Genomic DNA, 55833 nt, shown 5'->3' on the forward strand with positions numbered 1-55833 from the left:
CTTTTTCGACGCCGATCACCCCGCTACCGGGGTCCCTTTTCCACGCCGATCCACAATCAGACAATGGGCTGAGCGCCTAGGCTGCGAGAGCGAGACACTGCGCTGGCACTTGGCGCAGGGTAAGACGATGGCCGAGACAATCGCCTCCATGCGCTACTTCAAGAACCGCACTATCCACTGATAACGAGAGGAGAAAACTCCCATGCAATACGAATTGAACCTTGAACTGCACCACAGTGCCATCGAGCGCTTGACCGCGCGGGTCAAACAGCTTGAGCAAACGCTTGCTGATCTAGTCGAGAGAACGAGCCGCGCAGAGTTGCAAAAGGACTCAAGCGCGCTCGTCGGAGCGATCAACGAGGCCATCGCGAAGGTCGACGCATTCACGAAGCCACCGCAATGGTGATGGCGGTCGAGATACCAATCGAAGAACAGGAGCAGATGCTACGCGACAGCATCGTGACCCTGCTCTCCCGCGATCCACTCTGCCCTGTTGCCCAGCTGCTGGGGCAAGCCATGATGGACCTCTACAAAGCCTCATAACGGCTTGACCCGTTGTCATGCCGCCATTGCTGCAAAGCCAGCGATCAAGTCCGGCGTCGGATCATCTCAAAGGCAGCCGCTTTCTCGCGCTCGATAAAGGTTCTGCAATCCGGCCCTGCTTTAACGCCGATACTCTTTGCGAAGGCCCAGATGTTTTCCGCCGCCGTGTCTGTTAGCGTCCGCGTCCCCTCAGGAACAACGAGGACGCTAAGCATTGGAAGCTCGTGATCGACGCAGTAAGCGCCAACCTTCGCCAAACCGTTAGTCACCTGCTTCTGCGAGTAGTGCCCTTTGAAGGGCTCGCCTGGCCGGAAGGTTCGCCATAGCTCTACGTATGAAACCTGGTGGTCTTCTGACCCACTTGCCAGACGTATAATCGCGTCTACCATTGCCGTGGGTTCAAAGTCGGATCGCGCTCGACGGCTCTGCTCGTGCGTAGCTTCCGCAAGCGACCATTTGCCGCCTTCGGTTTTGTTCAACCGGCGATAGTTCGCAACCAAGCTACTCAGCTGCTCGTCGCTTAGATCCGCTAGACCGTTCAAATCCGTATTCATTGAAGTTTTCTACTCTACGGCCACGCCGCTGCCAAGGATCGCCGCATCGCTCGTACAGCTCGAATCCTCTTGCCGAATCGTTCCTGTTCGAGCGCATGAATAATGACGCACTGAAACCACCGGCTGCAAAGCTAGTGGATGAAGGGCAAGACAACATCAAACATCCAGCTTTACAAAAGTGAATACTACGCTTGGCGAGACGCCCGAAACCGAACGACTAATCCCGAACATAAACGATGGAAGGACTACGGTGGTCGTGGAATCACCATGTGTCAAAGCTGGCAGCAATCTTTCGATGCTTTCTTGGCTGACATGAAGTCAAAGGGTGATCCAAGCCTTTCTCTTGATCGCGTCGACAATGAACGCGGTTATGAGCCTTCAAACTGTCGATGGGCTACTGCCGCGCAACAGGCTGAAAACAGGCGCACCCGGAAGGACGCACACCTTCTCACTATCAACGGCGAGACTAAGCCATTGGCAACGTGGGCGAAGGAAAGCGGCCTAAACGGTGGAACTATCAAGTACCGACAGACCAAATTGGGCCTGACTGGTTCAGCGCTCCTCGCACCGGCTGACCCTCGCTATCAAAACAGGTGATTATCAGCCTCTTGCCGAATCATGTTCCCGTTTTGTACCTTGGGCAGATGGAACGGCTCGACCCCTCAACGCTCGCCAGCACCATCCTCACTGCGCCCGGTTGGGTGCGAGTCGGCATAACCGCGCCGGTGCAGCGCATAAGGGAGCAAGCGGCACACGAACTGGCGCGCGCTATCTGCGAGACTGTCCACCCGGCCATAGCCGACGACCGTAGCCAGCTTCCCCTACCGCTGTGACGTGTCGGCCAATACCCGGCTGGACAGCCTACACGATCTAATCAGGCACAACGCTAATCTGCGCGTCACCTGTCGATGCGGTAAGGTCCACATCTTCGATGCACGCCGGCTCTGTCGCTATGCGATGTGCCGGGGCTGGAACACGCACCTTGAGGCGCTTGGCAGCTATCTACGTTGTGATCGGTGCCACCGGCGCGGACCCCATCTGAAAGCCGTCAACGATCCGCCGACACCGGCCGACACCTTTCCGCGCACGGAAGAACAGTGGAAGCAGCTGGTCAAGCGCATGAGGGGCTGAGATTCGCGAAAAATTGCGACAAACTAGAATTTGACTCCTATATCGCGCGGTAGGCAGCGGATCGCCATTAATCATGCTACGGTTCGCAAATGAAAATTGCTGCTTCTTACCCCGTTACTGAGACGCATCGATCATTTGAGCTATTCGAGCAGAGCGATTTTGACCGACTGATCGAATTAGCGAGAGTTTGGCTAGCCGATCTCGCTTTGCGGAAACCTGCAACGTGCGGCGCGTATGCCGACCAAGTTCTGATGACGTGCCTCGCTCAGGGAGGTGCGCGTCACTACCTAGACCGGGACCGTGGCGTTAAAGATCTAGACGTGTGGACCTTTTTCCGAGCACGGGCAGACGGGGCTTTCCCAAGCAGGACCGTCTGGAAGCGTGACTTTGGGCAGTCCCGATTCGGAAAGCATCCCGAAGATGTTGGCTACCAGGGGCGCAGAGTCGATCTAATCGGTCGTTCGATCCAGTGCGCCGACCATGAGCAGCCGGCCGTCGCCGTCTGTCGATGGCTGGAGGGATCGTCGGCTAGTGCGCTCGAGTTGAGAAAGGCACCCGTACTGGCTCTGGTCCACGGCAAGAAACCAATCGTTATTTGGAAGCCGAATACCCTGCTGGAAGCGGGAGAAACATGAGTGTTTGACTCCTACAACGCACGGGTCAGCCAGGTGTAGCCGATCGCCGCCGCCGCCGCTGCGGCACCGGCGAGCAGCGGGACTCGCCCGGTCAGCGCGAGCGCGGGCGATAGCGCGAGCGCGCGCAACGCCAACGCCATGACGATCCCCACTACCGCGGTGATGTGCAGCCCGCTGACCGAGAGCAGGTGCGCGAGGCCCGCGCGCCGCATCGCCTCGGCATCTTCGTCCGCGATTGCGCCGGTGTCGCCGGTCGCGAGCGCCGCCGCGATGCCGCCCGCGCTCCCTGGCAAGCGCGCCTCGATGTATCGGGTCAGTCTGGCGCGGATGCCCTCGCCGCCGACCGGCGCCCGCGTCAGCACCGTCACTTCCAGCGCACGACCGGTTGCGCCCAATCCCTCGAACCACGCGACGCGCGCGAAATCATAGGCACCCGGCACCGCCGGCGGTGCAGGCGGCATCAATCGTGCACGCACTCGCACGCGGCTCCCCTCCGTCCAAGCGGTCGGCACGTCATCCTCATCGACGTTAACCCGCACGTGGGTCGGCATGTCGTCGCGCGCGACCCCGTCCCATGTCTCGACCGCGATCCACATGCGTACCAGATCGCGCGCGGGCAGCGGCTGCATCCGCGTCACGCGTCCCTCGACGCTGGTGATCGCCGCGCGCGCGAGCACCGGCGCGCGTACCGCCTCGGCGCGCCACCAGATCAGCCCCAGCCCCAGCGCAAAACCGAATGCCGCCACGCCGACCACCACCGCACCGCGTCCGCCGCGTGCGGACGCGAGCGCGGCAACGCCGACGCCTAGGCTGGCGAGGAGCGCGGCGCTCCAGCTCCGTGCGTCGGGCAACACGAACCACGCGGCCACCCCTGTCCCAAGCGCCACGGGCAACCACAACACCAGCTGGTGGCGTTCCGCCTCCAGCCAACCTTCCCACGCACCACGCCACGCCGCCGCGATTTGAAGCGGGCGCTGCGCTTTGCTAGGGGCGGTCGCGGCTGAACTGGCCATCACATTCCTCGCAGCCTGGGAGCAAGCGCGCTTGAGCGCAACCACCAACTCAGACGCCCCCGCGGCGCCCGCCGACACGACCGCGAACACGCCCAAGGTCGTGACCCGCTTCGCGCCATCGCCGACCGGTTTCCTGCATCTTGGCGGCGCGCGCACGGCGCTGTTCAACCTCCTCTACGCGCGTCACCACGGCGGCACATTCCGGCTGCGGATCGAGGATACCGATCGTGCGCGCTCGACCGAGCCCGCGATCGCGGCGATCCTGAACGGCATGCGCTGGCTCGGGCTCGATTGGGACGGCGAGGAAGTCTATCAATTCGCCCGTGCCCATCGGCACGCCGCGGTCGCGCATCAGATGGTCGAACACGGCCACGCTTACCGCTGCTACATGACGCAAGACGAGATCGACGCGATGCGCGCCGAGGCGCAGGCCGCGAAGAAGCCGCTACGCATCCGATCCCCTTGGCGCGACCGCAGCGATGGTCCCGCGGACCAGCCGTTCGTCGTGCGGCTCAAGGCACCGACGGAAGGTGCGACGACGATCCACGACCAGGTGCAGGGCGCGGTGACCGTTCAGAACGCCGAGCTCGACGACATGGTCCTGCTCCGCTCCGACGGCACGCCGACCTACATGCTCGCGGTCGTCGTCGACGATCACGACATGGGTGTGACCCACGTTATTCGCGGTGACGACCACCTCAACAACGCGTTCCGCCAGTTGCCGATCTACCGAGCGATGGATGCCATTGAGGGCGGCTGGCCCGATCCGATCTATGCGCACATCCCGCTGATCCACGGATCGGACGGTGCCAAATTGTCGAAGCGGCACGGCGCGGTCGGGATCGAGGCGTACCGCGACGAACTCGGCATCCTGCCCGAGGCGCTCGACAATTACCTGCTCCGTCTCGGTTGGGGGCACGGCGACGACGAGATCATCGCGCGCGAGGATGCAATCCGCTGGTTCGACCTGTCGGGCGTCGGCAAGAGCCCGTCGCGTTTCGACCTGAAGAAGCTTGAGAACCTGAACGGCCACTACATCCGCGCCGCCGACGATGCGCGGCTCGCCAGACTCGTGGCGGACCAGCTCGGCCTAGGTCACGATGGCACAGCTTCAGCCAAACTCGAAACAGCAATGCCCGCGTTGAAGCCGCGCGCCGCCAACATCAACGAGCTGGCCGATGGCGCCGCCTTCCTGTTCGCCGAGCATCCGCTCAGCATCGACGAAGCCGCCGCGCCGCTGCTCGGCGGTGACGCACCGGCGCTGCTCGCGCGGCTCCACAGCGCGCTTGACGCAGTGCACAACTGGGATACGGAGACCACAGAGGCCGCGGTGCGGCAGGTCGCCGAGAATGCGGGCGTCAAGCTCGGACAGGTGGCCCAGCCGCTCCGCGTCGCATTAACCGGACGCAAGACGTCGCCGGGTATCTTCGACGTACTCGTTCTTCTAGGACGAGAGGAAAGCCTGGCCCGGATCGCGGACCAAACCACCGGCCAACCATCCGGCCCGCGGGCCTGACAGGAGACGATCATGACCGACACAGCCAAGTTCGAACTGGCGGGCAAGGACTTCGACTATCCCGTGCTGTCGGGTTCGGTCGGCCCCGACGTGGTCGACATCCGCAAGCTCTATGGCCAGACCGGCGCCTTCACCTACGACCCCGGCTTCACCTCGACCGCCTCATGCCGGTCCGAGATCACCTATATCGACGGTGACGAGGGCGTGCTGCTCCACCGCGGTTATCCGATCGGCGAACTGGCCGAGAAGTCGAGCTTCATGGAGGTCGCGTACCTGCTGCTGAACGGCGAGCTGCCGTCGCAGGACGAGCTCGACGGGTTCAGCCGCACGATCAGCCGCCACACGATGGTGCACGAGCAGCTCGCGACCTTCTTCCGTGGCTTCCGCCGCGACGCGCACCCGATGGCGATCATGTGCGGCGTGGTCGGCGCGCTGTCGGCCTTCTACCACGACTCGACCGACATCCACGATCCGCAGCAGCGCATGATCGCGTCGCATCGCCTGATCGCCAAGATCCCGACGATCGCGGCGATGGCGTACAAATATTCGGTTGGTCAGCCGTTCCTTTACCCCGACAATTCGCTGTCCTACACCGGCAACTTCCTGCGCATGACGTTTGGCGTGCCAGCGGAGCCCTATGAGGTGAACCCGGCGATCGAGCGCGCGATGGATCGCATCTTCATTCTCCATGCCGACCACGAGCAGAACGCGTCGACTTCAACCGTCCGTCTCGCGGGTTCGTCGGGTGCGAACCCGTTCGCGTGCATGGCGGCGGGCATTGCCTGCCTGTGGGGTCCGGCGCACGGCGGCGCGAACGAGGCAGCGCTCAACATGCTGCACGAGATCGGCACGCCCGACCGCATCCCCGAGTTCATCGCGCGCGCCAAGGACAAGAACGACCCGTTCCGCCTGATGGGGTTCGGTCACCGCGTGTACAAGAACTACGATCCGCGCGCGACCGTCATGCAGAAGACGGTGCGCGAGGTTTTCGAAACCTTGAACGTGTCGGATCCGGTGTTCGAGACCGCGCTGCGGCTGGAGGAGATCGCGCTCTCCGACGATTATTTCGTCGAGAAGAAGCTTTTCCCGAACGTTGACTTCTATTCGGGCGTCATCCTGTCGGCGATCGGTTTCCCGACCAGCATGTTCACCGTGCTGTTCGCGCTCGCGCGCACCGTCGGCTGGGTCGCGCAGTGGAACGAGATGATCACCGACCCAGATCAGAAGATCGGCCGTCCGCGCCAGCTCTACACGGGACCCACGCAGCGCAGCTACGTGCCCGTCGGCGAGCGTTGATCTGAGATGCCACGGCTCCGGCCGATCCTTATCGTCCTCGGCGTGGCGTGCACGCTCATGGGCGTGCTGTGGATCGGCCAGGGTCGCGGGCTGATCCACTGGCCCGCGTCGAGCTTCATGCTCGATCAGCGCGTCTGGACCGATTACGGTGCCGCGCTGGCGGTGGCGGGACTGTTGATGATCCTGCTGGCGCGTCGCTTGGAGCGATAGGTGCTGTCGAAGGGCCGGCGCATGGTCGCCCGCCAGCGTATGTACCCGGTCATCAACTTACCGCGCGACACCAGCTAAAAGGTGCAGGAGTAGAACGTCTGCTTTTGGCATGCAGACATCGGCCAAATCGCGCGTTTTGGTAGGAAGCAGCCCCTCTCATCAAGCAGGTGGCGCGAGGCTATTGCGCCCGCGTAGCAATCCAATTGAACAGGAAGTTGCGGTTCTCCGCCCAGGTCTGGCCTTCAGCATGATCGCCTCGGAGGCATACAGATGTATGATATGGACCGTTCCCATCGGAGGTTCGGAAACTAGCACAGGTCCGCCCGCGATCTACTTTCCAGCGACCTTTCTCAATTGTGCTTTGATAGAACAGCCCGCTTACCGTCCCGTCGGGGTTGAGCGTCAGCTGCATAGGTCTGCTATATGGCTGGTCTGGTTTAACCGACGAATCGACGGTCCAATTCCCAGACAGAGCCGGTGGGTTCGAAACCGTCGGAGCGGCTTGCGCCGCCAAAGCTAGATAGATCGCGAGCATAATCTGTTTACCTCGCCGGGGTCATGCCGCGAGCAGCATGTTGTCTATTAAGAGACGCGCTGACAAGGCGCTTGAAGGTCTGCATTGGGTGAAGCCGACCTTGGAGATGCACCCTCATCGTGATCCCGGCCGTGCTCGGAAAGTCACACAAAGGTCACACCCCCATGCGCGCGCGCGCGTGCGTCTGTTTGGCGCGATGTCAAAGAGCGATCTGGTCGTCGCAGGATGCTGGGCTGTAGGACAGCACCACCGCTGCCGAGCTAAACACGTTGCGGACGAGCAGAACAGCCGTGTTCGCGCGCTCACGAGGCCACGCACTCCGCCGGTGCAGGGTCACTCGCCAGCCGGCAGCCACAACAGGAAACGCGCGCCCATGCCGATCGCGCTGTCGACGGTCAGGTCGCCGCCCATCGCGCGCGCTAACCGCCGCGCGATGTAGAGGCCGAGGCCGCTGCCGCCTGCCTCGCTCGCGTCGACGCGTTCGAACTTCTCGAAGATACGTGCCTGATCGGCCTCCGCTATTCCCTTGCCCTGGTCGGCGACGATCACCACCGCGCGGTCGCCCTCGCGTTGTGTGCGCAACCAGATCGTCGCGCCCTCCGGCGAATAGCGCACCGCATTGCCGATGAGGTTCACGAGGATTTGGAGCGTGCGCCGGAACTCGCCGCGTGCGGGCAGCGATTGCTCCAGACCATCACGGTCGATCGTCACGCCCGCGTTCGCCGCGCGAACCTGCAACAGCCCGGCCGCGCGGCGCACCACGTCGGCCAGATCGATCGGCTCGTCCTCGACCGTGAAATCCTCGCGCTCGATCGCTTCCAGATCGACCAGATCGTCGACCAATCCGAGCAAGTGCCGCCCCGCGCTAGCGATATCGGCGGCGTAATCGGCGTAATGCGGGTCGATCGAGCCATCGACCGCGGCGTTGATGCTGTCGGCGTTGGCAACGATCCGCCCGAGCGGCCCGCGCAGGACCTGATCGAGCCGCGCGTTGAACGTCTCGACGACCGGCTCGGGCGGCGTCTCGTCGAGCAGATAGGTGCCGCCGACGAAGCCGTCAAAGCCGCCCAGCGGATCGCGCCGGACCGAGCCGGCCAGGAAGACGCGCACACCGCTCTCGCGGATCGTCGCCACTTGACGATCGAAATCAATCCGCTCGGCAACCGCATCAAGGATCATGACATTGCCATCCTCGTCGGGCTCCATCGCGAACAGCCGGGTGAGCGGGCGCGACAGCGCGGCAACTGCGTCGAAGCCGTGGCGCACGCCGGCCTGTTCGTCGATCCGCGTCACGCGAAGGTCGGCATCGACCTCCCATTGCCAATCGGCGCCGGGCGGCGGCGGCAGGGCCGCGACCGTGTTGGCGCTGGTCGGCGCGCGCCACGCCGGACGCTCGCGCAGCACGGAGACGGCAAGCGAGGTGCCGCCATCGCCCGGCGTCGCCTTGATCCAGCAATCGAGGTCGATCTCACCGTCGGCGATCGTCACGCCGCGCGCAATCAGAATGCGCAGCCGCCGCGCGAGCCGCGCCAGCGTATTGAACTGCGGCACGGCCAGCACGTGCCCGCGGCTGCCGCCCGCGCGCTCGTTGATTGCAACGAAGCCTTCGTCGGCGTCTATCAACCGGTCCTCGCGGTCGAGCCGCGCATGCAGGATCAACGGCTCGCTCACGCCGCCCCGCCCGCCGATGGGCTACCGAGCGATGCGCCGCCCAGCGACAATGCGCGGACCGCCTGGCGGAAGTCGCGGGTGAGCATCAGCGGTGCGATCACCGCACCTGCCTGCTCCGGCGCAACGCCCGACGCGGCATCGATCGCGTCGGGCAGTGCCTCGACATCACGCGTGCGGTCGGCCTCGCCCAGCGCCCAGCCGATCCGGGCAAGCACGTCGCGCTCCATCCCGAGCGCGCGCAACGCGATCCACAGCCGCTCACCGTCGGGTTCGAGCGCGAGCGCGCGCGCTTCGTCCATCTCGATGCCGAGAGCATGCGCGAGGAAAGCCGCGAACAGCGTCAACCGTCCTTCGGTCAGCGCCTCGATCAGCAATCCGGGCAACCGTTCGACATCGGCGTCGATCGCCGCGGCGAGTCGGTGCGCGGCGACGATCGTGCCTGCGGCACCGTCGAAATGCGCGATCCGCTGCATCGCGGCGTCGACCAGCGCGCGATCGGCGATGACCGACACCCCGCCCAGCCGCTCGCGCAAGGCGGCGGCGATCCACCAGACGAGCTGGTGGTGCAGTTCGGCGGGCAATTCGGCCCGGCGCTCCTCGGCGGGCGCGCGGCGGCGGCTGTCGGCAAGGAGGTAGTCGATCGCGGCGTCGCGCACCATCGGATCGTCGTGGTCGCGCAACCGTGCGAGAAGGCCGGTCGTGACGCCGGGTGCGCGATTGGCAATCAATGCCTCGTCGATCAGGTCAACACGCGCCTGCGCGACGATCTCGTCCATCAGCGCGCGGTCGCGCAGCAGCCCCGAATCGATCAGCCGCGCGAGCACGCCGGCGTTGTGCGCTGCCAGCGCCTTTGCCGCTGCCGCTTCGCCGCGGCCCGCAAGCAGGCGCGCGGCGGCGGCGGAGACATCGCGCTCAATCGCGGAAACGCTCGCTTCCACCATCGCGCCGATCAGCGCGCGGGCGCGATCGTCGAGCCTGTCCTGTTCGACGCGGAAGAAATCCTCGATCGCGGCGCCCAGCCGGCGACCGGCGCGGCGCTCGGCTGCCGCGGCGCGCAGCGCTAGCTCCGCGGCGGACACGTCGGGCAGCGAGGATGGGGAGAGCGACATGGTGTCGGCATCTATCGCGGTTTCGTTAAAGCCGCGCTAAGCGTCGGCGCGGAGCGCCTCGATGGCTGCGGCAAGCGTCGCGGTCGCGTAGAGCGCCGCTGCTGCCAGTCCCCATTGCGGCAAGCCGAGCAACGCCCCCGCGGTCACCACGCTCAGATAGGCAGGCGCCCCGCCCCACCAGCGCCGCCGCGTCGCGGCGCGCGCCGCCCGCTCGACAAGGCCGCCCGCGACGATCAACTGCACCGCGACGAGCAGCGCAACCGTGCCCGTCCCGCACCCGAGCAACAGCACCGCGAGTGCGGGCGCGACGAGCGATGCAACGCGCAGTCCGCGCTGCACCTCCGCCTCGTCGCGGAACAGGGCGAGCGACCCGGCCAGCTCGCCGACGATCGTCGCGATTAGCAAAGCGACCAGCCCCGATGCCCGCCATCCAGCGTACAACCCCACCAGTCCGGCGAGCGCGAGCACGCCCCCCGCGCTGGCCACCGCCATAGTCGCCACGCCGCGCCGCGCGACCTCGGGCACCGCCAGTCGCGCGATCGGGCGCAGGATCACGCGATCGAACCAGCTCGGCCGCGACGCCATCGAGGCTGCGAGCACCGCGCGCCCGCGCTGATCGAGCGCGCCGGCACGGTGCTCGATCCCGTGCCCTTGGCCGATTGCGTCCGCGGGCAGTTCGACCCGCTCGGCGCGCGCCTGCGCCAGAACGTGGAGCAGCGTCGATTGCAGGTCGTAGTCGGCGGGCATACCGGCGGCTTCCGAGAGGCGGCGCGCATCCATCCGCGCGAGTCCAGCCCAGGCCACGCCGCCACCGATCCGCTCGAATTCCATGCCGGCCGCCGCCTCGGGCACGACCAGCAGCGTGTCGTCCTCTTCGCTGGCGAGCGCGCTCACGACCGCTTCGCTCGTCACCAGACCGTCGGCGATCACCAGCACGCGCGCGAGCGGGTGGAGCTTGCCGAGCGCGTCGGTCGCGCTGCGCACCGCATCGACCGCAACGCCGCGTTTGCCGACCCGCGCCAGCGCACCGATCAGCTCGGGCGTCAGGCGGGAGACGATGACGACGATCTGCGACGCGCCCGCCGCGATCAGCAATCGTGCTTGATATTCGATCAGGCTCGCGGCGGCGAACGGCAGCGTTGCCGTCAGCGTGCCCGGACGATCGAGCGCCTCGCGTGTCGCAAATAAGAGGCCTGCCAGCATTTGCGGCTGTTACGGCGGCAAGCAGATGCGGGCAACCCGCCAGCCGCTTGGCGGCGCGCGCTTACAATCGTGCGATATTGCGGCGGATCAGGCGCAACGCGCGCGCGTCGCCCGCGAATACCGCCGCTGCCTGATCCGCCAGAGCGGCGAGGCGCACCGCACCGAAACTCGCTGCCAGTCCACGCAATCGCAACAACGCGTCGCGCCAGCTACCATCGTCGCCGGCCTGTTCAAGCACGCGGAGCGCGGCGTGCGCGCTGGCGATGAAGGCGGCACGCAAGTCCGCGATCAGCGCCGGATCGTCACCGATTGCGGCGGCCAATGCGTGATCGATCGCGCCCGGGTCATATGCCATGCGGCGCATGATAGCCGCGGTTGGTTAACATGGTACCTACCGAGCGGACGCGCTGCGCGACACGCTCCGTCGCGAACCGCTTTCGCGCCGCCACAAACGTGGTAAGCCGGTCGTCATGAACGGGGGGCCGTCAATCGTCGGGATACGCGTGTCCGAAGACATGCAGCAGCGTGTCGGGCTCGGGATCGAGCACGAGGCGCCATCGGAGTCGCACGCGGACGCGAGCTGGAGCCCGCCGCCCGCGCTGATTGCCGAACCGGGGATCGAGCCCGAGCCCAGCTGGCGCGTGCTGATGCCGTGGCTGCTCATCACCTTCGCGATCGCCTGGATCGTCGCGATGGTCGCGCTCGCCTGGGGGCACGTGACCGCACCTCTCGAGGTCGTGCAGATCGCCGCTGCCGCGCTGCTCGGCCCGCTGTTCGCCGGCGTCGCCTGGTTACTGGCGATGCGCACCAGCCGCGCCGAGGCGCATCGTTTCGGTGCAAGCGCGCATGCGATGCGCGAGGAAGCCGCGGCGCTCGAATCGACTGTTGGCGCACTCGGGCTCGTGATCGACCAGCAACGCGCGCAGCTGGCCGAACAGGTGCGGATGCTGGCGGCGACGGGCGACGCCGCTACCGCACGGCTGGCCGCGATCGGCCGCGGCTTGTCGGAGGAGATCGACCAAGCCGACGTCCACGCGCGCGCACTCGCCGACGCGGCCAGCCACGCGCAGTCGAGCCTGTCGACGCTGCTGAACGGCCTGCCGACCGCGCAGGCGGAGACGCGGGCGCTGACCCAATCGATCGAGCAGGCCGGGCTTGCCGCGGGCGAGCGGGCCGCTGCGCTCGACGCGCAGATCGCGGCGCTGATCGCGCGTGGACGCGAGGCCGAGACGGTCGCGGGCGGCGCGGCAGAGAAGCTCGCCGCACACATTCGCCGGATGGAGGCGACCAGCGAGACGGCGGGGGCGCGGCTCGAATCGGTCACCTCCGATGCTGCGGGCGCGGTCGACGCGCTACTCGATCGCACTGCGACCGCGATCGACCAATCGCGCAAGGGGATTGCGGCGCAGGGCGAAGCGATGCTGGCGCTGATCGGCACCAGTCAGGTCGCGCTTGATCAGGCCGCGCGCGAAAGTGCCGAAGCGCTTACGCAGCGGATCGAGCTGGTCGAGATGGTTATCGAACGGATCGCGCGTCGGCTCGACGCGCAGCGCGGCGTCGGCGAAGAATTATTCACCGCGCTGGAGGACAGTCTCGCGCGCAACGAGCGCCGGATCGAGGCGCTGCACTTGAGCGGCACCGAGCGTTCGCAGCAGCTCGCCGCCTCGATCAGTGCGCTGACCAGTTCGGCCGAGGCAATGGGCGACGCGCTTCAATTGGGCGACGCGCTTGCCACGCGCACGATCGCGACAACCGAGACGCTGCTGACCGCGCTCGACGCTGCGGCGCGCGAGATCGACGAAACGCTGCCCGAGGCGATCGACCGGCTCGATCAGCGTATCTCGGCCAGCCAGTCGGTGGTCGTCGCCGCGCGCCCCGAATTGCTGGCGCTCGTCACCGCCGCGGAGAGCACGCACGATGCGATCGAGGCGATCGCACAGGTCATTGCCGAACAACGCCGCAGCGTCGACGCGCTGACCGGCACGTTGCTCGACGCGCTCACCACCGGCCGGGCCAAGGCCGACGCAATCGGCCACACCGTCGGCGAGGCGACTGAGCGCGCGCACCGGCTCGCCGAGGAGGCTGCGCCACGATTGATCGAGGCACTACTGCGCGTTCGCGACACCGCGGCCAACGTCGCCGATCATGCGCGCGACACGCTGGCGCACGTCATTCCCGAGGCTGCCGAGGCATTGCAGGCGGCGAGCAACGACGCGCTCCACCGCGCGGTGACCAACGGCGTCGAGGCGCAGATCGCGCAGGTTTCCGCGGTCGCCGAAACGGCGGTCGAGGCCGCCGCGCGCGCGACGCAGCGGCTTGAGCAGCAGATCGCGGTGATCGACGCCGCGGCGGCGCGCGTCGACACGCGGTTGGCGGAGGAGCAGCAGCACCGCGACCGGGTCGAGCAGGACAGCTTCGCACGCCGCGCCTCTTTGCTGATCGAACAGCTCAATTCCGCGTCGATCGACCTGACCCGCACGCTCGCACCCGACGTATCGGACAGCGCATGGGCGGCGTATCTGAAGGGGGATCGCGGCGTCTTCACCCGCCGCGCTGTACGCCTGCTCGACGCCGCCGAGCAGCGCGACATCGCGCGGCTCTACGACGACGAGCTCGCCTTCCGCGAGCAGGTCAACCGCTACATCCACGATTTCGAGGCGATGCTGCGCACCATCCTTACCCAACGCGACTCGTCACCGCTGGGAGTGACGCTGCTGTCATCGGACATGGGCAAGCTCTACGTCGCGCTCGCGCAGGCGATCGAGCGGCTGCGCTGAGGCTGTCTACCGTCGCGCGGCGCGACTGAGCGTAACCGGTCGCTACGTCGCGAGAGCTTCCGGGCGAACCAAGCCGCCATCACTCGTCTGAACGAGTGTCGTTATTACCTCTGCCTTGTTCCTCGATGTCGAGAGGCAGCGGAGTTCCGGAGCAAGTCCAAGACGACGAGCGTGCGATGGCAAGGATGTGCTCAAAACGGCACAACATCGCCGTCTTGAGCCGCCTCACACCACGTTGGCAGCGTCGGCGTAGTCGAGCGTCTGCGTGTTTACCCAGCCGAACTCGTAATTCGCCATGAAGAGCGCGAACAGGATCGTCGCCACGATCGTGGTGCGCACAACGACCCGCTTAAGCGAAAATTCGTGCGGTGAACTCTCCGCAGTGCCGGGCACGTGCTCGGCCCCCGCCTCCGCCGAGGTTTTCACCCCGAAGGGGAGGACGAGAAACACCGAGAACGACCAGAACAGGACGTAGATCGCCAGCATCGAGGTCCAGCGCATCGTGCGTCAGACCTGGACGACGACCACGTCGATGACCGGCTTCTTGCCGGTCCAGCGCGTCGCAACGCGGCGCACCGCGAGGCGGACCTGCTCGCGCAGCTTCTCGCGATCGCGCGGGGCACCGCGCATCGCCTCGGCTGCGGCGGCGATGGCATCGTCGAGGAAGGCATCCCGCTCCTCCTCGACCGGGACGCCCTGGACGCGCACGTCGGGGGTGCCGCCCGCTCGGCCGTTGCGGTCGACCGCGATCCCGACCGAGAGCTGACCGTTGACGGCGATGCGGCGGCGTTCGTTGATCGTGCTGCCGTTCGACGGCAGGATCACGTCGCCGTCGAGAACGAGCCGGCCGACGGGGGCATTCCCGATCTTCTCCGGCCCGTTCGGTGCCAGCCGCACGATATCGCCGTCGGTCTGCACCAGCGCGCGGGGGATGCCGTTCGACAGGCCAAAGCGCGCCTGCTCCTTCAGGTGGCGCATCTCGCCGTGCACGGGGATCAGCGCCTTGGGACGCATCCACTCGTACATCGACTTGAGCTCGGGGCGGCCGGGGTGACCGGAGACGTGGACGTGCGCCTGCTTCTCGGTCACCATCTCGACACCCTTGGCGGCGAGCTGGTTCTGGATGCGGCCGATTGCGACCTCGTTGCCGGGAATCTGCTTCGACGAGAAGATCACGGTGTCGCCCTCGTCGAGCTTGATCGGGTGCGTGCCCTCGGCGACGCGCGCGAGCGCCGCGCGCGGCTCACCCTGCCCGCCGGTCGCGATCACCAGCACCTTGTTGCGCGGCAGCCGCATCGCGGTTTCCGCGTCGATCAGATTGGGCAGGTCCTTCAGATAACCCGTCGCCTGCGCGACGCGGATGATGCGGTCGAGCGAGCGGCCCGCGACCGCCAGCTTGCGCCCGGTCTCCTCCGCCACCTTGCCGAGCGTCGCGATACGCGCGGCATTCGACGCGAACGAGGTGACGAGGACGCGGCCCTTGGCCTTCGCCACCGTCTCGGCGATGCCGCGGCGCACGTCCGCCTCGCTGCCCGACGCCTCGGCGTTGAACACGTTGGTCGAGTCGCAGACGAGCACGTCGATGCCCTTGTCACCGATCGCGCACAGTTCCTCGGGCGTCGAGGGCTTGCCGATCAGCGGCTTGGCGTCGAGCTTCCAGTCGCCGGTGTGGAACACCCGCGCGGCCTTGGTTTCGATCACGAGGCCATTCGCCTCGGGGATCGAATGCGCGAGCGGGACCATCGTGAACTTGAACGGGCCGACGTCGAACGGCTTGTTCGCGTCGACCAGCTTGATCTTGACGCGATCCTGGATCCGCTCTTCCTCGAGCTTGCCGCGGATCAGCCCGGCGGTGAACGGCGTCGCGTAGAGCGGCACCCCCAGATCCTCGGCCAAGTACGGCAGCGCGCCGATGTGATCCTCGTGCCCGTGGGTCAGGACGAGCCCGACCAGATTGTCGATCTGTTCCTCGATGAAGCGCAGGTCGGGCAGGATCACGTCGATGCCGGGGAAGCCCGCGTCGGCGAAGGTCACGCCGCAATCGACCATCACCCATTTGCCGGCGTGGCCGTAGAGGTTGACGTTCATCCCGATCTCGCCCGATCCGCCGAGCGCGCAGAAAAGTAGTTCGTTGTTCTTCGGTGTCATTCTTGTCCTTTGCACGCCACTCCGCTGCGACGCGTGGTCGAACGGTAGCGGCGCGATGTTCGCTGTTTTCCGGGTAGCGGCCCCGGCGCCGATCTCGTCAATGGATATGGGCGCGTTGCCACATGATCGCCAGCCCCTGGATCGTCAGGTCGGGCTCGATCGCGTCGAATACGCTCGTGTGCCGCTCGAACAGCGTGGCAAGCCCGCCGGTCGCGATCACCTTGACCGGGCGGCCGACCTCGGCCTTCATCCGCGCGACCAGCCCCTCGATCATCGCGATATAGCCCCAGTAGATGCCGATGTTCATCTGATCGACGGTGTTGCGCCCGATGACGCTGTTGACCGCGGGTGCCTCGATCGCGATCCGCGGCAGCTTGGCGGCGGCGGCGACCAGCGCGTCGAGCGACAGGTTGATGCCGGGCGCGATGATCCCGCCCTTGTAGGCGCCGCCATAGTCGGAGAAGTCGAGCGTGGTCGCGGTACCGAAATCGATCACGATCAGGTCGCCGGCGTGGAGCGCGTGCGCCGCGATCGTGTTGACGGCGCGGTCCGCGCCGAGCGAGGCGGGCTCGTCGACGTCGATCGACACGCCCCATTCGAGCGGCGCGCGCCCCGCGATCAGCGCCTCACCGCCGAAATACTTGCTCGCGAGCACCTGGAGATTGTGGAGCGCGCGCGGCACGACCGTCGAGATGACCACCGCCGATACCTGTTCGCGCGCATAGCCTTCGAGCGCGAGCAACTGGCTGAGCCACACCGCATATTCGTCCGCGGTCCGGCGGGGATCAGTCGCGATCCGCCAGCGCGCCTTGATCTCGCGTGCCTCGGCCGTCACCTCGACCAGCGCGAAGACGACGTTGGTGTTGCCGGCATCGATCGCGAGCAGCATCGCTTCCCTTCCCTTTTAGACCAGGAATATGTCGCCGGCGTGGATGACACGGCTGTCGCCGTCGTCCAAGCAAAGCCGCAACGCGCCTTGCGCGTCGAGCCCGTCGAACACGCCGGCAAGCTCCCCACCTTCGGGCAGACGCACGCGCAGTGACGTGCCCGGTGGGTGGGCGCGCTCGCTCCAGCGTTCGATGATCGGCGCCAGCCCCTGCGTGCGCCAGAGCGTTAGCCAGGCGGCGGTCAGCGCGGCGAGGCGATCGGTGAATGCGGCCACGTCAACGGTCGCGCCCTCGGCATGGAGGCTGGTGGTCGCACGGTCGGGAAGGTCGGGATGGTGCGCGATGTTGACGCCGATCCCGATCACGACGTGGTCGCCGGCGCGTTCGAGCAGGATGCCCGAAACCTTGGCGCCCGCGATCAGCAGGTCGTTGGGCCATTTGATCGCCAGCTTGCGCCGCGCGGGCTCGGGCAGCACCCCCGCGATCGCTTCCTCGAGCGCGACCGCCGCGACCAGCGCAAGGCTGGGCGCGGGCGGATCGTCGGCGCGCAGCGTGACGATCGTGCTCGCGTACAGATTGCCCGCGGGCGATGCCCAGTCGCGCCCGAGCCGTCCGCGCCCGGCGAGCTGCCGGTCGCTGCGCAACCACACGCCCTCGCCCGCGCTGCCCGCCGCCGCCAGTTCGAGCAGGTCGGCGTTGGTCGAACCCGTCTCCGCGACGGCGAGGATGCGAGGGGTCAGAACAGCGCCCGTGCCGCGGCCAGCGTCCAGCCCGACAGCAGCGGGATGGCGAGGTAGCCGAGTGGCGAGACGATCACCGCCGCGACCGCGATCAACCCGCCTTCGAGCGCATCACCGCGCCCGAACTCGGCGACGGGTTCGTCAAAGTACATCGTCTTGATGACGCGTAGGTAGTAATAAGCGCCGATCACACTGAATGCGATGCCGAAGACCGCGAGTGGGAACAGCCCCGCCTGCACCGCGGCGTAAAACACCTCGAACTTCGCGTAGAAACCGAACAGCGGCGGGATGCCGGCAAGGCTGAACATGAAGATCGCGAGCGCGGCGGCGAGCCCCGGGCGCGTGCGCGACAGGCCCGACAGGCTCGCGATCGTCTCGACCGGCTGCCCCTCGTGGTCGCGCATCTGCAGCACGACGAGGAAGCTGCCCAGCGTCATCGCGATGTAGATCGCCATGTAGTTGAGCACCGAGGCGACGCCATCCGGCGTGCCCGCGGCAAGGCCGATCAGCGCAAAGCCGACGTTGTTGATCGACGAATAAGCGAGCAGTCGCTTGATGTTCTGCTGGCCGATCGCCGCGACCGCACCGAGCAGGATCGAGGCGAGTGCGGCGAAGATCACGATCTGGCGCCACTGCCCCTCGGCCGGGCCCATCGCCTCGACCGCGACGCGGACGCCGAGTGCGACCGACGCGACCTTGGGTGCAGAGGCGAAGAACGCGGTCACCGGGGTCGGTGCGCCCTCGTACACGTCGGGGGTCCACATGTGGAACGGCACCGCCGACATCTTGAACGCGAGCCCGGCGAAGACGAACACGAGCCCGAACAGCAGCCCGTACGACTTCGCATCACCCGTCAGCGGCGTCGCGGCATAGGCGCCCGCGATCTCGTTGAACATCGTCGAACCGGTGAAGCCGTAGACGAGGCTGATGCCGTAAAGGAGGATGCCCGAAGCGAGCGCGCCGAGGACGAAATACTTGAGCCCCGCCTCTGCCGAACGCGCGTCCTGCCGCATGAAGCTGGCGAGGACGTAGGCCGACAGGCTCTGCAATTCGAGCCCGACATAGAGCGTCAGCAGGTCGGCCGCCGAAACCATCATCCCCATGCCCGCGGCGGACAACAGGATTAGCACCGGATATTCAGGCCGCAGATTGTCGCCCGCGGTGCGCGCGAAGAAGTCAGGCGCCATCACGATCGCGACCGCGGCGGCGATGAAGATCAAGACCTTGGCGAAACCGGCAAAGCCGTCGGCGCGATAAAGACCGCCGAACGCCTCTCCACCCGAGGTCGCCGGGCCGACGAGCGCGATCAGCGCCCCCGCGAGCACCGCAACCGCGGCCCAGGACACCGCCTTGGTCGACGCCGGGCCACCCCAGGCGGCGACGAGCATCAGCACGATGCTGCCGACCGCGAGGATCACCTCGGGCAGCGTCATCGCGAGCTGGGAAGCATAGTCCATCAGTGCGCCTCCCCGGACGCCGGATTGTCGTGAGCAGGTTCGGCATGCGCCGACGGAATGATGCCGGTGCCGCGCGTCGGCTTGCTGTCGCCCGCCGGCTGCGCACGGTTGATGCGCGCCAGCAGCACCTGCGTGTCCTTGCGCATCGGCGCGAGAAAGCTTTCGGGATAGACGCCCATCCACAGCACTACCGCAGCGATAGGCGCGAGCAGCCACAGCTCGCGGCCCGACAGGTCGGACATCGCACGGACCTCATCCGACTTGATCTCACCGAAGACGACACGGCGGTACAGGTACAACATGTACGCCGCACCCAGGATGATGCCGGTGGTGCACAGCAGCGCGGTCCAGGTCGACACCTGATACGCGCCCATGAGGCTCAGGATCTCACCGACGAAGTTGCTGGTGCCCGGCAGGCCGATCGACGCCATCGTGAACAGCAGGAAGAACAACGCGTAGCGCGGCATGTTGATCGCGAGGCCGCCGTAGCGCGCGATCTCGCGCGTGTGAAGCCGATCGTAGATCACGCCGACGCACAGGAACAGCGCACCCGACACCAGGCCGTGGCCAAGCATCACCATCATCGCGCCCTCGATCCCCTGCGCGTTGAACGCGAACAGGCCGATCGTCACGATCGCCATGTGCGCGACCGACGAATAAGCGATCAGCTTCTTCATGTCGGCCTGCACCAGCGCGACGAGGCTGGTGTAGATCACCGCCACCGCCGACAGACCGAAGATCAACGGCGTCAGTTGCGCCGAGGCTTCGGGGAACATCGGCAGGCTGAAACGCAGGAAACCGTAGCCGCCGAGCTTCAGCAGCACGCCCGCGAGGATCACCGAACCCGCGGTCGGCGCCTGGACGTGCGCGTCGGGCAGCCAAGTGTGGACCGGCCACATCGGCATCTTGACCGCGAACGACGCGAAGAAGGCCAGCCACAGCCACGTCTGTACGTGCACCGGGAAATCGTACGCCATCAGCACGGGGATGCTGGTCGTGTTCGCGGTGATGCTCATGTACAGCATCGCGATGAACATCAGCAGCGAGCCAAGCAGCGTGTACAGGAAGAACTTGTACGACGCGTAAATGCGGTTCGCCCCACCCCAGATGCCGATGATCAGGAACATCGGGATCAGGCCGGCTTCGAAGAAGATGTAGAACAGGAATATGTCCTGCGCCGCGAAGGTGCCGATCATCAGCACTTCGGTGAACAGGAACGCCGACATATATTCGGGCACGCGCTTCTCGATCGCGTACCAGCTGGCGCCGATGCAGATCGGCATCAGGAACACGCTGAGCGCGATCAGCAACAGTGCGTAGCCGTCGATACCGAGCGCCCAGCCGAAACGCCCGAACAGCGGCGCATTCTCGACGAACTGCCACTGCGCGCCGCCGACGTCGAAGTTGAGCCACAGCACGACGCCGAGCGCCAGATTGACGAGCGTCGCGGCGAGCGCGGTCACCCGCGCGGCCTGAGCCGACAGGAACAGGCACGCGACGGCGGCGATCGCCGGCACCGCGAGCATGACTGACAGGATGGGGAAGCCGTTCATCGTGCCGCCCTCAACCCGCGATCGCCCAGGTGACCGCGGCGGTCAGCCCGATCAGCATAACAAAAGCATAGGTATAAACATATCCCGTCTGGACGCGCCCCGCCATGCGGCTGCCGACCTGCACCAGCCACGCCGATCCATTCGGACCGAAGCGGTCGATCGTCCCCTCGTCTCCCTTGTGCCAGAGCAGCCGCCCGATTGCGAACGCGGGCCGGACGAAGAGGAAGTCGTAGAGCTCGTCGATGTACCACTTGTTGAGCAGGAAGCGGTAGATCGGCTGGAACGTATCTGCGGTCTTCGCGGGCGTCTCGGGCGAGCGGATGTAGCTCAGCCACGCGATCAGCAGCCCCGTCAGCATCACGATCGTCGCCGACAACTGAACGAGCAGCGGAACCTGGTGCATCGAGTGCATCAGATGCTCGTTGAACGCGATCGCGCCCTTCCAGAACCGCTCGCCCGCGTCCGGCTCGATGAACCAGCCGTGGAAGGTAAAACCGGCCGCGACCGCGCCGACCGACAGGACGATCAGCGGGATCAGCATCGGCAACGGGCTCTCGTGCGGGTGATAGCCACCGGTGCCGACCGGAATCTCGTTGAAGCCGCGCGTCTCGACGTGCGGCGTGTGGCCGGCGTCCTCGTGCGCGACGTCGCCGTGATGATGCTCGGCCTGCTTGCCGTGCTCGTGCACCTCGTGATCGGCGGCATGCGGGTGATCGCCCACGCGATCGTGACCGTGCGCGTGCGCGTCGTGGATCGCGTGCTGGATATGCTCCGACGCGGCCCAGCGCGGCTTGCCCCAGAAGGTCAGGAACATCAGCCGCCACGAATAGAAGCTCGTCAGCAGCGCGGCGAACACGCCGACCATCGATGCGACCGGCGATCCCGCCGCCCAGCTCACCTCGATGATCGCATCCTTCGAGTGATAGCCCGCGAACCCGCCGATGCCGTAGATGCCGACGCCGGTGATCGCGAGCGTGCCGAGCAGCATTGCCCAGAACGTGACCGGGATCTCCTTTCGCAGGCCGCCGTAGTAACGCATGTCCTGCTCGTGGTGCATCGCGTGGATCACCGAGCCCGCACCCAGGAACAGCAGTGCCTTGAAGAAGGCGTGCGTGAACAGGTGGAACATCGCCGCGCCGTACGCACCGACGCCGGCTGCAAAGAACATGTAACCGAGCTGCGAGCAGGTCGAATAAGCGATCACGCGCTTGATGTCGGTCTGCGTCGTGCCGATCGTCGCTGCGAACAGGCAGGTCGCGGCACCGATGAAGGTGACAAAGCCAAGCGCGGTTGGGCTCGTCTCGAACATTGGCGAGAGACGGCACACCATGAACACGCCCGCGGTCACCATCGTCGCGGCGTGGATCAGCGCCGACACCGGGGTCGGCCCCTCCATCGCGTCGGGCAGCCAAGTGTGAAGGCCGAGCTGCGCCGACTTGCCCATCGCACCGACGAACAGCAACAGGCACAGCACCGTCATCGTGTCGGCGCGGAACCACAGGAAGCCGATCGTCGAGCCCGCCATCGACGGCGCCGCCGCCAGAATTGCCGGGATCGAGACCGTATTGAAGACGAGATAGGTGCCGAAGATGCCGAGCATGAAGCCCAGATCACCGACGCGGTTGACGACGAACGCCTTGATCGCGGCGGCATTGGCGCTCGGCTTACGGAACCAGAAACCGATCAGCAGGTAGCTGGCGAGGCCCACGCCTTCCCAGCCGAAGAACATCTGGATCAGATTGTCGGCAGTCACGAGCATCAGCATCGCAAAGGTGAACAGGCACAAATAGGCGAAGAAGCGCGGCTGATCCGGGTCCTCCGCCATGTAACCCCAGGAATAGAGGTGCACGAGCGCGGACACGCTGGTGATCACGACCAGCATGACCGCGGTCAGCGCGTCGACGCGCAGCGCCCATGACACGTCAAACGTGCCCGAGGTGATGAAGTGGAGAACGGGCGTGACGCTCGCGCTCGCGCTGCCGCTCAGGAAGCCGATGAAGATCGGCCACGACAGCAGGCACGATACGAACAGCGCGCCCGTCGTGATGACCTTCGCCGGGACCACGCCGAGCGAGCGGTTACCCAGCCCAGCAATGGCCGCCGCGACGAGCGGCAGGAATACGATGAAGAGGATCGAATGCACGGACGTCTTACCCCTTCATCCGGCTGGGATCGTCGACCGAGATCGACCCGCGACCGCGGAAGAAGATGACCAGGATGGCGAGGCCGATCGCGGCCTCACCCGCCGCCACCGTCAGCACGAACATCGCGAACACCTGACCCACGAGGTCGTGGAGCGCGGCCGAGAAGGCGACCAAATTGATGTTCACCGCCAGCAGGATCAGCTCGATCGCCATCAGGATGACGATGATATTCTTGCGGTTGAGGAAGATGCCGAGCACCCCCATCGTGAACAGCAGCGCCGCCACGACCAGATAATGGACGAGGCCGACGCCGCCCGCGATGTCACCGCTCACAATTGCACTCCCTGCCCAATCTCGGGCCGCACGTTGCGCGTCGCGTCCTGCGGACGGCGTGCATTCTGCCGCGCGATGTTCTGATAACGCGACCCCGATCGCTCGCGGTGCGTCAGCACGATCGCGCCAATCATCGCAACAAGCAGCACCAGCCCTGCGCCCTCGAAGATGAACAGGTAACGCGTGTAGAGCAGATGTCCGATCGCCTCGATGTTGGGCATCGTGTTGCTCGTCGGCGCGGCACGGCGAGCGAGGTCGATTCCGCCCGCGCTCCACGCACCAACGCCGATCAGGATTTCCGCCACCAGCGCGACCGCGAGCAGCAGCCCGAGTGCCGCGTAGCGCACGAACCCTGCCCTCAACTCCGCGAAATCGATGTCGAGCATCATGACGACGAACAGGAACAGCACCGCGACCGCGCCGACATAGACGATGACGAGCAGCATCGCGATGAACTCCGCCCCCACCAGCACCATCAGACCGGCGGCGTTGAAGAACGCGAGGATCAGCCACAGCACGGAATGGACCGGGTTGCGCGAGAGAATCGTCATGGCGCCCGAGAGCAGCACGACGAACGCGAACAGGTAAAAGGCGAGCGCCTGGATCACGATATTCTACGAGCCCCTTTGGTGCCTGTCTGATGCGGCGGCTTCGGTCTTGGCCGCGCGCTTAACGGTACGGCGCGTCGGCGGCAAGGTTCGCCGCGATCGCGCGCTCCCACCGGTCGCCGTTGTCGAGCAGCTTTGCCTTGTCGTAGATCAATTCTTCGCGCGTCTCTGTCGAGAAATCGAGGTTCGGGCCCTCGACGATCGCATCGACCGGGCATGCTTCCTGGCACAGGCCGCAGTAGATGCACTTGGTCATGTCGATGTCGTAGCGCGTCGTGCGGCGACTGCCGTCGTCGCGCGGTTCAGCCTCGATTGTGATCGCCAGCGCCGGGCACACTGCTTCGCACAGCTTGCACGCGATGCAGCGCTCCTCACCGTTCGGGTAACGGCGCAGCGCATGCTCGCCGCGGAATCGCGGGCTGAGCGGGTTCTTCTCGTACGGATAGTTGATCGTCGCTTTGGGCTTAAAGAAATACTTCAGCGTGAGGGCGTGCGCCTTCACGAACTCCCACAGCGTGAACGACTTGATCGTCTGCGCGACACTCATCTCAAACTCCCACGCGCATGAGCATCAGCACGGCCGACACCAGAAACACCCAAAACAACGACAACGGCAGGAACACTTTCCACCCCAGCCGCATCAGCTGGTCGTAGCGGTAACGCGGCACCGTTGCCTTGATCCAGGAGAACACAAAGAAGAAGAACAGGATCTTGGCGAACAGCCAGATGATGCCCGGCACCATGTACAACGGCGCCCAGTCGAACGGCGGCAGATACCCACCCCAGAACAAGGTCGCGTTCAGCGTGCACATCAGCAGCACATTGGCATACTCGCCCAGCCAGTAGAGCGCGAAGCTCATCGAGCTGTACTCGGTCTGATACCCCGCGACGAGCTCCGACTCCGCCTCGGTCAGGTCGAACGGCGCACGCTGCGTCTCCGCGAGCGACGAGATCAGGAACACGACCGACATCGGGAACAGCAGCGGGTTGAACGCGAAGCCGTTGATGAAGCCGTACAGCCCCTTCTGCGCTTCGACGATCCCGGTCAGGTTGAACGTGCCCGCCCACATCACGATCGAGATCAGCACGAAACCGATCGCGACTTCGTAGCTGACCATCTGCGCCGCGGCGCGTATCGCGGAGAAGAACGGGTATTTCGAGTTCGACGACCAGCCCGCGAGGATGATGCCGTACACACCGAGCGACGACGCGGCGAGGACGTAGAGCAGGCCGACGTTGATGTCGGCGAGCACCACGCTCGGCTGGAACGGCACCACCGCCCAGACGATCAGCGCGACCGTGAAGGTAATGATCGGCGCGAGCAGGAACAGCCCGCGATTGGCCGCGGACGGCACGATCGTTTCCTGCAGGAACACCTTCAAACCGTCGGCGAAGCTCTGCAGCAGGCCGAACGGGCCGACGACGTTGGGGCCGCGGCGCAGCGCCATCGCCGCCCAGATCTTGCGATCGGCGTAGATGATCATCGCGACCGCCAGCATCAGCGGCAGCGCGATCACGAGGATGCCGATGATCGTGGCGAGGAACCACGACCAGCCATACGACATGCCGAGCGCTGAATTGAAGAAGCCGGTCACTCCGCTGCCTCCGCGAAGCTCTCACCGTGGATCAGTTCCGCCGAACAGCGCTGCATCGTCGGGGACGCGCGGCAGATCGCGTTGGTGAGATAGAAATCCTTGATCGGGTACCCCTCGATCCGCCCCGACGCCGTGGTTGTCAGCGACGGTGGGTTCCACGCGAACGTCTTGAGCCCGAGCGTCGCGAGATCAGGGCAGTCGAGCGCCATCGCAGCGCGCAGCTCGTCGAGCGTGTCGAACGACAGCGACTTGCCGAGCTTGTCCGACAAAGCACGGAAGATCGCCCAATCCTCGCGCGCGTCGCCCGGCGGGAAGCCGGCACGCTCGCCGCGCTGAACGCGGCCCTCAAGGTTGACGAACGTGCCCGACTTCTCGGCGTAGCTCGCGCCCGGCAGGATCACGTCAGCATGGTGCGCGCCGCGATCGCCGTGGTGACCGACGAACACCTTGAACCCGGTGAACTTAGAGAAGTCACACTCGTCCGCGCCAAGGAAGAAGGTCAGCTTGGCGTCATGCAGGTCGGCGATACCGCCCTTGGACGCGTAGCCGAGCATCAGACCGCCCATCCGGCTCGCCGCCATGTGGACGACGTTGAAGCCGTTCCAGCCGTCGCGCACCAGATTGAGCGAGTTGACCAGAGCCAGCGCCGCGCCGTGCGCACCCTTCAACGCCGCACCGCCGACTATCACCATCGGACGCTCGGCCTTGCCGAACGCCTCGGTCACTGCCTCCGGCAGATTGCCGAGGATCGACAGGTCGTCGCCCAGCCACTCGACCTTGTAGGTCAGCTCGGTTTCCGGCCCGATCGCGAACACCGTGGCGCCGCGCTTGATCGCCTTGCGCACGCGCGTGTTCACCAGCGCGGCTTCCCAGCGCAGGTTGGTACCGACCAGTAGAATCGCATCCGCTTCCTCGGTACCCGCGATCGTGGTGTTGAAGTTCACCGCCGCCAAGCTGGACGTGTCATAGTCCATGCCGGTCTGGCGCCCCTCGAGCTTGGCATCGCCGAGTTGCGTGAGCAGCGCCTTGGCCGCAAACATCGTCTCGCAATCGACCAGATCACCCGCGACCGCCGCGACCGAGCCGCCGTGATTGACCGCGGCGATCGTCGCGAACGCCTCGTCCCAGCTAACGGGGTGCAGCTTGCCGTTGCGGCGCACGTACGGGCGATCGAGCCGCTTGCGCACCAGACCGTCGACCGCGTGGCGCGTCTTGTCGGTCGCCCATTCCTCGTTCACGTCGTCGTTCACGCGCGGCACCGCGCGCAACACCTGCCGCCCGCGCGCATCGAGCCGGATGTTGGTGCCGACCGCGTCCATCACGTCGATCGACAAGGTCTTGCGCAGCTCCCACGGCCGCGCTTCGAACGCATAGGGCTTGCTGGTCAGCGCACCAACCGGGCAGAGGTCGACCACGTTGCCCGACAGCTCGCTCGTCACCGCTTCCTCGAGATAGCTGGTGATCTGCATGTTCTCGCCGCGGTAGATCGCGCCGATCTCCTCGACGCCCGCGACTTCCTCCGCGAAGCGGACGCAGCGCGTGCACTGGATGCAGCGGGTCATGATCGTCTTGACGATCGGTCCCATGTACTTCTCGGTCACCGCGCGCTTGTTCTCGGCGAAACGCGAGCGGCCGCGGCCGTAGGCCATCGACTGATCCTGCAAGTCGCATTCGCCGCCCTGATCGCAGATCGGGCAATCGAGCGGGTGATTGATCAGCAGGAATTCCATGATGCCCTCGCGGGCATGTTTCACCATCGGCGTGGTGGTGAACACTTCCTGATTGTCGGCGGCGGGCAGCGCACACGACGCCTGCGGCTTGGGCGGGCCCGGCTTCACCTCGACCAGGCACATGCGGCAATTGCCCGCGATGCTCAAACGCTCGTGATAGCAGAAGCGCGGGATTTCCTTGCCCGCGGCCTCGCACGCTTGGAGGACGGTAGCGCCCTGCGGCACCTCGACCTCGATCCCGTCTACCTTCAGCTTAGGCATTCTTTGCTCCATCGCCGTACGTGACCAAACGATCAACGACAGCGGCCATTTCGTCCCGCAACGCGGGCATATCGACGTTATAGCTGCGATCAACCGGCATGCAGTTTTTCAACGCATCGCCGAATCGCATGAATTGCCGCTTCTCCCCCGGGGATCGCGATGGCGTGCGCAAAAACGCGGCGGTCCAACCGGGCTGCGACACGGCAAGACAGGTCGCGTAAGCCACGAGAAACGGACGCCCGTCTGCCACGGGCACCCGACCCATCGGGCGTGCCGTCTGACCGGCAAACGTGTCGAGCGTCGATTGCTGGGCGAGCAATCGACGCTGAGCCAAGGCTCCGCGCAAGACCGGCACCGGCATTGCGATCGACATAACCTGCCCCATGCAACTACGGTGCTTCTCTAGAAGCTTGGTGCCGCGCTCGAACTCCTCCTTCGACATCAACGAGGTCGAGAGAAAGCGATCGGTGTCCTTCGCCGCCTCTTTGTGCAGGCAGGTCGCAATCGGCTCGATTGAAAGCGACCGCAGCTCGATGTTCGACGCCATTGGAATTGCCCGGCGCAAACGCCGTGTCATCTCCCGATCGAGCGCGCGCCGATCCTGTGGCGCAACATTATGCGCCGCGGCCGCCTGAAGAATCAGGGCGACGGTCAGGATCACTCGGCCGCTTCCTGCATGGGAGCGAGGCCTCCGGTCTTTCCGGTCCGCTCGATGATGCGGCGCTCCAGCTCGGGGCGGAAATGCTTGATCAGCCCCTGGATCGGCCACGCCGCGGCGTCGCCGAGCGCGCAGATCGAGTGACCCTCGACTTGCTTGGTGACCTGCTGGAGCATGTCGATCTCGCTGATCTCGGCATCGCCGGTGCGCAGCCGCTCCATTACGCGCCACATCCAGCCGGTACCCTCACGGCACGGCGTGCACTGGCCGCAGCTCTCGTGCTTGTAGAAGTACGATATGCGGCTGATCGCGCGGACGACGTCGGTCGACTTGTCCATGACGATGACGGCGGCGGTGCCGAGGCCGGAGCCGACGCCCTTCAACCCGTCAAAGTCCATCGGACAATCGATGATATCCTTAGCCGGCACCAGCGGCACCGACGAGCCGCCCGGGATCACCGCGAGCAGATTGTCCCAGCCGCCGCGGATGCCGCCGCAATGCTTCTCGATCAGTTCGCGGAAGCTGATGCTCATCGCTTCCTCGACCACCGTCGGCTTCTCGACGTGGCCGCTGATCTGGAAGAGCTTGGTGCCCTTGTTATTATCGTTGCCGAAGCTCGAGAACCAGGCCGCACCACGCCGCAGGATCGTCGGCGCGACCGCGATCGACTCGACGTTGTTGACCGTCGTGGGGCAGCCGTAGAGACCCGCGCCCGCCGGGAATGGCGGCTTCAAGCGCGGTTGGCCCTTCTTGCCCTCCAGGCTCTCGAGCATCGCGGTTTCCTCACCGCAGATGTACGCGCCCGCGCCGCGGTGAACGAACACGTCAAAATCGTAACCCGACCCGCACGCATTCTTGCCGACGAGGCCGCGATCATATGCTTCCGCGACCGCGGCGAACAGCACCTCGGCCTCGCGGATATACTCGCCGCGGATGTAGATGTACGCCGCGCGCGCACGCATCGCGAAACCCGCGACCAGCGCGCCCTCGATCAGCTTGTGCGGATCGTGCCGCATGATCTCGCGGTCCTTGCACGAACCGGGCTCCGACTCGTCGGCGTTGATGACGAGGAAGTTCGGCCGATCGGGCTTGGGCTCCTTGGGCATGAAGCTCCACTTGGTGCCCGTCGGGAAGCCCGCGCCGCCGCGCCCGCGCAGACCCGACGCCTTGATCACGTCAATGATCTTGTCTTGGCCGAGTGTAAGCAGGTCTTTCGTATTGTCCCAGTCACCGCGCTGCATCGCGGCGTCGACCCGCCACGACTGGAAGCCGTACAGGTTGGTGAAGATACGATCCTTGTCGGCGAGACTCATGCCTGCTGCTCCACCGCCTGAGGCTGCGCGACCTGCCCCCATTCGCCGCGGTAATCGTGGTTCTCGTTGACCATCGCGGTCAGCGTCGTCGGACCGCCATACGGCTCAACCGTGTGACGCCCCGGCTCCTGCGAACCCGACTTCGGCGTCTCACCGTTCGCCAGCGCTTCGAGGATCGCGGTGGTGCGGTCGTAGTCGAGGTCCTCGTAATTGTCGTCGTTGATCTGGACCATCGGCGCCGACGCGCAATTGCCCATGCACTCGACCTCGGTCAGCGTGAACAGGCCGTCCGGTGTCGTGCGCCCCTTGATCAGCCCCTTGTTCTTGCACGCCGCGAACACGTCGTCCGACCCGCGCAGCACGCACGGCGTGGTGCCACACACCTGGACGTGGAAACGCCCCACCGGCGCGAGATTGAACATCGTGTAGAAGGTCGCGACCTCGAACACGCGGATGTAGGGCACGCCGATCTCGCGCGCGACGAACTCGATCACCGGCACGGGCAGCCAGCCTTGCGTGTTCGTCTCTTCACCCACTTGGCGCTGCGCCAGGTCGAGCAGCGGGATCGACCCCGATTGCTCGCGGCCCTTGGGATAGCGCCCGAGGATCTCGTTGCGCTTGATCTGGTTCGCCTCGTTCCACGCGAACGCACCCCAGCGCGCGCGGGTCTCGGCCTCGTCGGGGATCTGCGGTCCGTCAGCCATCAGCGGTCACATTCACCAAAAACAATATCCATCGCGCCCAGGATCGCGGTGGTGTCCGCGAGCATGTGGCCGCGGCTCATGAAGTCCATCGCCTGCAGGTGCGAGAAGGCGGTCGGGCGGATCTTGCAGCGATACGGCTTGTTGCTGCCGTCGCTGACCAGATACACGCCGAACTCGCCCTTCGGGCTCTCAGTCGCAACGTACACTTCGCCCGCGGGGACGTGATAGCCCTCGGTGTAGAGCTTGAAGTGATGAATCAGCGCTTCCATCGACTGCTTCATCTCGGCGCGCTTGGGCGGCACAACCTTGCGGTCGAGGCTCGCGATCGGCCCCTCGGGCATTTCGTTCAGGCACTGACGCATGATGCGCGCCGACTGACGCACCTCCTCCACGCGCACCATGAAACGATCGTAGCAGTCGCCGCGCGTGCCGACCGGCACGTCGAAGTCCATCCGATCGTAGACGTCGTATGGCTGCGACTTGCGCAGGTCCCACGGGATGCCCGCGGCGCGGATCATCGGACCCGAAAAGCCCCAGGCAATCGCGTCGTCGCGGCTCACCGTGCCAATATCGACGTTGCGCTGCTTGAAGATGCGGTTGTCGGCGACGAGCGAAATCGCGTCCTCGAACAAGCGCGGCAGGCGCGTGTCGAGCCAGTCGGCGATGTCAGTCAGCAGCTTCAAGGGCACGTCCTGATGGACGCCGCCCGGCCGCATGTAATTGTGGTGCATCCGCGCACCCGAGGCACGCTCGAAAAAGCCGTAGCAATCCTCGCGAATTTCGAACAGCCACAGGTTCGGCGTCATCGCGCCGACGTCCATCACGTGCGAACCGAGGTTCAGCATATGGTTCGAAATGCGCGTCAGCTCGGCAAACAACACGCGCAGATATTGCGCGCGCAGCGGCACTTCGAGATCGAGCAGCTTCTCGATCGCGAGCACGAAGGTGTGCTCCATGCACATCGGCGAGCAGTAATCGAGCCGGTCGAAATACGGGATCGCCTGCGCGTAGGTCTTGTACTCGATCAGCTTCTCGGTGCCGCGGTGCAGCAGCCCGACGTGCGGATCGATCCGCTCGATGATCTCACCGTCCAGTTCCATGACCAGGCGAAGCACGCCGTGCGCGGCGGGATGCTGCGGGCCGAAGTTGATCGTGTAGTTCTGGATCGCGACGTCACCCTCACTCGGGTGCGAGGCGTCGGTCGCGTGAACGATCTTGTCGACTGCCGGATCGATCTCACGGTCGACCGCCATCGTCTTGTCGGGCTGGTGATCGACCGGCCCGCCGTTCGCTACCAAAGTATCGGTCATTGGTTCTGCCCTCCCTTGCCGGGCACGACATCGGGGTCGGCGGGCTTGGGCTTGGAGTCCGGATCATCCTTGCCGGCACCAGTCTGCGCGGTGCTCGGCGCATCGGTCTTGCCGTACGGCTCGCTCGACGCGGCCGGCGCCTTGGCGTCGGTCTTGGTCGCGCCCGCGTTCTGCACCTGCGTCGCGGTCACCGGCGACTGCGCGCCCTTGGCCTGCGGCAAAGCGGCATCCTTCGCCTTCTCGTCGCCCGGCAGCACATATTCCGCGCCTTCCCACGGGCTCATGAAGTCGAAGCTGCGGAAATCCTGCGCGAGCTTGACGGGCTCGTACACTACGCGCTTCTGCTCTTCCGAATAACGCATCTCGACGAAGCCAGAGAGCGGAAAATCCTTGCGGAACGGGTGGCCACGAAAGCCATAGTCGGTGAGGATGCGGCGCAGGTCCTGGTTGCCCGCGAACAGCACGCCGTACATGTCGTACACCTCGCGCTCCAGCCAGCCTGCTACCGGCCACAGCCCGGTAACGCTCGGCAGCGGCGTGTCCTCCGACGCGCGCACGTGAACGTGCAGCCGGTGGTTACGCGTCAGCGATAACAGGCAGTAGACGACCTCGAACCGCTCAGCCCCGCGATCGGGATAGTCGACGCCGGCGATCTCCATCAACTGCTGATACTCAAGCCCGGGCGTATCGCGCAGCGCGGTCAGCGCCGCGATCAGCGCGTCGCGCGTCACGTGCAACTGCACCTCACCCGCGCGCACGAAGGCGTCGACCAACCCGCTGCCAATCGCCGACTGCGCCGCCGCGATCGTCTCGTCGTTCAGGCTATAGGCGAATGCCGGTGCCGGCGCCCTCATCGCTCGATGCTCCCGCTGCGGCGGATCTTACGCTGCAACTGCATGATGCCGTACAGCAGCGCCTCCGCCGTCGGCGGGCAACCAGGCACGTAGATGTCGACGGGCACCACACGGTCGCAGCCGCGCACCACCGAGTAGCTGTAGTGATAGTAACCGCCGCCGTTGGCGCAGCTTCCCATCGAGATGACGTATTTGGGCTCCGACATCTGGTCGTAAACCTTGCGCAGCGCGGGCGCCATCTTGTTGCACAACGTGCCCGCGACGATCATCACGTCCGACTGGCGCGGCGACGCGCGCGGAGCAGCGCCGAAGCGCTCGAGATCGTAACGCGGCATGTTGACGTGGATCATCTCCACCGCGCAGCATGCGAGACCGAAAGTCATCCACCACAGCGAGCCCGTGCGCGCCCACTGAAACAGTTCCTCCGACGAGGTGACCAGAAAGCCCTTGTCGTTCAACTCGCCGTTCAAACCATCGAAGAAACCCTGATCGGGTGCGACGACCGAGCGGCCTGTTTCGGGCGCGTTGACGAGCCCCACGGGTCCGGAGTGCGCTTCTACTCCCACTCCAACGCTCCCTTCTTCCACGCGTAGACGAGCCCGAGCGCGAGCTCCCCGATAAATACCATCATGCTGATCCAGGCCGTCCATCCGAGCGAAAAAACGCTGACCGCCCAGGGATATAGGAACGCCGCTTCCAAATCGAAGATGATGAACAGAATGGCAACGAGATAAAAGCGCACGTCGAACTGGCTGCGGCTGTCCTCGAACGCAGGGAAGCCGCATTCATATTCGGACAGCTTCTCCGCGGTCGGCTTGTACGAGCCCGTGATCCGCGAGACCACCATCGGCAGGAACACGAACGCCGAGGACAGGATCAGCGCCACTCCCAGGAACATCAGGATTGGCAGATATTGCGACAGGTCGACCAATGTCAGACTCTCAATGCTACGTTCAGGCGCTCGTACTGCATGTGCGAACGATTGCCGGCCGCTTTAAGCCTCCGGGCAGGGACGGGCAAGGCGCGCGGGGCGTGAGAATGAATCGCAACACTCCGCCACGCCGCCCCGCGCTGCTGATCAGCGCAGCGATTGCGCCAGCATCTTGTGGAGTTTGGAATGCAGGCCGTCGTTCGAGGCCAGGAACTCGTTACGCTCCATGTAGCGATCGCCGCCGCGGAAGTCGGTGACGAAGCCGCCGGCTTCCTTGACCAGCAGCACGCCCGCCGAGACGTCCCACGGCTTCAGGTCGCTCTCCCAGAACCCGTCGAAGCGGCCTGCCGCAACCCAGGCAAGGTCGAGCGTTGCCGCACCCAGCCGGCGGATGCCCGCGACCTGCGGCGCGATGCCGCCGAAGATACGGGTCCATTGTACGAAGTCACCGTGACCCATGAACGGGATGCCGGTCGCGATCAGCGCCTCCGACGATTCGCGCCTCGCCGACACGCGCAGCCGCTGGTCCTGCAACCACGCGCCGCGGCCCTTCTCCGCCCAGAAGCTCTCGTCGGTCAGCGGCTGGTAGGTCAGCGCGGTTGTAATCTCGCGCTTGCCGTTCGGCAGCGGCTCCTCAACCGCGATCGAGATCGCGAAATGCGGAATACCGTGGAGGAAGTTCGACGTGCCGTCGAGCGGGTCGACGATGAAGCGCGGCTTGGTCGGGTCGCCCGCGATCTCGCCGCGCTCCTCCATCAGGAAACCCCAGTCGGGGCGCGCCTTCGACAATTCCTCGTACAGCGTCTGCTCGCAGCGCTGATCGGCCTGGGTCACGAAGTCCGCGGGCCCCTTGCGGCTGACCTGGAGCTGCTGGACCTCGTTGAAGTCGCGACGCAGCCGCGGCGCGGCCTTGCGTGCCGCACGCTCGATGATCGTGAACAGGCCGGAATGGGATGGCATGATAAGAGCCCTCGCCCCTCCGGGGAGAGGGTGTGAAAAGGGGAAGCCCCACGCGATCGCCCGCGTGAAGGAGAACGGGACCGCCCCGGTGGTCCCCTTCCCCGGCCCTTCGGTGAGGGCAATTTGTGCGGCGGCGCGCCGCAGGCCAAGCCAGCGTCGTCGGTCGTGCCACGGCGCGCCGGCCGGGCGGCAGATCGTGCGATTAGCTTACGCTGATCGTCTCAATCCGCGCGCCTGACATACGTCTGCTCGTACACATCCACCACGATCCGCGTACCCGCCGAGATGTGCGGCGGCACCATTACGCGCACGCCGTTGTCGAGGATCGCGGGCTTGTAGCTCGACGAGGCGGTCTGCCCCTTCACCACCGCGTCGGCCTCGACGATCTCGGCTTCGATCGTGTCGGGCAACTGCACGCTGATCGCTTCCTCGTCGTACAATTCCATCACGACGTCCATGCCGTCCTGCAGGAAGGCAGCAGCATCACCCAGCAGGTCGCGCGGCAGCGTCACCTGGTCGTAGGTCTGCTTGTCCATGAAGACGAGCCCGTCGTCCTCGGCGAACAGGAATTGGAAATCCTTGGTGTCGAGCCGCACGCGCTCGACCGACTCCGCCGAGCGGAAGCGGACGTTGTTCTTGCGCCCGTCGCGCAGGTTCTTCAGCTCCACCTGCATGTACGCACCGCCCTTCCCGGGCTGGGTGTGCTGAATCTTCACGGCGCGCCAGATGCCGCCTTCATACTCGATGATATTGCCGGGACGGATGTCCACGCCGCTGATCTTCATGGATCTCGCCTATGGAAAAGAGCTGGGGCTGCCGCACACGGGCGGACAGCCGGTGCGCGCCATCTAGCGTCCGGCGGGCTGGCGGGCAAGAAGCGGATACGGGTTCACGTTGTCCCCTTGCCACCAGCGGTCGCCGCCATGCATCCGCGTCAGCCCGAAATGCAGGTGGTAATTGCCCGCCCCAGCGTCTCCGGTGTCGCCGACATAGCCGAGCACCTGCCCGGCGCGCACCCGCATGCCTTCGCGCACGCCCGGCGCGTAGCTGGCGAGATGCGCGTAATAATAGGTCCAGCGCCGATCGGCCGACCGCTGGTAGAGCGTCGTCCCGCCGCGTCCGCTCTCGAACAACTTCTCGATCCAGCCATCGGCCGCCGCGATCACCGGCGTGCCCGCGCGCGCCATGATGTCGGTGCCGTGATGCCCACGCGCGCCGCCCTCGCGCGCCTCGCCCCAGCTGTCGCGCAACGCCGCGCGCGGCACACCCGCGACGGGTACGCGCAGCCCACCACTCGTGATGTTGGCGGGAGCCGGAACAGCGGCGCGAATGTCGCGGGTCACCCCCGCCTGCTTCGGCGTCACAGGCGCAGGACCGAAGGACAGCATCGACGCGAAGCCGATAACCGCCAGAATAATCACTGCGGAGATGATGGCGCCGAGCCGGGTCATGCCCGCCAGCATGGCGCACCGGTCGCGGGGGTCAAGCGCGCCGCGTCCGTCAGCCCCGGTGCGCCGCCGCCAGCGCCGCCTCGAACGCCTTCACCGCGGCAGCCTCGTCGCCGTTCCAGACCGATCCCGATGCCGCGACGAAGTCAGCGCCTGCCGCGACCAGCGGAGCGACGTTGACGGGCGTGATCCCGCCGATCGCGACGCTCGGCAGCTCGAACAAGGTCGACCACCACGACAGGATCGACGGCTCGGGGTGGTGCTTCACCTCCTTGGTCGTGGTCGGATAGAAGGCGCCAAACGCGACATAGTCCGCATTCGCCTCGCCCCCTTCCATCGCGAGATGGCGGCTGTCGTGGCAGGTAACGCCGATCTGCACGTCGGGTCCCAGCAGCGCGCGCGCGTCGCGCGGATCGTCGTCCTCCTGCCCCAGATGCACGCCGTCCGCACCCAGCCGCTTGGCGAGGCTTGCACTATCATTGACGATGAAGGCGACGCCGTGCTCGGCGCAGATCGCCTGCAGCGGCTCGGCAAGCTTGGCCGCGGCGTGCTGGTCGATGCCCTTGACGCGAAACTGGAACGCCGCGACCGGCCCGGCGCCCAATGCGCGGCGCAGTCGGTCGGGGAAGGCGCCACCGACGTCGAGCGGCGAGACGAGATACAATTGGCACGGCGGCCGCCGATCGTCGTGCTTGAAGGCGGCGGCGAAGCCGGGATCGAGCGGGCCGAGCGGGTCTTCGATGTTCATCGCGCCGCCCTAGCGCCTCGTCGTTCGCGACGAAAGCGCCAAGGCGGCCAGCGATGGCTATCACAGCCGCCCCGTCGATCGGGATGACTGCGTCAACAAACGTTTATTCCTCGTTCTTGTAAATCGCGATCAGCTTCGCCAGCATCTCCAACGCCTCGCCGCGCTCGCGCTGGAACGTGTTGCGGCCGATGATCGAGCCGTTGCCGCCGCCGTCGCGAATGTCGCGCGCGTCCTGGTAGACCGCGTCCGCTCCCTTCGACGCGCCGCCTGAGAACACCACCACGCGGCGGCCGGCGAAGCTCGACTGGACGACGTGCGCGACGCGCTTCGCCTGAGTCGAGGCGTCGAGCTTCTCGTACGCCTTCTTGGCGTCCTTTTGCTCGATGTGTGCGCTCGGCAGCTTGACCTTGATGATGTGCGCGCCGAGCAGCGCGGCCATGTGCGCGGCATAGGCACCCACGTCGAGCGCGAGTTCGCCGTCCTTCGAGATGTCGCCACCGCGCGGGTAGGACCAGATCACCGTGGCGAGGCCGGCAGCCGATGCTTCCTCGCGCAGGCTGCGGATCTGCTCCATCATCTCGAAAATGTGATCGGAGCCCGGATAGATGGTGAAGCCGATCGCCGCGCAGCCGAGCCGCAGCGCGTCCTCGACGCTGCCGGTCTGCGCCTGGTTGATGCTGGTCGCCCAGCTGTTCGATGAATTGACCTTCAAGATCGTCGGGATCTGCCCCGCGAACGTGTCGGCGCCCGCCTCCAGCATGCCGAGCGGCGCGGCATAGGCGGAGAGCCCCGCGTCGATCGCGATCTGGTAATGGTAGTGCGGATCGTAAGCGGCGGGATTGACCGAGAACGACCTCGCCGGGCCATGCTCGAACCCCTGATCGACCGGCAGGATCACCAGCTTACCGGTGCCGCCGAGCTTTCCGTGCATCAGGATACGGGCCAGATTGGCCTTCACCGCCGGGCTGGTGCCCTCGTATTTGTCGAGGATGTTCTTGACGGTCGGGGTCATGTTCAACTCCTATTCGGTTGTATTCACAAGGTAAGCCAGCGCCTGAGCGCCTGATCGACCTGCTCCATCCGGGTTGCCGAGGCATGCCCGATCACCTTGACGATCCGGTGACGGCGCACCGAGGTAATGCGATCGACCTGCACCTCGCATTCGACGCTCAGCCCGGTGTGTTCCTGCGGCGAGATCGCGACGCGGAACAGCGATTCGCCGCCGATCACGCTGGTGAGCGGGCACAGCGTGATCGTCGCATGCGTTTCGTTGAACAGATCGGCCTGGACGACCACGCACGCGCGCGCCTCGCCGGCACCCGCTCCGGCAGGCGACGCGACCATCACGATCGCGCCGTGCCTGATCTCGGGCGCGCTCATGAGGTCGGCGCCGCTGCGCCGTCGCGCTCGACCGCTTCCCAGAACTGATGATCGTCGTCGCCGTCGCGCCGGGACGCGCGTAGCGATTGGCGTCGCGCCTCGCGGCGGAACGCTTCGTCGTGGAGGTCAACGTAGCGGCGCACCGCCTCGCGCGCGATGTCGCTCTTGCTACGCCCCTGCGAGCGCGCGACCGCGGCGAGACGCTGTTCCAGCTCCTCGTCCAGTCGCACTCCCAGCATGCCGCGTCGCTCCCGCGTTTAACGTGTTAAACACCGCCTACGCTCCCGTGCCCGGCGATGCAAGCGGCGTTGACGCCGCACGCCTGCCGCCGCAGCATGGCGTTTAAGGGGGAGAGAAGATGAGACGTTGGATGACAGCCGCGCTGGCGGCATTCCTGTGTGCGGCGCCCGCGAGCGCACGGCTTCCGAAGATCGGCGATGTCGCGCCCGATTTCACCTTCACGCTGATGGACGGCAGCAAGGTGTCGCGCGACGACCTGAAGGGGAAGGTCGTGCTGCTAAACTTCTGGGCGACATGGTGCGTGCCGTGCCGCGCCGAGTTGCCGCTGATCGACCGTTATTACGACATCCAGAAGAAGCATGGCCTGCGCGCCTTCGCGGTCACGACCGAGGACTCGCTGCCGCTCTACCGCATGAAGCCGCTGTTCGCCGCGATGGCGATCCCCGCGGTCAAGCGGACGAAGGGCCCGTATTCGGAGGTGTCGGCAGTGCCGATGAACTACATCATCGATCGCAGCGGTCGCATCCGCTACGCCGAGGCAGGCGCGTTCGATCTCGACACGCTCAACAAGGTCATCGTGCCGCTGCTGCAGGAACCTGCGCCAGCCAGTTGAGCGCGCGACCGGAACGGCCGCGCGCCTGATCTCTCAACGCCTGAGCGCCGCAACGCCGGGCAATTCGCGCCCTTCCATCCATTCGAGAAACGCGCCGCCCGCGGTCGACACGAAGCTGAAGTCGTCCCCGACACCTGCCTGGTTGAGCGCAGCTACCGTATCGCCGCCGCCCGCGACCGAGACGAGGCCGCCTTCCTTTGTCAGTGCCGCAGCGGTGCGCGCGAGCGCGACGGTCGCGGCGTCGAACGGCGGCGTCTCGAACGCACCAAGCGGGCCGTTCCACACGAGTGTGCGACAGTTCTTGAGCACGTCGCCGAGCGACTCGGCCGCGGCCGGGCCGATGTCGAGGATCATCTCGTCGGCGGCGACCTCGTGGACGTTGACGGTCCGCGTCTCCGGGTTCGCCCTGAACTCGCGCGCGACCACGACATCATACGGCAGGTGGACAGTGCAGCCCGCCTTTTCGGCGGCGTCGAGGATTTCCTCAGCGGTGCCGGTCAGGTCATGCTCGCACAGGCTCTTGCCCACATCGACCCCGCGCGCGGCGAGGAAGGTGTTCGCCATGCCGCCACCGATGATGAGGTGATCGACGCGCGCGACCAGATGCTTGAGCACGTCGAGCTTGGTCGACACCTTGGCACCGCCGACGACCGCGGCGACCGGATGCTCGGGATTGCCGAGCGCTTTCTCCAGCGCGTCGAGTTCCGCCTCCATCTGCCGACCGGCATAGGCCGGCAAGCGGCGCGCAAGTCCCTCGGTCGAAGCGTGCGCGCGATGCGCGGCGGAGAAAGCGTCGTTGACGTAGAGATCGCCGAGCGCAGCAAAGCGATCAACGACTTGGGCGTCATTCTTCTCTTCGCCACCGAAGAAGCGCGTATTCTCCAGCACGCCGACGTCGCCGGGCTGCATCGTCGCAATCGCGGCCGCGGCACCCTCCCAGTCGATGTAGCGGACCGCGCGACCGAGCACCGCCTCATAGGGCTTCACGATCTGCGCCAACGACATTTCCGGCGAGGGCACGCCCTTGGGTCGGCCGAAATGCGCCAGGATCAGCACGATCGCGCCCTTGTCGGACAGTTCGGCGATCGTCGGCACAGTGGCGCGCAGGCGGGTGTCGTCGCTCACCTGCCCGTCGTGGAGCGGTACGTTCAGATCCTCGCGTACGAGGACGCGGCGGCCGTGAACGTCGCTGATGTCGTCGAGCGTTGGGAAGGACTTGTCCATGTTTCCTCGATCCTGATCCTGTCACCGACGGCGATCACGCCGCCTTGTCTCACCATCGCACACGCGCCGCCGCGCCAATCGGGGAGCAGCGCCGCCTTCAATCCGGGCGCGAGTGCTTCCATCCGCTCGCACGGGTCGGTCTCGCGCGTGATCTCCAACACCACGTCGGCCCCGATCCTGAGCAAGGTGCCGGGCACCTGCGGCAGGTCGAACTGGTCGATCAACAGGTTGGAGCGGCGCTCCTCCCAGCCGATGCTTTCGCCGATCTCGGCTAATGCCGCAGCCCAGTCGCCGCGCTCGATCAGCGTCAGCTGACGCTTGTAGGGCTTGCGCTTCATCGCGCCGCGATAATCGCCGTGGATGCCCTCCTCGCACGTCACGACCGCCTGATCGATCAGCTCCATCGGCGCCTTGGGAAAGGCGTGGCGCGCGATGCCGAGAAGCATACCCATCATCGATCCGTAGTACGGCGCCGCCGCGATCGCGTCGCGACGGCGCGGATGTGAGTTAGCCGAAGTTTGCCATCGCGGTTGCGGTGTCAACCATGCGGTTGGAGAAGCCCCATTCGTTGTCGTACCAGCTGACGACGCGCACCAGCTTGCCGTCGATCACCGCGGTTTCCAGGCTGTCGACGGTCGAAGAATAAGGCGTGTGAACGATGTCGATCGAGACGAGCGGCTCGTCGGAGAAGTGAAGCACGCCCTTCATCGGACCTTCGGCCGCGGCCTTGAGCAGCTCGTTGACCTCTTCCTTGGTCGTGTCGCGCTCGGGGGTGAAGGTCAGGTCGACCAGGCTGCCGTCGGGCACGGGCACGCGAACCGCCGAACCATCGAGCTTGCCCTTGAGCTCGGGCAGCACCTCGCCCACCGCGCGGGCCGCACCCGTGGTGGTCGGAATCATGCTCATCGCCGCCGCGCGCGCACGGCGCAGGTCCGGGTGGATCTGATCGAGGATTTTCTGATCGTTGGTGTAGGCGTGGATGGTAGTCATCAGACCGCGTTCGATGCCGATCGCGTCGTTCAGCACCTTGGCAACTGGCGCGAGGCAGTTGGTGGTGCAAGACGCGTTCGACACGATCGTGTGGCCGGCCTCGAGCTTGTCGTCATTAACGCCGTAGACGACGGTGATGTCGACACCCTTGGCAGGGGCGGAAATCAGCACCTTCTTCGCGCCCGCGTCGATGTGCTTCTGCGCGCTGGCGCGGTCGGTAAAGAAGCCGGTGCATTCAAGCACGATGTCGACGCCTAGTTCCTTGTGCGGCAGGTTGGCGGGGTCGCGCTCGGCGGTCACGCGGATGCGCTTGCCGTCGATGACGAGGTCGTTACCCTCCGCCTCGACGGTGCCGTTGAAGCGCCCGTGAACGCTGTCGCGGCTGAACAGCCAGGCGTTTGACTTGGCATCGGCGAGGTCGTTGATGGTGACGAGTTCGAGGTCGCTGTTCCGCTCGATCAGCGCGCGCGCCACCAGGCGGCCGATGCGCCCGAAACCGTTGATCGCTACCTTGGTCATCGCTTGTTCCTCACCCGCCTGTTCGCAGTTGCAGCGGCCTTTGCCGGGCAAGCAGGGGGCGCGTCAACCGCATCGGACGTATTCGGCGCGGTGTTCGACGTGCTCGCGCCGGCGGGCGCGTGAAACCCTCGTGTTCAAGCAATATCTTGCCGGGTCGCGGGCGGCTGCCTATCCGTCTGCGTCATGGATCATCCGGCCCTCGCCCGCATCGAACAAGCGATCGAACGAATCGAGGCGGCGATCGCCCGCCGCCGCATCGCCGCCGAGGCAATCGCCGAGCGTCACGCCGCGCTGAAGTCGCGCATGGCGGAGGCGGTCGCCGCGCTCGACGCGGTAATGGCACGCGAGGGAGCGGAATAATGGCGATGGTCACGCTCAAGATCGGTGACCTATCGCACGAGGTCGCGTGCCGCGACGGCGGCGAGGCAAGGCTGATGCAGGCCGGTGCGCTGATCGAGGAACGCTGGGCGTCGGCACGGCGCGCAGCGGGTTCGGGCGGAATACAGCGCACGTTCCTGCTGACCGCGCTGATGCTCGCCGACGCGCTGATCGAGGCGCGCGAGGCACCCCCGCCCGAGACGCCGGCGGATGTCGCGCTGGGTCGCATCGCCGAGCGGCTCGAAACACTCGCTGCGGCCCTTGAGGACGAGGCGGCGACGCCCTAAGTTGGGGCTGGCGGGTTCTGCCCGGTACGAGCCAGACTTATCCCTGAGGCTATTCATCATCCAAAGGGGGTTGTCCCTGCCCGGACCCTGGTCCGACGTACACGATCCCCACCTGACGTACCGTGCGTCAGTGGATACACCGGCAAACGACCACGGCGGTCCCGCCACCCGCCCCATGCCGCGATACCGACGATGATCGATCACGAGCCGCTGTGCTGGAAATGCCTCACGTTCGCGCGTTGGATGAGCCTTTGCTTTCGGGCGCATCAGCCCTCAGGTGGTCAGCTTGGGCCGCGTCGTAGCGGCCTCCATTATCCGCTCTGGCGGCGCGCATGACTGACAAGAAACAGCTTCGTGCCGGTCTGCGCCACACCCGCGATGTCTTCGTCGCGCAGGTGCGCCCTACCCTCGCGGTGCCCGCGCCGCTGCGCGCGCTGTTATCCCCTGAGCTGGTCGTTGCGGCCTATGTACCGATCGGCAGCGAGGCCGATCCCGCGCCGCTGGTCGCAGCGGCACGCAGCGCAGGATGTCGGATCACGCTGCCCTTCGTGGTCGATCGCACCACGCCGCTCGTCTTCGTGCCATGGAACGATGACGAAGCGTTGGTCGACGGCCCCTTTCGCCTGCGCCAGCCCCGGCTGGGTGAGGTGCGCCTCGCACCCGACCTCGTGCTGACGCCGCTGATCGCGTTCGATCGCGCGCTGAACCGCGTCGGACAGGGTGCGGGGCATTACGATCGCGCCTTCGCCGAATACCCGCACGCTACCCGCATCGGCGTCGCCTGGAGCGTACAAGAGGTAGCGAGGATAGAACCCGATACGTGGGACGCCCCGCTCCATGCGATCGTCACCGAACAGGAATGGATTACGCGATGACGCCCGATTGGCGCAAACCCGTTGGCATGCTGGCGATCCTGGGGCTGATCGCGATCTGGTCGATCGTCATCATGTCGCTGTCGGGCGTGGTCGGCGCATGGCACTGGACGCTCCAGTTCGCCTTCTACCTGGTCGCCGGGATCATCTGGATCACACCGCTCAAGCCGCTGCTGCGCTGGATGGAGACGGGGCGTTGGCGCGCGTGAACCGCTGTCGCTTGCACCGATGATGTGGAGGAAAACGCCTGAGAATGGCGCGAGTGACGGGGCTCGAACCCGCGACCTCCGGCGTGACAGGCCGGCGCTCTAACCAACTGAGCTACACCCGCTTGAAAAGCGTGAGGCGCGCCGATTAGGCCGGCACCCCCATTGTGTCAACACGACCATTTCAACCTTTTCCCGCGACACGAACCGCCGGGAAATGGCGCGAGTGACGGGGCTCGAACCCGCGACCTCCGGCGTGACAGGCCGGCGCTCTAACCAACTGAGCTACACCCGCTTGTAGAAGCGTGAGGCGCGGCTGCTATGCGGCGCATGGCCGGCTGTCAACCGGATCGCGTATCGCCGTCGAAGATTTTCCGATCACCCTCGCGCGAACGCACCAACGTACCGTGCTCGAACAGGAACCCGGTGATGTCGGGCCGACCCGCCGCCCCGATCACCGTTTGCACGATGATCAGGATCGGCACGGCCAGCAGCGCGCCCGCTGTCCCCCACACCCAACCCCAAAAGCTGATGGAGATGAGAATCAGCACCGGATTGATCGTCAATCGATGTCCGACGATCAGCGGCGTGACGACGTTCGCCTCGATCAAATGCGTGCCGTACATGATCGCGGGCGCGGTCAGCGCGGTCCAGATGTCGTTGAACGTCATCAATCCACCGACCGCGAGCAGCAGCGCCGCAATCACGGGCCCGAAATATGGAATGTAGTTCAGCAGAACGACGATGCCGCCCCACATCAGCGGAAACGGCATTCCGATCAGGTACAGCGCGGTCGCGATGATGGCGCCCAGCGCAATGTTGATCGCGGTGATCGTACCCAGGTACGACGACACGTCATCGACGACGTCCTGCAACACGCGCGCGGTCGCCATCGCGCCGCCGAAGCTCGCGCGCTCGGTGATCATCCGTTGCCGGAGGCGGGTCCAGCCTGACAGGAAGAAGTAGGCGACCAATATGGCGTAGAACATCTGTACGAGGAACGCGGGGGCGCTGGTGGCGGCGAGTTCGACGATCGAACTGGGGGGCGATACCGCGGCGCTGGGCGACGGGCGTACCGGGGTCGAGGCGACCTGACGCAGCGTGCGGTTCACGTAGTGTTCGAGGTTGGAATAAACGTCGAGCAGCGGTTGCAGGTTCGACTGGATGCGGTTGATGCGGCTGGGAAGCAGGCGGAAGAAGTCGGTCGCGGGCACGACGATCGCGGCGATCGCGATATTGGCGGCGACCAGGAACAGGATGACGCAGATCAGCGCCGCGATCGGCGACGGCAGCCGGCGCCGCTCGAGCCATTGCAGCAGCGGGATCAGCGCGAGCGAGACGACCAGCGCGATCGTCGTCGGCAGAAAGAATTCCGAGCCGGCCTTGAGCGCGAACGGCAGCCCGACCATCAGCCCGGCGCCCGCGGTCAGCGTCAACGACGCGAGCAGGCGGTCGCGCCGCTGCGCGATTCGCGCGTCCTCGCCAGCGGCGACCGGCAGCCCGAATACGCCCGCGGGGGCAGCGTCCGCGGTGCCGGCGCTGGGTACGGACGTGGATGGGGCGGGGTCGGGAAGGTCAGCCATGTTCCCGACGCGTACCGCCATTTACGCCCGCCGAATATCCCTCTCGCAGCGGCGGCGTGTTCAATCGTCGATATCGGCCCAGGGCCCGTCGTCGAGGTAGAGGTAATCGGCGTTGAACTCGCCGATCCGCGCGAGCTGTTTGGCATCGCTGATGCGTGCTTCGCCGCGGGCGATGTCGGCCACGCCCTCCTCCCGCAGCCGGCGCAGCGTACGATTGACGTGAACGCTGGTCAGCCCGCACGCTTCGCCGATGTCCTGCTGCGTCAAGGGGAGCGCGAACACGCCGTCCTTCACGCGACCGACCGCCTCCATCCGCGCGGCCACCTCGCACAGGAAGTGCGCCAACCGCCCCGCCGCATCGAGCCGGCCAAGCCGGAAGATCCACTCGCGGTGCATCGCCGCATCGAGCAGCGTCGATCGCCACAGCATCCGTCCCAATCGAGGGTGCCGGTCCATGATCACGTCGATCGTGTCATGCGACACCCGCGCGACGCGCGATTCGACGATGGTCGCGACATCATGGTCGAGGTGGCGCAACGTGTAGCCATGCATGTCGACAAAATCGCCGGGCAGATGAAAGGCGAGCAACTGGCGATAACCGTCGCGCGCATCGAGATAGCGGCACATCGCGCCGTCGATCAGCAGCCCGCTCTCGCGCACGCGCTCACCGCGACGCGTCACCACCGTGCGCGCGGGCAGCGTGTCGATGCGGTCAACCGCCTGTTCGAGCACCTCCACCTCTTCCGAGGTCAGGCGCCCCCGTCCGCGCCCACGCAGGAAATCGCCCGTTACCGCCAAGATTATTTTCCTTCCGACACGACCGCGCCACCCTACGCGGCGGCGCGGTCCTCGAACAGGGTCTTGAGGTCCCGCTTCAGGATCTTGCCGTTGGCGTTGCGCGGCAGCGTTTCGGGCACGAAGCGGATCGCGACGGGCACCTTGAACGCGGCGAGCCGCGCGCGCACCCACGCCTGCAACTCCGCCTCGCTCGCATGGGCGCCGGGTGCCAGATGGACGACGGCCGCGGGCTCCTCGCCCAGGATGCGGTGCGGCAGCCCGATCAGCGCGCAGTCGGTAACGGCCGGGTGGTCGTAGAGCACGTTCTCGATCTCGGTCGAATAGATGTTCTCGCCGCCGCGGATGATCATGTCCTTGGCGCGGTCGAGGATGTAGCAGAAGCCTTCCTCGTCGAGCCTTGCGAGGTCGCCGGTGCGGACCCAGCCATCGACGAAGGTCGCGGCGGTCGCCTCGGGCTTGTTCCAATAGCCTTTGACGATCATCGGCCCCCTCGCCCACAATTCGCCGACCTCGCCGACCGGCAGCTCGGTCCAGCCGTCCGCGTCCATGATCTTCAGGTCGGCGACCGCAACGGGCGGCCCGCAGCTCTCGGGCCGGTGGATGTAATCTTCCGCGCCGTGGGTGGTGACGGTGGCGGTCGTCTCGGTCATGCCCCAGCCGTTGGTCGGGATCGCCTTCATCTCGCCCGCGATCTTGCGCACCAGCTCGGGCGCGGACGGCGCGCCGCCGTAGCCGACCGCCTCCAGGCTGGAGAGGTCGTATTTGTGGCGGTCGGGATGCTCCAGCAACTGCCACGCGATCGTCGGCACGCCACCGGTCGAGTTTACCTTCTCGCGCTCGATGATCTCGAACGCGCGCAGCGCCTCGAACTTGCGCATGTAGATGCTGGTATGCCCCGCCGCCATCGCACCCATCAGCCCTGCCGACAGCGCGGTCGCGTGGAACAAGGGGATCACCGTCAGCCCGACGCGCGGCTGCGGCGCAGGGATCGGGTCGCCGCGACGCAGCAGCATCCGCGCGCCCGAGTAACCCGTCGACATGATGTTGGTCATGAAATTGCGGTGCGTGCCGAGCGCGCCCTTGGGCTTGCCGGTGGTGCCGCTGGTGTAAAGGATCGTCGCGTCGTCCTCCGGCACCAGACCCGCGTCGGGCAGCGCGCGGTCGGGCAGCGCGTGCCAGTCATTGGGGATGCCGATCGCATCCTCCAGCCGGGTCGCGGGCGGCGAGAGCGGCGCGGTCGCGCGGCTGACTAGCACGTGCGCGAGCTCGGGCACCTCGGACAGGTGTGGTGCGATGCGGTCCCAGCGCTCCCCGTCGCACACCAGCAGCGTCGCACCCGAGTCGGCCAGGCCGTAGGCGAGCTCGTCGCCGGTCCACCAGGCGTTGAGCGGCACCGCGATCGCGCCGATGACGGTCGCCGCGAAGAAGGCGACCGGCCATTCGGGCAGGTTGCGCATCGCGATGGCGACGCGGTCCCCTTTCCCGACGCCGTGCGCGCGGTACACCTCGGCGAGCGCGGCGACCGCGCGATACTGCGCCTCGTAGCTGACGCGTTCGTCCTCGTAGATCGTCGCGAGCCGCTCGCCGTGGGTGCGCGACAGCGCGACCAGCGCGGCCATGTGCGGCGGCGCGTTCTTCCACACCCGCGTCGGTACGCCGCGGATGTCGACCGTCTCCATCTCGAATCGGGCGCCCGGCGCGCAGAGCGCACGCTCCACCGCGTCCAGCGTCATCGCGGGCCATTTGCTCGTCACGGTTGATGGTTCAGTCGCCACGCTTGCTCTCCAACATGCTCGCTGCCGTCCCGAGTCTTGAACATCGGGTTCGCTTGCGCGTGAGGTTAGAGTTGATTTGCGCCATGCTCAAGGCGTAGGAAGCGTGGCATCTTCGAAGCGGGGGTACGGACGAGACGATGACGAACGCTAACCCGGCCGACCACGGGTTCGACGCTGACCGCCTCCACGCGATCGATGCCTTCGTGAAGGCGCGCTATCTCGACACCGGGCTGCTGCCGCACGCGCAACTCCTGGTCGCGCGCGACGGTGCGGTGGTGCATCTGTCGTCGCAAGGCGCGGCGCGCGAGGGTGGCGATGCCGCGATCAACGAGGCGTCGCTGTTCCGCATCGCGTCGATGACCAAGCCGGTCACCTCGGTCGCGTTCATGATGCTGGTGGAGGAAGGGCGCGTCGCGCTCGACACGCCGGTGCATCACGTGCTGCCCGAGTTCAAGAAGGTGGGGGTGTATGCGGGCGGCGGCGGGGGCGTGCCGTTCGTGACCAGGGCGACCGACGAGCCGATGCGGATGGTCGATCTGCTGCGCCACACCGCGGGGTTCACCTACGGCTTTCAGAACCGCTCCAACATCGACGCCGCGCACCGCGAGCTCAAGCTGGAGAATTGGCACGGCGGGCACGACCTCGACGGCTTCGTCGCCGAATTGGGCAAGCTGCCGCTCGAATTCTCACCCGGCACGCAGTGGAATTACTCGGTCGCGACCGACGTGCTGGGCGCGGTGGTGCAGCGCGTGTCGGGCATGCCGCTCGACCGCTTCTTCGCGGAGCGGATCTTCGCGCCGCTCGGCATGCACGATACCTTCTTCCAGGTACCCGAGGACAAGATCGACCGGCTGACCGATTGCTACACGTTCGTGCCCGGCGCCAATGGTGGAAGGGGGGGCCGCGTGATGTACGACCGCGGCGAGGCGAGTGCGTGGAGCCGGATGCCGCGGCTGGTGTCGGGCGGCGGCGGTTTGGTGTCGACCGCGCGCGATTATCATCGTTTCTGCGCCATGTGCCTGAACGGCGGCACGCTGGACGGCGCGCGTATCCTCGGGCGCAAGACGATCGAGCTGATGACGATCAACCATCTGCCGGGCAAGGCCGACCTGTCGGTCATGTCGAAATCGCTGTTCAGCGAGACGCAGAATGCGGGGACCGGTTTCGGGCTAGGTTTCGCGGTGACGATCGACGTCGCGCGTTCGATGATGCCGGGCAGCGTCGGCGAATTCTATTGGGGCGGCATGTTCTCCACCGCCTTCTTCATCGATCCGGTTGAGCGCATCCACATGGTGTTCATGACGCAGTTGAGCCCGTCGAGCGTGTATCCGATCCGGCGCGAGTTGAAGACGATGATCTATTCCGCGCTGACCTGATCCCACTCCCTTTCCACGCCGCGGCGACGCGGCCCATTCCCTTTTTCTCGGAGTATCGCCTCACATGACTACGCCCACGCAGAACCCGGTCCGCACCGAACGTCACGGCGACGTGCTCGTCATCATTTCCGACTCGCCGCCGGTCAATGCGCTGGGCGCGGCGGTGCGCAACGGGCTGGAGGCCGGGATCAAGGAAGGCGTTGGCGACGGATCGATCACCGCGATGGTGCTGCGCTGCGACGGGCGGACCTTCTTCGCGGGCGCGGACATCACCGAGTTCGGCAAGCCGATGCAGGGCGTCGGGCTGCACGAGGTCATCGACATGATGGACGCGAGCAGCAAGCCGATCGTCGCCGCGATCCACGGCACCGCACTCGGCGGCGGGTGCGAGGTGGCACTCGCGTGCCAATACCGCGTCGCGGTGCCCTCGGCAAAGATCGGACTGCCCGAGGTGAAGCTCGGCCTGCTGCCGGGTGCGGGCGGCACGCAGCGGCTGCCGCGCGTCGTCGGCGTCAAGGCGGCGCTGGAGATGATCGCGCTGGGTGATCCGGTGTCGGCCAAGAAGGCAGCGGAGATCGGGCTGGTTGACAAGGTGGTCGGCGAGGACAGTCTGGAGGCCGACGCGATCGCCTTTGCCCGCGAGATCGCGGACAAGCGCCCGATCCCGCGCGTGCGCGACCGCGACGTGGCGCCGGACCCGGAGGCGGTCGAGGCGTTCAAGAAGGCGAACGGCCGCAAGATGCGCGGCTTCGACGCGCCTGCCGCCTGCATCGCCTGCGTGGTGGCGGCGACCGAGAAGCCGTTCGACGAGGGTATGAAGTTCGAGCGCGAGCAGTTCATGAAGCTGATGACGGGCACGCAGTCCGCCGCGCAGCGCCACATCTTCTTCGCCGAGCGTCAGGCAGCGAAGATCGACGGCATCGCCTCCGACATCGCGCTGCGCCCGATCAACCGTGTCGGCGTGATCGGCGCGGGCACGATGGGCGGCGGGATCAGCATGAACTTCCTGTCGGCAGGAATCGCGGTGACGATCGTCGAGATGCAGCAGGAAGCGCTCGACCGCGGCACGGGCGTGATGCGCAAGAATTACGAGGCGTCGGCCGCCAAGGGCCGGATCAAGCCCGACGCCCCCGATCAGGCGATGGGGCTATTGAAGCCGACGCTCAACCTCGAAGACCTCGCCGACTGCGACCTCATCATCGAGGCGGTGTACGAGAACATGGAGGTCAAGAAGGAGATCTTCGGCAAGCTCGACAAGATCGCCAAGCCCGGCGCGATCCTGGCGTCGAACACCAGCTACCTCGACATCGACGAGATCGCCGCATCGACCAGCCGACCGCAAGACGTGCTCGGCATGCACTTCTTCTCGCCCGCCAATGTCATGAAGCTGCTGGAGATCGTGCGCGGCGCGAAGACCGCGGACGACGTGCTCGCGACCGCGATGGCGCTGGCGAAGAAGATCAAGAAGGTCGCGGTCGTCGCGGGCGTCACCTACGGTTTCATCGGCAACCGCATGCTGATGCCGCGGCAGGTCGAGGCGAACAAGCTGCTGATGGAAGGCGCGACGCCGGAGCAGATCGACCGGGTCCACGTCGAGTTCGGGATGCCGATGGGTCCGTTCCAGATGAGCGACCTGGCGGGCGTCGACATCGGCTGGCACCGCGATCCCAACCGGATCGAGAGCATCCGCGACGCGCTCGCCGCCGAGGGGCGCTGGGGGCAGAAGAAGCAGGCTGGCTATTACGACTACGACGAGAAGCGTAACCCGACCCCCTCGCCGCGCGTCGCCGAGATCATCGAGGATTTCCGCAGCCGCTCGAACATGCCGAAGCGCGAGATCACCGACCAGGAGATCGTCGAGCGGACACTCTACCCGATGGTGAACGAGGGCGCGCTGATCCTGGAGGAAGGCAAGGCGCAGCGCGCGTCGGACGTCGATGTGGTGTGGATCTACGGCTACGGCTGGCCGGTGTACCGCGGCGGCCCGATGTTCTGGGCGCAGACCGAAGGCTATGACAAGGTCGTCGCGGGGCTGGAGAAGCACGGCTTCAAGGTCGCCGATACGCTCAAGGCCGGTACGATCAAGTGATGGTGGGGGGCGCATCTTATCCTCTCCATTCATGGGACAGGGACCGCCACGCGAAGCGTGGTGGTGGAGGGGGTTCGCCGCTGGCGCAACGTCTGGGGCGAGCCCCCTCCACCAGCCTGCGGCTGGTCCCCCTCCCCATTCTGGGGAGGATATGATGGCTGAACGCACCGCTCTTCAGACCGCCGCCGCGGTTCGGGCAGGCGAAACCACCGCGCTCGCCGAGACGGACGCCGCGATCGCGCGGATCGAGGCGCGGGACGGTGCGCTGAACGCGGTGGTGGTGCGCGACTTCGATCGTGCGCGTGCCGCTGCCGCCGCGCTCGACCAGCAGATCACGGACGGGTTCGACGCGCCCCTTCTGGGTGTGCCGATGACGATCAAGGAAAGCTACGACGTCGCCGGGCTGCCGACGACGTTCGGGTTTGAGGAACATCGCGACTTCGTGCCCAGTGCCGACGCGGTGACGGTGGAGCGGTTGAAGGCGGCGGGCGCGATCCTGCTCGGCAAGACCAACGTGCCGCCCGCGCTGTCCGACCTGCAATCGAACAATCCGGTCTATGGCCGCACGGTAAACGCGGTGAACCCGAACCGCAGCGCTGGCGGATCGTCGGGCGGATCGGCGGTGGCACTGGCGAGCGGGATGGTGCCGCTCGAGTTCGGGTCCGATATCGGCGGATCGATCCGCGTCCCCGCCGCCTTCAACGGCGTGTGGGGGCACAAGCCGACCTGGGGCGTGCTGCCGACCGACGGGCATTTCCATCCCGGCACCGACAGCGCGCGGACGGTTCTGTCGGTGATCGGCCCGATGGCGCGCGATGCCGACGACCTCGATGTCGCGATCGACGTGGTGGCGGACCATCCGCTGAAAGCCTCCACGCTGCGCGGCGCGGGCGAGTTACGCGTCCTGCTGCTCACCAGCCACCCGCTCGCGACCGCGCAGGACGCGATCGTCCAGGCGCTGGAAGCGCTCGGCGCGGCGCTGGAACAAGCGGGCGCACGCGTCGACCGCGCGAGCGAGTTGCTGCCCGATCTCGCGCGGCAGCACGATGCGTATTGGAACATGCTCAACATCGCGATGTCGCGGCGTGGTCCGCCCGACAGCCGCCCGCCCGCCTCGGTCGACACCTGGCTGCATCTCCACGACGAACAGGCGCGTATCCAGCGGCAGTGGCGGCGTCTGTTCAAGGAGTATGACGCGGTGATCGCGCCGGCGGTCGGCATGACCGCCTTCCCGCACGACGATACGCCGCTCGCGGCGCGGCGGCTCGACATCGACGGCGCCGACACGCAATTCTTTCACCAGTTCGCCTGGCCGGGGCTCGCGACGCTGCCGATGCTGCCCGCGACCAGCGTGCCGATCGGGCACGACGCCGACGGCCTGCCGATCGGGGTCCAGGTGATCGCAGACTTATACGCCGACCATCATGCCATCGCGGTTGCGCGCATCGCGCACGACCTCGTCAGGAGCCGACCATGACCGACCTCGACACGTTCCGCACCGAAACACGCGCCTGGCTGGAGGAGAATTGTCCGCCCGAGATGCGCGAGCCGATCCGCTCGGACAAGGACACCGCCTGGGGCGGCCGCGACCAGAGCGACATGACCCCGGCGCAGAAAGCGTGGATGGACCGCATGGGCGCGCGCGGCTGGACCGTGCCCGACTGGCCCAAGGAGTACGGCGGCGGCGGGCTGTCGGCGGCCGAGACCAAGGTGCTGCGCGAGGAGCTGGCTCGCATCCGCGCGCGCAATCCGCTCTACTCGTTCGGTATCTCAATGCTCGGGCCGGCGCTGTTGAAGTACGGCACCGAGGAGCAGAAGAAGCGCTTTCTCCCTGAGATCGCGCGCGGCGAGATCCGCTGGTGTCAGGGCTATTCCGAGCCCAATGCGGGCTCCGACCTCGCCAGCCTCGCGACCAGCGCCGAGGACAAGGGCGACCATTTCCTCGTCAACGGGCAGAAGGTGTGGACCAGCTACGCCGACAAAGCCGACTGGATCTTCTGCCTGGTGCGGACCGACAAGACGACCAAGCAGGGCGGGATCAGCTTCGTCCTGTTCGACATGCGCACGCCCGGCGTTTCGACCAAGCCGATCCTGCTGATCAGCGGCTATTCGCCGTTCTGCGAGACGTTCTTCGACAATGTGAAGGTGCCGAAGGAGAATCTGGTCGGCGAGCTCAACCGCGGCTGGGACGTCGCCAAATACCTGCTGGGCCATGAGCGCGAGATGATCTCGGGTATGGGTCTGGGCGCGGGCGGCAAGAACCCGCTGATCGAGGGCGCGCTGGCGACGATCGGGCTCGACCATGACGGGCGGCTCGCCGACCCGCTGCTGCGCGCGCAGATCGCGCTGTTCGAGGTGCGCGCACGCGCCTTCACCGCGCAGAGCGAGCGCTTCATCGACGAGTTGAAGGCCGGCCGCGCGCATCCCGCGCAGCCGAGCATGATGAAATATTACGGCACCGAGCTGAACAAGAGTCGCCACGAGCTGATGATGGCGGCGGGCGGATCGGACGAGCTCGAATGGGAGAGCGAGGCGAGCCGCGGCGGGCACCATGCGCGCGCGTGGCTGCGCACCAAGGCGAACTCGATCGAGGGCGGGACGAGCGAGATCCAGCTCAACATCATCGCCAAGCGCATCCTGGAGCTGCCGGGGGCGTGACAAGCTAGCCCTCTCCCCCGTGGGGAGAGGGTTGGGTGAGGGGTTGCCTCACTCGACAACATCAAATTTGGGCTGGTGCGTGGGGCGTCCCCTCGCCCCAGCCAGCGGCGGGTTGATCGCACCCCGTGCGATCAAGGTCAGGCTGGGAGCCTGACCGACCCGCCGCTCCCCACCGGGGAGAGGGAGTCATAGAATGCCGCTTTTCTTGAACGACGAACAGACGATGCTGCGCGACACCGCGAAGGATTTCGTCGCCGAACACGCGCCCGTCAGCCACATGCGCGCGCTGCGCGACGCCGACGACCAGACCGGGTTCAGCCGCGACCTGTGGAAGCAGTTCGCCGAGATGGGATTCACCGGCATGCTGATCGGCGAGGATCAGGGCGGGCTCGGGCTCGGCCATGTCGAGGCGGGCGTGGTGCTCGAAGAGATCGGGCGCAACCTGTCGCCCTCGCCGTTCCTCACCACCGCGGTCGCGGCGGTCGAGGCGTTGAAGGGCAGCGCGCAGGCCGAACGCTGGTTCCCCGGCATCATCTCGGGCGACACGGTCGTGGGCCTCGCGATCGACGAGGGCGCGAAGCATCGCAACGCGGTGGCGATGAAGGCGGAGCGGTCTGGCAATGGCTTCAAGCTGACCGGCGCGAAGCAGTTCGTGACGCACGGCCATGTCGCCGACCTGCTGATCGTCGCGGCGCGCACCGCGGGCTCGGCCGAGGACGATGAAGGCGTGACGTTGTTCGCGGTGCCGCGCGACGCGGCCAATCTGTCCACGCGGGCGGAGCGGCTGACCGACGCGAGCCTGGCGGCGCGCATCGAGTTCGACGGGGTCGAGGTCGACGCCGACGCGGTGATCGGCGAGGTCGATGCCGGGCGCGGCCCGCTCGGCCGGCTGCTGCGCGCGGGGCGCACGGGTGCGGCGGCAGAGATGCTGGGCGTCGGCGGCGGCGCGATGGACATGACGCTCGGCTACCTGAAGGAACGCAAGCAGTTCGGGACGGTGATCGGCAGCTACCAGGCGCTGCAGCACCGCGCCGCGCACCTGTATTCGGAGATGGAAGTCGCGCGCGCCGCGGTGTTGAAGGCGCAGCAACTGCTCGATGCGGGCGACGACCGGGCCGAGGCGGCGGTGTCGGTCGCGAAGGCGATGACCGGGATCGCGACGACCCTGGCGGTGCAGGAAGGCGTGCAGATGCACGGCGGCATCGGCATGACCGACGAGTATGACATCGGTTTCTACATGAAGCGCGGGCGCGTGTTGGCCGAGATGTTCGGCGACGCGAACTTCCACGCCGACCAGCTCGCACGCGCGGCGGGCTATTGACGAGCGGCTGTCCTCCCCGGCACGGGGAGTGGGACCGAGACGCGTATCGGCTTGGTGGAGGGGGAGCACGGCAGGCGGAGCGCAGGTGGCGATCTCCCTCCACCAGCCTGCGGCTGGTCCCCCTCCCCAGCATGGGGAGGATAAGAATGACTGATCAAACCTCACCCTCCCCCGCCGATCTCGCCGCCGATCTGGTTGACCTGCTCGACGTCGAGGAGATCGACACCGATCTCTACCGCGGGCGGCGCGCGCGCGGGGGCGTCGGGCGCGTGTTCGGCGGGCAGGTGATCGCGCAGGCGTTGCAGGCGGCGCAGCGCTCGACCGATGCGCCCAAGATCGCGCATTCGCTCCACGCTTATTTCATGCGCGCGGGCGACGAGCAGCACCCGATCATCTACCGTGTGGTGCGCGATTTCGAGGGGCGCAGCTTCGCGACCCGCCGCGTGATCGCGATGCAGCGTGGTCAGGCGATCCTGAACATGGCCGCCTCGTTCCAGGTGCCCGAGGAAGGCTATCACCACCAGGCGACGATGCCCGAGGTGCCGGCACCCGAGACGCTGGAAAGCGAAGCGACGATCCGCGCGCGCGAGAGCGTCCACGTCGACGAGCGGTTCCGCGCCAATCTGACGCGCCCGCGCCCGATCGAGATTCGTCCGGTCTATCCGCGCAAATGGTTCAACCCGCAGCCGACCGACCCGGTGCAGCACAGCTGGTTCCGTATCTGCGCACCCATTGGCGACGATGCCGCGGTGCACCGCGCGGTACTCGCCTATGCGAGCGACATGGCGCTGCTCGGCACGTCGATGCTGCCGCACGGCGTCAACTGGACCTCACCGGGTCTGCAGAGCGCCAGCCTCGACCACGCCTTGTGGTTGCACGAGCCGTTCCGCGCCGACGAATGGCTGCTCTACGCCTGCGACAGCACCTGGGCGGGACACGCGCGCGGGTT

Annotated in this window: 58 protein-coding genes and 2 tRNA genes (1 of these 60 only partly in view); 20 read left to right on the forward strand and 40 right to left on the reverse strand. The window is 66.3% G+C overall.

Translation table 11 applies throughout. The features are described from left to right. The 3 genes from Q0579_RS07420 to Q0579_RS07430 form a co-directional block, all read left to right on the forward strand. The coding region (locus tag Q0579_RS07420; protein WP_298810693.1) for a hypothetical protein at positions 1-181 on the forward strand (181 nt) is incomplete at its 5' end. 21 nt (positions 182-202) lie between these two features. Beyond that, positions 203-406, forward strand: coding sequence for a hypothetical protein (locus Q0579_RS07425; protein WP_298810696.1), 204 nt, complete (start codon positions 203-205; stop codon positions 404-406). Further along, positions 400-543 carry a hypothetical protein gene (locus Q0579_RS07430; protein ID WP_298810699.1) on the forward strand — a complete coding sequence of 48 codons (144 nt, stop codon included), beginning with the start codon at positions 400-402 and terminating at the stop codon, positions 541-543. The genes Q0579_RS07425 and Q0579_RS07430 overlap by 7 nt, the downstream gene beginning before the upstream one ends. Positions 544-587: 44 nt before the next feature. On the opposite strand, the gene Q0579_RS07435 is transcribed toward Q0579_RS07430, so the two are convergent. Then, positions 588-1097 (reverse strand): hypothetical protein, encoded by a 510-nt coding sequence (locus Q0579_RS07435; protein WP_298810701.1) that lies wholly within the window; start codon positions 1095-1097, stop codon positions 588-590. 138 nt (positions 1098-1235) lie between these two features. Here Q0579_RS07435 and Q0579_RS07440 point away from each other — a divergent pair, with 138 nt between their 5' ends. Together Q0579_RS07440 and Q0579_RS18290 are read left to right on the forward strand one after the other, a co-directional pair. Then, entirely contained in the window at positions 1236-1694 is a 459-nt protein-coding gene (locus Q0579_RS07440; protein WP_298810707.1) for a hypothetical protein, read from the forward strand. Between the two features lie 47 nt (positions 1695-1741). Continuing rightward, complete coding sequence (locus Q0579_RS18290) at positions 1742-1930, forward strand: DUF6771 family protein (RefSeq protein WP_366522278.1); 189 nt, start codon at positions 1742-1744, stop codon at positions 1928-1930. Between the two features lie 944 nt (positions 1931-2874). Here Q0579_RS18290 and Q0579_RS07445 read toward each other — a convergent pair. Continuing rightward, positions 2875-3876, reverse strand: a complete 1002-nt coding sequence (locus tag Q0579_RS07445; RefSeq protein WP_298810710.1) for a ComEC/Rec2 family competence protein — start codon at positions 3874-3876, stop codon at positions 2875-2877. Positions 3877-3976: 100 nt separating this feature from the next. Between Q0579_RS07445 and gltX the strand changes: the two genes are divergently transcribed. Genes gltX through Q0579_RS07460 form a run of 3 tightly spaced genes read left to right on the forward strand, consistent with a single transcriptional unit; the run spans position 3977 to position 6898 of the window. Continuing rightward, complete coding sequence (gltX, locus tag Q0579_RS07450; RefSeq protein WP_298810813.1) at positions 3977-5392, forward strand: glutamate--tRNA ligase; 1416 nt, start codon at positions 3977-3979, stop codon at positions 5390-5392. Positions 5393-5404: 12 nt separating this feature from the next. After that, positions 5405-6688, forward strand: coding sequence for a citrate synthase (locus tag Q0579_RS07455; protein WP_298810725.1), 1284 nt, complete (start codon positions 5405-5407; stop codon positions 6686-6688). Positions 6689-6694: 6 nt separating this feature from the next. Next, a complete protein-coding gene (locus tag Q0579_RS07460) occupies positions 6695-6898 on the forward strand; it encodes a hypothetical protein (RefSeq protein ID WP_298810728.1) in 204 nt (67 codons plus the stop codon). Between the two features lie 868 nt (positions 6899-7766). Here the strand turns inward: Q0579_RS07460 and Q0579_RS07465 are convergent. From Q0579_RS07465 to Q0579_RS07480, 4 genes are all read right to left on the reverse strand, one after another. Continuing rightward, a complete protein-coding gene (locus tag Q0579_RS07465) occupies positions 7767-9104 on the reverse strand; it encodes a HAMP domain-containing sensor histidine kinase (protein ID WP_298810731.1) in 1338 nt (445 codons plus the stop codon). Then, on the reverse strand, positions 9101-10213 hold the full coding sequence (locus Q0579_RS07470; RefSeq protein ID WP_298810734.1) for a DUF2336 domain-containing protein: 1113 nt from the start codon (positions 10211-10213) through the stop codon (positions 9101-9103). The genes Q0579_RS07465 and Q0579_RS07470 overlap by 4 nt, the downstream gene beginning before the upstream one ends. Before the next feature lie 36 nt (positions 10214-10249). Further along, complete coding sequence (locus tag Q0579_RS07475) at positions 10250-11416, reverse strand: hypothetical protein (RefSeq protein WP_298810736.1); 1167 nt, start codon at positions 11414-11416, stop codon at positions 10250-10252. A 61-nt stretch (positions 11417-11477) separates the two neighbouring features. Then, positions 11478-11771 (reverse strand): Hpt domain-containing protein, encoded by a 294-nt coding sequence (locus Q0579_RS07480; RefSeq protein ID WP_298810737.1) that lies wholly within the window; start codon positions 11769-11771, stop codon positions 11478-11480. A 115-nt stretch (positions 11772-11886) separates the two neighbouring features. Here Q0579_RS07480 and Q0579_RS07485 point away from each other — a divergent pair, with 115 nt between their 5' ends. Further along, complete coding sequence (locus tag Q0579_RS07485; protein WP_298810738.1) at positions 11887-14193, forward strand: hypothetical protein; 2307 nt, start codon at positions 11887-11889, stop codon at positions 14191-14193. A 225-nt stretch (positions 14194-14418) separates the two neighbouring features. On the opposite strand, the gene Q0579_RS07490 is transcribed toward Q0579_RS07485, so the two are convergent. The 26 genes from Q0579_RS07490 to Q0579_RS07615 form a co-directional block, all read right to left on the reverse strand. Next, positions 14419-14694, reverse strand: coding sequence for a DUF1467 family protein (locus Q0579_RS07490; RefSeq protein WP_298810739.1), 276 nt, complete (start codon positions 14692-14694; stop codon positions 14419-14421). Between the two features lie 6 nt (positions 14695-14700). Continuing rightward, positions 14701-16341, reverse strand: a complete 1641-nt coding sequence (locus Q0579_RS07495; RefSeq protein WP_298810740.1) for a ribonuclease J — start codon at positions 16339-16341, stop codon at positions 14701-14703. 97 nt (positions 16342-16438) lie between these two features. Continuing rightward, positions 16439-17230: a type III pantothenate kinase gene (locus tag Q0579_RS07500; RefSeq protein WP_298810741.1), complete on the reverse strand. Its 792-nt coding sequence runs from the start codon at positions 17228-17230 to the stop codon at positions 16439-16441. A gap of 15 nt (positions 17231-17245) precedes the next feature. Then, on the reverse strand, positions 17246-17998 hold the full coding sequence (locus Q0579_RS07505; RefSeq protein ID WP_366522279.1) for a biotin--[acetyl-CoA-carboxylase] ligase: 753 nt from the start codon (positions 17996-17998) through the stop codon (positions 17246-17248). Further along, a complete protein-coding gene (nuoN, locus tag Q0579_RS07510) occupies positions 17965-19425 on the reverse strand; it encodes an NADH-quinone oxidoreductase subunit NuoN (RefSeq protein ID WP_298810742.1) in 1461 nt (486 codons plus the stop codon). Before nuoN ends, Q0579_RS07505 begins: the two co-directional genes overlap by 34 nt. Further along, complete coding sequence (locus Q0579_RS07515) at positions 19425-20978, reverse strand: NADH-quinone oxidoreductase subunit M (protein WP_298810743.1); 1554 nt, start codon at positions 20976-20978, stop codon at positions 19425-19427. The genes nuoN and Q0579_RS07515 overlap by 1 nt, the downstream gene beginning before the upstream one ends. Before the next feature lie 10 nt (positions 20979-20988). Then, positions 20989-23121 carry an NADH-quinone oxidoreductase subunit L gene (gene nuoL, locus Q0579_RS07520; protein WP_298810744.1) on the reverse strand — a complete coding sequence of 711 codons (2133 nt, stop codon included), beginning with the start codon at positions 23119-23121 and terminating at the stop codon, positions 20989-20991. A 7-nt stretch (positions 23122-23128) separates the two neighbouring features. Beyond that, on the reverse strand, positions 23129-23443 hold the full coding sequence (gene nuoK, locus Q0579_RS07525) for an NADH-quinone oxidoreductase subunit NuoK (protein ID WP_037523803.1): 315 nt from the start codon (positions 23441-23443) through the stop codon (positions 23129-23131). Between the two features lie 8 nt (positions 23444-23451). Beyond that, positions 23452-24063 (reverse strand): NADH-quinone oxidoreductase subunit J, encoded by a 612-nt coding sequence (locus Q0579_RS07530; protein ID WP_298810745.1) that lies wholly within the window; start codon positions 24061-24063, stop codon positions 23452-23454. Between the two features lie 61 nt (positions 24064-24124). After that, complete coding sequence (gene nuoI / locus Q0579_RS07535; protein WP_298810746.1) at positions 24125-24610, reverse strand: NADH-quinone oxidoreductase subunit NuoI; 486 nt, start codon at positions 24608-24610, stop codon at positions 24125-24127. A 1-nt stretch (position 24611) separates the two neighbouring features. Continuing rightward, positions 24612-25628, reverse strand: a complete 1017-nt coding sequence (gene nuoH / locus Q0579_RS07540) for an NADH-quinone oxidoreductase subunit NuoH (protein ID WP_298810822.1) — start codon at positions 25626-25628, stop codon at positions 24612-24614. 26 nt (positions 25629-25654) lie between these two features. Continuing rightward, positions 25655-27649, reverse strand: a complete 1995-nt coding sequence (gene nuoG / locus Q0579_RS07545; protein ID WP_298810747.1) for an NADH-quinone oxidoreductase subunit NuoG — start codon at positions 27647-27649, stop codon at positions 25655-25657. Next, positions 27642-28310, reverse strand: a complete 669-nt coding sequence (locus Q0579_RS07550; RefSeq protein WP_298810748.1) for a hypothetical protein — start codon at positions 28308-28310, stop codon at positions 27642-27644. The genes nuoG and Q0579_RS07550 overlap by 8 nt, the downstream gene beginning before the upstream one ends. Further along, on the reverse strand, positions 28307-29620 hold the full coding sequence (gene nuoF / locus Q0579_RS07555) for an NADH-quinone oxidoreductase subunit NuoF (RefSeq protein ID WP_298810749.1): 1314 nt from the start codon (positions 29618-29620) through the stop codon (positions 28307-28309). The genes Q0579_RS07550 and nuoF overlap by 4 nt, the downstream gene beginning before the upstream one ends. Next, a complete protein-coding gene (locus tag Q0579_RS07560) occupies positions 29617-30324 on the reverse strand; it encodes an NAD(P)H-dependent oxidoreductase subunit E (protein ID WP_298810750.1) in 708 nt (235 codons plus the stop codon). The genes nuoF and Q0579_RS07560 overlap by 4 nt, the downstream gene beginning before the upstream one ends. Continuing rightward, positions 30324-31559 (reverse strand): NADH-quinone oxidoreductase subunit D, encoded by a 1236-nt coding sequence (locus Q0579_RS07565; protein ID WP_298810824.1) that lies wholly within the window; start codon positions 31557-31559, stop codon positions 30324-30326. Before Q0579_RS07565 ends, Q0579_RS07560 begins: the two co-directional genes overlap by 1 nt. A gap of 71 nt (positions 31560-31630) precedes the next feature. Continuing rightward, positions 31631-32488, reverse strand: coding sequence for an NADH-quinone oxidoreductase subunit C (locus Q0579_RS07570; protein ID WP_298810751.1), 858 nt, complete (start codon positions 32486-32488; stop codon positions 31631-31633). Next, on the reverse strand, positions 32485-33027 hold the full coding sequence (locus Q0579_RS07575) for an NADH-quinone oxidoreductase subunit B (protein WP_174192632.1): 543 nt from the start codon (positions 33025-33027) through the stop codon (positions 32485-32487). The genes Q0579_RS07570 and Q0579_RS07575 overlap by 4 nt, the downstream gene beginning before the upstream one ends. A gap of 17 nt (positions 33028-33044) precedes the next feature. Next, positions 33045-33419, reverse strand: a complete 375-nt coding sequence (gene ndhC, locus Q0579_RS07580) for an NADH-quinone oxidoreductase subunit A (RefSeq protein WP_298810753.1) — start codon at positions 33417-33419, stop codon at positions 33045-33047. Between the two features lie 147 nt (positions 33420-33566). Further along, complete coding sequence (locus Q0579_RS07585; protein WP_298810754.1) at positions 33567-34379, reverse strand: inositol monophosphatase family protein; 813 nt, start codon at positions 34377-34379, stop codon at positions 33567-33569. Between the two features lie 221 nt (positions 34380-34600). After that, the gene (gene efp / locus Q0579_RS07590) at positions 34601-35164 is read right to left on the reverse strand and encodes an elongation factor P (RefSeq protein ID WP_298810756.1); all 564 of its coding nucleotides are present in this window, start codon (positions 35162-35164) and stop codon (positions 34601-34603) included. A gap of 63 nt (positions 35165-35227) precedes the next feature. Then, a complete protein-coding gene (locus tag Q0579_RS07595; RefSeq protein ID WP_298810757.1) occupies positions 35228-35830 on the reverse strand; it encodes a M23 family metallopeptidase in 603 nt (200 codons plus the stop codon). A 49-nt stretch (positions 35831-35879) separates the two neighbouring features. Beyond that, a complete protein-coding gene (thiE, locus tag Q0579_RS07600) occupies positions 35880-36575 on the reverse strand; it encodes a thiamine phosphate synthase (protein WP_298810758.1) in 696 nt (231 codons plus the stop codon). 103 nt (positions 36576-36678) lie between these two features. After that, a complete protein-coding gene (locus Q0579_RS07605; protein WP_298810760.1) occupies positions 36679-37587 on the reverse strand; it encodes a class I fructose-bisphosphate aldolase in 909 nt (302 codons plus the stop codon). Between the two features lie 23 nt (positions 37588-37610). Then, complete coding sequence (locus Q0579_RS07610) at positions 37611-37955, reverse strand: type II toxin-antitoxin system PemK/MazF family toxin (RefSeq protein ID WP_298810762.1); 345 nt, start codon at positions 37953-37955, stop codon at positions 37611-37613. Beyond that, on the reverse strand, positions 37952-38194 hold the full coding sequence (locus Q0579_RS07615; protein ID WP_298810764.1) for a ribbon-helix-helix protein, CopG family: 243 nt from the start codon (positions 38192-38194) through the stop codon (positions 37952-37954). Before Q0579_RS07615 ends, Q0579_RS07610 begins: the two co-directional genes overlap by 4 nt. A gap of 131 nt (positions 38195-38325) precedes the next feature. Between Q0579_RS07615 and Q0579_RS07620 the strand changes: the two genes are divergently transcribed. After that, positions 38326-38808: a TlpA disulfide reductase family protein gene (locus tag Q0579_RS07620; RefSeq protein WP_298810765.1), complete on the forward strand. Its 483-nt coding sequence runs from the start codon at positions 38326-38328 to the stop codon at positions 38806-38808. 33 nt (positions 38809-38841) lie between these two features. On the opposite strand, the gene Q0579_RS07625 is transcribed toward Q0579_RS07620, so the two are convergent. From Q0579_RS07625 to gap, 3 genes are read right to left on the reverse strand one after another with little or no spacing between them, the layout of a single operon-like run. Then, positions 38842-40032, reverse strand: coding sequence for a phosphoglycerate kinase (locus tag Q0579_RS07625; protein ID WP_298810767.1), 1191 nt, complete (start codon positions 40030-40032; stop codon positions 38842-38844). After that, positions 39957-40484 (reverse strand): MOSC domain-containing protein, encoded by a 528-nt coding sequence (locus tag Q0579_RS07630; protein WP_298810770.1) that lies wholly within the window; start codon positions 40482-40484, stop codon positions 39957-39959. Before Q0579_RS07630 ends, Q0579_RS07625 begins: the two co-directional genes overlap by 76 nt. 55 nt (positions 40485-40539) lie before the next feature. After that, positions 40540-41541 (reverse strand): type I glyceraldehyde-3-phosphate dehydrogenase, encoded by a 1002-nt coding sequence (gap, locus tag Q0579_RS07635; protein ID WP_298810773.1) that lies wholly within the window; start codon positions 41539-41541, stop codon positions 40540-40542. 183 nt (positions 41542-41724) lie between these two features. Here gap and Q0579_RS07640 point away from each other — a divergent pair, with 183 nt between their 5' ends. From Q0579_RS07640 to Q0579_RS07655, 4 genes are all read left to right on the forward strand, one after another. Next, positions 41725-41901, forward strand: coding sequence for a hypothetical protein (locus Q0579_RS07640; RefSeq protein WP_298810775.1), 177 nt, complete (start codon positions 41725-41727; stop codon positions 41899-41901). After that, positions 41901-42206 (forward strand): cell division protein ZapA, encoded by a 306-nt coding sequence (locus Q0579_RS07645; RefSeq protein WP_298810778.1) that lies wholly within the window; start codon positions 41901-41903, stop codon positions 42204-42206. Before Q0579_RS07640 ends, Q0579_RS07645 begins: the two co-directional genes overlap by 1 nt. Before the next feature lie 332 nt (positions 42207-42538). Further along, positions 42539-43081, forward strand: coding sequence for a 5-formyltetrahydrofolate cyclo-ligase (locus Q0579_RS07650; RefSeq protein WP_298810780.1), 543 nt, complete (start codon positions 42539-42541; stop codon positions 43079-43081). Beyond that, positions 43078-43287 carry a DUF2842 domain-containing protein gene (locus Q0579_RS07655; RefSeq protein WP_298810783.1) on the forward strand — a complete coding sequence of 70 codons (210 nt, stop codon included), beginning with the start codon at positions 43078-43080 and terminating at the stop codon, positions 43285-43287. Before Q0579_RS07650 ends, Q0579_RS07655 begins: the two co-directional genes overlap by 4 nt. A gap of 45 nt (positions 43288-43332) precedes the next feature. On the opposite strand, the gene Q0579_RS07660 is transcribed toward Q0579_RS07655, so the two are convergent. From Q0579_RS07660 to Q0579_RS07680, 5 genes are all read right to left on the reverse strand, one after another. Further along, positions 43333-43409: transfer RNA gene (locus Q0579_RS07660), tRNA-Asp, on the reverse strand. 93 nt (positions 43410-43502) lie between these two features. Beyond that, a tRNA-Asp gene (locus Q0579_RS07665) sits at positions 43503-43579 on the reverse strand. A 46-nt stretch (positions 43580-43625) separates the two neighbouring features. Beyond that, positions 43626-44867: an AI-2E family transporter gene (locus Q0579_RS07670; RefSeq protein WP_298810785.1), complete on the reverse strand. Its 1242-nt coding sequence runs from the start codon at positions 44865-44867 to the stop codon at positions 43626-43628. Positions 44868-44927: 60 nt separating this feature from the next. Continuing rightward, the gene (locus Q0579_RS07675; protein ID WP_298810787.1) at positions 44928-45665 is read right to left on the reverse strand and encodes a Crp/Fnr family transcriptional regulator; all 738 of its coding nucleotides are present in this window, start codon (positions 45663-45665) and stop codon (positions 44928-44930) included. Between the two features lie 32 nt (positions 45666-45697). Further along, positions 45698-47398, reverse strand: coding sequence for an AMP-binding protein (locus tag Q0579_RS07680; protein WP_298810832.1), 1701 nt, complete (start codon positions 47396-47398; stop codon positions 45698-45700). 179 nt (positions 47399-47577) lie between these two features. Here Q0579_RS07680 and Q0579_RS07685 point away from each other — a divergent pair, with 179 nt between their 5' ends. The 6 genes from Q0579_RS07685 to Q0579_RS07710 all read left to right on the forward strand — a co-directional run. Further along, positions 47578-48816, forward strand: coding sequence for a serine hydrolase domain-containing protein (locus Q0579_RS07685; protein WP_298810789.1), 1239 nt, complete (start codon positions 47578-47580; stop codon positions 48814-48816). A 64-nt stretch (positions 48817-48880) separates the two neighbouring features. After that, a complete protein-coding gene (locus tag Q0579_RS07690) occupies positions 48881-50905 on the forward strand; it encodes a 3-hydroxyacyl-CoA dehydrogenase NAD-binding domain-containing protein (protein WP_298810791.1) in 2025 nt (674 codons plus the stop codon). 154 nt (positions 50906-51059) lie between these two features. Further along, entirely contained in the window at positions 51060-52382 is a 1323-nt protein-coding gene (locus tag Q0579_RS07695) for an amidase family protein (protein WP_298810793.1), read from the forward strand. Next, positions 52379-53563: an acyl-CoA dehydrogenase family protein gene (locus Q0579_RS07700; RefSeq protein WP_223176543.1), complete on the forward strand. Its 1185-nt coding sequence runs from the start codon at positions 52379-52381 to the stop codon at positions 53561-53563. Before Q0579_RS07695 ends, Q0579_RS07700 begins: the two co-directional genes overlap by 4 nt. Positions 53564-53756: 193 nt before the next feature. Then, entirely contained in the window at positions 53757-54884 is a 1128-nt protein-coding gene (locus tag Q0579_RS07705; protein ID WP_298810800.1) for an acyl-CoA dehydrogenase family protein, read from the forward strand. A gap of 146 nt (positions 54885-55030) precedes the next feature. Beyond that, positions 55031-55833, forward strand: the 5' portion of a protein-coding gene (locus tag Q0579_RS07710; RefSeq protein ID WP_298810801.1) for an acyl-CoA thioesterase II. 100 nt of this gene lie beyond the right edge of the window; 803 of the gene's 903 nt are visible here — the first part of the coding sequence; it begins with the start codon at positions 55031-55033; its stop codon lies off the right edge, out of view.

The sequence above is a fragment of the uncultured Sphingomonas sp. genome (assembly GCF_936927845.1).
Taxonomy (GTDB): domain Bacteria; phylum Pseudomonadota; class Alphaproteobacteria; order Sphingomonadales; family Sphingomonadaceae; genus Sphingomonas.

Bases quoted from the DNA above. Each gene is read 5' to 3' on its own strand.
- Q0579_RS07500 (WP_298810741.1), bottom strand. From the start codon at position 17,230: ATGCTGCTCGCGATCGATGCCGGCAACACCAACGTCGTCTTCGCGCTG.
- Q0579_RS07645 (WP_298810778.1), top strand. From the start codon at position 41,901: ATGGCGATGGTCACGCTCAAGATCGGTGACCTATCGCACGAGGTCGCG.
- Q0579_RS07685 (WP_298810789.1), top strand. From the start codon at position 47,578: ATGACGAACGCTAACCCGGCCGACCACGGGTTCGACGCTGACCGCCTC.
- Q0579_RS07515 (WP_298810743.1), bottom strand. From the start codon at position 20,978: ATGAACGGCTTCCCCATCCTGTCAGTCATGCTCGCGGTGCCGGCGATC.
- Q0579_RS07605 (WP_298810760.1), bottom strand. From the start codon at position 37,587: ATGACCCCGACCGTCAAGAACATCCTCGACAAATACGAGGGCACCAGC.
- Q0579_RS07485 (WP_298810738.1), top strand. From the start codon at position 11,887: ATGAACGGGGGGCCGTCAATCGTCGGGATACGCGTGTCCGAAGACATG.
- Q0579_RS07630 (WP_298810770.1), bottom strand. From the start codon at position 40,484: ATGGGTATGCTTCTCGGCATCGCGCGCCACGCCTTTCCCAAGGCGCCG.
- nuoH (WP_298810822.1), bottom strand. From the start codon at position 25,628: ATGTCGTATGGCTGGTCGTGGTTCCTCGCCACGATCATCGGCATCCTC.
- Q0579_RS07705 (WP_298810800.1), top strand. From the start codon at position 53,757: ATGCCGCTTTTCTTGAACGACGAACAGACGATGCTGCGCGACACCGCG.
- Q0579_RS07495 (WP_298810740.1), bottom strand. From the start codon at position 16,341: ATGACACCGAAGAACAACGAACTACTTTTCTGCGCGCTCGGCGGATCG.
- Q0579_RS07445 (WP_298810710.1), bottom strand. From the start codon at position 3,876: ATGGCCAGTTCAGCCGCGACCGCCCCTAGCAAAGCGCAGCGCCCGCTT.
- Q0579_RS07455 (WP_298810725.1), top strand. From the start codon at position 5,405: ATGACCGACACAGCCAAGTTCGAACTGGCGGGCAAGGACTTCGACTAT.
- Q0579_RS07490 (WP_298810739.1), bottom strand. From the start codon at position 14,694: ATGCGCTGGACCTCGATGCTGGCGATCTACGTCCTGTTCTGGTCGTTC.
- Q0579_RS07470 (WP_298810734.1), bottom strand. From the start codon at position 10,213: ATGTCGCTCTCCCCATCCTCGCTGCCCGACGTGTCCGCCGCGGAGCTA.
- Q0579_RS07585 (WP_298810754.1), bottom strand. From the start codon at position 34,379: ATGCCATCCCATTCCGGCCTGTTCACGATCATCGAGCGTGCGGCACGC.
- Q0579_RS07625 (WP_298810767.1), bottom strand. From the start codon at position 40,032: ATGGACAAGTCCTTCCCAACGCTCGACGACATCAGCGACGTTCACGGC.
- nuoI (WP_298810746.1), bottom strand. From the start codon at position 24,610: ATGAGTGTCGCGCAGACGATCAAGTCGTTCACGCTGTGGGAGTTCGTG.
- Q0579_RS07440 (WP_298810707.1), top strand. From the start codon at position 1,236: ATGAAGGGCAAGACAACATCAAACATCCAGCTTTACAAAAGTGAATAC.
- Q0579_RS07655 (WP_298810783.1), top strand. From the start codon at position 43,078: ATGACGCCCGATTGGCGCAAACCCGTTGGCATGCTGGCGATCCTGGGG.
- gap (WP_298810773.1), bottom strand. From the start codon at position 41,541: ATGACCAAGGTAGCGATCAACGGTTTCGGGCGCATCGGCCGCCTGGTG.
- Q0579_RS07695 (WP_298810793.1), top strand. From the start codon at position 51,060: ATGGCTGAACGCACCGCTCTTCAGACCGCCGCCGCGGTTCGGGCAGGC.
- nuoF (WP_298810749.1), bottom strand. From the start codon at position 29,620: ATGAGTCTCGCCGACAAGGATCGTATCTTCACCAACCTGTACGGCTTC.
- Q0579_RS07690 (WP_298810791.1), top strand. From the start codon at position 48,881: ATGACTACGCCCACGCAGAACCCGGTCCGCACCGAACGTCACGGCGAC.
- Q0579_RS07480 (WP_298810737.1), bottom strand. From the start codon at position 11,771: ATGGCATATGACCCGGGCGCGATCGATCACGCATTGGCCGCCGCAATC.
- Q0579_RS07425 (WP_298810696.1), top strand. From the start codon at position 203: ATGCAATACGAATTGAACCTTGAACTGCACCACAGTGCCATCGAGCGC.
- thiE (WP_298810758.1), bottom strand. From the start codon at position 36,575: ATGAACATCGAAGACCCGCTCGGCCCGCTCGATCCCGGCTTCGCCGCC.
- Q0579_RS07560 (WP_298810750.1), bottom strand. From the start codon at position 30,324: ATGGCTGACGGACCGCAGATCCCCGACGAGGCCGAGACCCGCGCGCGC.
- efp (WP_298810756.1), bottom strand. From the start codon at position 35,164: ATGAAGATCAGCGGCGTGGACATCCGTCCCGGCAATATCATCGAGTAT.
- Q0579_RS18290 (WP_366522278.1), top strand. From the start codon at position 1,742: ATGGAACGGCTCGACCCCTCAACGCTCGCCAGCACCATCCTCACTGCG.
- Q0579_RS07475 (WP_298810736.1), bottom strand. From the start codon at position 11,416: ATGCTGGCAGGCCTCTTATTTGCGACACGCGAGGCGCTCGATCGTCCG.
- Q0579_RS07700 (WP_223176543.1), top strand. From the start codon at position 52,379: ATGACCGACCTCGACACGTTCCGCACCGAAACACGCGCCTGGCTGGAG.
- Q0579_RS07610 (WP_298810762.1), bottom strand. From the start codon at position 37,955: ATGAGCGCGCCCGAGATCAGGCACGGCGCGATCGTGATGGTCGCGTCG.
- Q0579_RS07650 (WP_298810780.1), top strand. From the start codon at position 42,539: ATGACTGACAAGAAACAGCTTCGTGCCGGTCTGCGCCACACCCGCGAT.
- Q0579_RS07595 (WP_298810757.1), bottom strand. From the start codon at position 35,830: ATGACCCGGCTCGGCGCCATCATCTCCGCAGTGATTATTCTGGCGGTT.
- Q0579_RS07620 (WP_298810765.1), top strand. From the start codon at position 38,326: ATGACAGCCGCGCTGGCGGCATTCCTGTGTGCGGCGCCCGCGAGCGCA.
- Q0579_RS07670 (WP_298810785.1), bottom strand. From the start codon at position 44,867: ATGGCTGACCTTCCCGACCCCGCCCCATCCACGTCCGTACCCAGCGCC.
- Q0579_RS07430 (WP_298810699.1), top strand. From the start codon at position 400: ATGGTGATGGCGGTCGAGATACCAATCGAAGAACAGGAGCAGATGCTA.
- Q0579_RS07460 (WP_298810728.1), top strand. From the start codon at position 6,695: ATGCCACGGCTCCGGCCGATCCTTATCGTCCTCGGCGTGGCGTGCACG.
- Q0579_RS07435 (WP_298810701.1), bottom strand. From the start codon at position 1,097: ATGAATACGGATTTGAACGGTCTAGCGGATCTAAGCGACGAGCAGCTG.
- Q0579_RS07680 (WP_298810832.1), bottom strand. From the start codon at position 47,398: ATGACGCTGGACGCGGTGGAGCGTGCGCTCTGCGCGCCGGGCGCCCGA.
- nuoN (WP_298810742.1), bottom strand. From the start codon at position 19,425: ATGGACTATGCTTCCCAGCTCGCGATGACGCTGCCCGAGGTGATCCTC.
- Q0579_RS07615 (WP_298810764.1), bottom strand. From the start codon at position 38,194: ATGCTGGGAGTGCGACTGGACGAGGAGCTGGAACAGCGTCTCGCCGCG.
- Q0579_RS07640 (WP_298810775.1), top strand. From the start codon at position 41,725: ATGGATCATCCGGCCCTCGCCCGCATCGAACAAGCGATCGAACGAATC.
- Q0579_RS07570 (WP_298810751.1), bottom strand. From the start codon at position 32,488: ATGAGGGCGCCGGCACCGGCATTCGCCTATAGCCTGAACGACGAGACG.
- nuoG (WP_298810747.1), bottom strand. From the start codon at position 27,649: ATGCCTAAGCTGAAGGTAGACGGGATCGAGGTCGAGGTGCCGCAGGGC.